The sequence below is a fragment of the Streptomyces sp. NPDC097640 genome, from assembly GCF_040302705.1.
In the GTDB taxonomy this organism is placed as follows: Bacteria; Actinomycetota; Actinomycetes; order Streptomycetales; family Streptomycetaceae; genus Streptomyces.
In genome coordinates, this window is record NZ_JBEOSB010000005.1 from 96,365 (window position 1) to 154,035 (window position 57,671).

Genomic DNA, 57,671 nt, shown 5'->3' on the forward strand with positions numbered 1-57,671 from the left:
AGGCGGTGCGCCCGTGTGGCGGTGCGCCCGTGTGGCGGTGCGCCCGTGTGGCGGTGCGCCCGTGTGGCGGTGCGCCCGTGTGGCGGTGCGCCCGTGCGGTGGTGCGCCCGTGTGGCGGTGCGCCCGTGTGGCGGTGCGCCCGCGTGGCGGTGCGCCCGTGCGGCGGAGCCGCGTATCGGCAGGAGTCGCGTATCGGCAGGAGTCGCGAAGGGGCGTAGGGACTGTGTGCGGCGGCGCCGTGCTGGAGGCTTCGCCTCAGCCACCCGGGGTCTGGGGGCGGAGCCCCCAGTTTCGGGAAGGGGCGGGTAGGGGAAGAGGCTCGCCGCGGCGAGGAGGGGAAGAAGCCCGCCGCAGGCGTCAAGACCCGCCGGGTGCGCCCTACCGCAGGCGCTCCACCGCCACCCGGTGGTGCGCCGTGCCCGTGACGACCGTCAGCTCGGGCGCCGCCTCGGCGAGGGGCTTGCGGCTCAGCCAGGCCAGCAGCGCGGAGGCGTACGCGGCCGGGTCGCACAGGTCCGCCCGGCCGTCCTCGCCGGGCGCGGCCGTCAGCCGCACCAGGTCGCCCCGACGGGTGCGCACGGTGCAGCGGTCCGGGCCGCTCACGTACACCGCGAGCGCGCAGTGCGGATGGCGCGCGAGAACCTCCGCCGTCCAGACGGCAGACGGGCCGACCCGTGGGTCGTCCTCCGCCGCGTACCGCACGATCACATCCGCGACGCTCAGCCGCCCGGCGTCCCGCGTGTCCTCGTGCACGGCCGTGTGCACGGCCGTGTGCGCGCCGTCCGCGTCGGGGTCCTCGGGCTCGTGGGCGGCGTCGGCGTGGCGGGTGACCGCGACCTTCGGCGGGTCGGCGCCGATCAGCCGGGTCAGGACCCGTACGGGCGCGGTGCGCTCCGCGGGCTCGTACGGCGGCAGGGGCAGCCGGTCGAGGAGGGCGGGGCGGGCGGCGGGCTCGGGGATGCCGATGAGGCGGTAGAAGAGGCGCCGCAGCAGCGCGGCGGAGCGGCCGGGGGAGGAGGTGGTCTGGGCGGCCAACTCGGCGTAGCGGCCGGGGTCGTGGCCCTCGACGGCGCGGTCGATCTGCGTGCGCAGCCCGCCATGCGGGCGGAGTCTGGGGGCGGCCCGGCCGAGCGCGGCGACGGGCGAGGCGGGGTCGAGGTCGCCGTCGGGGAAGGCGCCGAGGAGGACGGGCCTGCCGAGGGACGCGGCGTAGTACGTGACGCTGCCGTGGTCGCCCAGGACGCAGTCCGCCGCTATCAGGGCCTGTCGCCAGCCGTGCAGCGGATCGATCAGGCCGAGGCCGGCCCGCCGCGCCCGGTCCAGCCACCCCCGGACCTGCCCGGGGCCGTGCCCGTACCAGATGTTGGGGTGCAGCACGGCCACCGCGCGGTACTCGTCCGCGGGCAGCTCGGCCGCCAGGCGGGGCAGCAGCCAGGGCAGCAGGTCGCCTTCGCCGCCGTCGCCGAAGAGGGAGCGGGGCGACCAGGTGGAGTTGACCACGATCAGCCGCTGGTGCGGGCCGACCCCGAGGGCGCGGCGGAACCGCTCGCGGTACGGCAGGGCGTCGAGGACGCGGTCGTAGGCCGGATCCCCGGCCAGTACGGCCGTGGGGACCGCCTCCGGGCAGGCGGCGGCCAGCCGGTCGAGCTGCTCGGGGTGGGACAGCACGGTGGCGGAGGCGAGGGGGCGCCCGTCGTGCAGCAGCCACTCGGGCGAGAGCCCGAAGACCGGTGTTGTCCGGTGTTGTCCGGTGTTGTCCGGTGTTGCCAGCCTTTTATTGTACCCAACGCCATGGGGAAGCACCGCCAACCGGCCGCGCAGAGCATGGAGTTCGCCGCCGTAGCCGGCGGATATCGCCAGGGCGACGGGGGTGTCCTTCGCCTGCCCCCAGGGGAGGACCGGCACCTCCGCCGAGGCCAGCAGCTCGGGCACGCCGGCCAGAAACGGCGAGGACCCCGTGCAGGTCGCCACCAGCTGCACCCGGGGGTCGTCGCGGAGCAGCGGCAGCACATCCAGCAGTCGGGTCGCGGACGTCACGTTGTGCACCACGAGGAGCACAAACCGGACATCCGCCCGGGTCGTCCATCTTTCCGCGTCGGCGCCGACCGGAACCCTCAGTCGCAGCGTGTCCGTGCCCGTCATCCTGGCGATATTACCGTCGGTGACGATGGCTACCCGCCGCCCCGCATCGATCTTTGTCCTGCGAGTGGGGAAAGTTAGCAGCAATCCGTGCGCAGATTCTTCCCAGGTGCGGAAGCCGCTGCTACGTTCCTCACGAAAGCCCGACACTGGTGGCCGAATCTGGGCGGGGAGGGGACTGTGAGACGTATGACGGCGCGACCGGCCAACGCCCATCAGGCCCGCCTGCTCAAGCTGTTGCGTGACGGCGGCCCCAACTCCCGTGCCCAGCTGGGCGACCAGGTCGAACTGTCCCGGTCCAAGCTGGCCGTGGAGGTGGACCGGCTGCTGGAGACGGATCTGGTGGTGGCCGACGGACTCGCCGCCTCGCGCGGCGGCCGCCGCTCCCACAACATCCGGCTCAACCCGGGCCTCAGGTTCCTCGGCGTCGACATCGGCGCGACATCGGTCGACGTCGCCGTCACCAACGCGGAGCTGGAGGTCCTCGGCCACCTCAACCAGCCGATGGACGTCCGCGAGGGCCCCGTCGCGGTCTTCGAGCAAGCCCTGGACATGGCCGGGAAGTTGAAGGCCGCAGGGCTCGCCGAGGGCTTCGACGGCGCCGGGATCGGCGTCCCCGGACCGGTGCGCTTCCCCGAGGGCGTCCCGGTGGCGCCGCCGATCATGCCGGGCTGGGACGGCTTCCCCGTGCGGGAGGTGCTCAGCCAGGAACTCGGCTGTCCGATCATGGTCGACAACGACGTGAACCTCATGGCGATGGGGGAGCAGCACGCCGGAGTCGCCCGCAGCGTCGCCGACTTCCTCTGCGTCAAGATCGGTACCGGCATCGGCTGCGGCATCGTGGTCGGCGGCCAGGTCTACCGGGGCACCACCGGCAGCGCGGGCGACATCGGCCACATCCAGGCCGTGCCCGGCGGCAGGCCCTGCGCCTGCGGCAACCGGGGCTGCCTGGAAGCCCACTTCAGCGGTGCGGCGCTGGCCCGCGACGCGGTGCAGGCGGCCCAACAGGGCCTGTCCACCGAGCTCGCGGCCCGGCTGGAGGCCGGCGGCACCCTCACCGCCGTCGACGTCGCCGCCGCGGCCACCGCGGGTGACGCCACCGCGCTGGAGCTGATCCGCGAGGGCGGCACCCACGTCGGCCAGGTCCTGGCCGGTCTCGTCTCCTTCTTCAACCCCGGCCTGTTAGTGATCGGCGGCGGAGTAACCGGCCTGGGCCACACCCTGCTCGCCGCGATCCGTACCCAGGTCTACCGCCAGTCGCTGCCGCTCGCGACCGGCAATCTGCCCATCGTCCTGGGAGAGTTGGGCCCCACCGCCGGAGTGACCGGCGCGGCCCGGCTGATCAGCGACCACCTCTTCTCACCCGCCTGAGCGACCGCCTCCTCTCACCCGCGCTCCTTTCACCCGCGCTCGTCCCACCCGCGTTCCTCTCACCCGCGCTCGTCCCACCCGCGCTAGCGATCCGACTCGTGTAGACCCCGTCTCCTCGGCCGCTCGGCCCGTGCGGCGCCCGGCTCTGCCGTGCGCCCAAACACCCCGCACCTTCCCCGCAAACCCCCCGCCCTGTACGAAATACGCCTGCCCGGCGCCGCGCCGGCCGCAGGCGCAGCACGCCCTGCCACCGGCCCGCGCGTCCGCCGAGGGGAACCCACATGGCCTCAGAACCACCGCTGCTCAGCATGTCCGGGATCACCAAGTCGTTTCCCGGAGTCCGTGCCCTGGACGGCGTCGACCTCGACGTCCAGGCCGGTGAGGTGCACTGCCTGCTCGGTCAGAACGGCGCCGGGAAGTCCACCCTCATCAAGGTCCTGGCCGGCGCCCATCAGCCGGACGGCGGCACCATCCGCTGGCGCGGCGAGCCCGTCACCCTGCGCTCGCCGATCGCCGCGATGCGCCTGGGCATCGCCACCATCTACCAGGAGCTCGACCTGGTGGAGCACCTGTCGGTGGCGGAGAACGTCCACCTCGGCCACGAGCCGACGGCCGCCGGATTCGTCGTACGGGGCAACGCGGCGCGTGCGTCGACGGCCGCACTGCTCAAGCGGCTGGGACACCCGGAGATCGATCCGGCCCGGCCGGTGGCCGAACTGTCGGCGGCCCAGCGGCAGATCGTCTCCATGGCGCGGGCTCTCTCGCACCACGTACGGCTCATCGTCATGGACGAGCCGTCCGCCGCGCTCGACCCGGACGAGGTGAACAACCTCTTCCGCATCGTCGGCGACCTGACCGCCGACGGTGTGGCCGTCGTCTACATCTCGCACCGCCTGGAGGAGATCCGGCAGATCGGCGACCAGGTGACCGTGCTCAAGGACGGGCGGGCGGTCGCGGGGGGGCTGCCCGCCAAGACGACCCCGACCCGGGACGTCGTCGCCCTGATGACCGGCCGCAACGTCGAGTACGTCTTCCCCGAGCGGCCCGCGAGGCCACCCGCGGGCGACCCCGTGCTCCGGGTCCGCGGGCTGGCCCGCGACGGCGAGTTCGCGCCGCTCGACCTCGACATACGGCCGGGTGAGATCGTCGGCCTCGCCGGGCTGGTCGGCTCCGGGCGCTCCGAAGTCCTGGAGACGGTCTACGGCGCCCGCAAGCCCACCGCGGGCGAGGTCCTCGTCGACGGCAGACCGCTGAAACCCGGCAGCGTCCGCGCGGCCGTGCGCGCCGGGCTCGGACTGGCTCCCGAGGAGCGCAAGGCGCAGGCCCTGCTGATGCTGGAGTCCGTCACCCGCAATGTGTCGGTCTCCACCCTCTCCCGCTTCTCCCGGGCGGGCTGGATCGACCGGGGCGCCGAGCGGCGCGCCGCCCGGGCCGCGGTGCGCGAACTGTCGCTGCGGCCCGACAACCCGGAGGTGCCGGTGCGCACCCTGTCCGGCGGCAACCAGCAGAAGGCCGTCCTGGCCCGCTGGCTGCTGCGCGGCTGCCGGGTGCTGCTGCTGGACGAGCCCACCCGCGGCGTCGATGTGGGCGCCCGCGCCGAGCTGTACGCGGTCGTCCGCCGACTGGCCGACGAAGGCCTCGCGGTGCTCCTCGTCTCCAGCGAGGTGCCCGAGGTGCTCGGCCTGGCCGACCGGGTGCTGGTGCTCCGCGAGGGGCGGGTCGTGCACAGCGCGCCCGCCCGGGAGCTCGACGAACACCGTGTCCTCGACCTCGTCATGGAAGGAAGCCCGGCGTCATGACGCAGCACGTCTCCCCGCCCCGGGACGCCGCAGGCAAGGCGCCGGCGGCCGACCGTCCCCCGGCCTGGCGCGGCCTGCGGGCCCGCGTCGACATCCGTACGCTGTCGCTGCTCGGCGTGCTCGCCGTGCTCGTCGTCGTCGGCGGTGTCACCAAGCCCGACGAATTCCTCGACACCCACAACCTTCAGCTGGTGCTCACCCAGGCGTCGATCATCGGCGTCGTCACCGTCGGCATGACCTTCGTCATCACCTCCGGGGGCATCGACCTGTCGGTGGGCGCGATCGTGGCGCTCTCCTCGGTGTGGGCGACCACGGTCGCCACCCAGGAGTACGGGTTCGCCGGGATCCTCTTCACCGCCGTGCTGGTCGGCCTCGGCTGCGGCCTGGTCAACGGGCTGCTCATCGCCTACGGCGGCCTGGTCCCCTTCATCGCCACCCTCGCCATGCTCGCCTCGGCGCGCGGCCTCGCCCTCCAGATCACGGACGGCAGCACCCAGATCGTCACCGTGGACGGGATCCTGAACCTCGGCGAGCGCGACTCCTACGTCCTGGGCATACCGCCCCTGGTCATGGTGTTCGCGATCGTGACGCTCCTCGGCTGGTTCGTGCTCAACCGGACCACCTTCGGCCGGCGCACGGTCGCGGTGGGCGGCAACGCGGAGGCGGCCCGGCTCGCGGGCATCGACGTCCGGCGCCAGCGGCTCTATCTCTATCTGCTGTCGGGCCTGTGCTGCGGCATCGCCGCCTTCCTGCTGATCGTGCTGTCCGGCTCCGGCCAGAACACCAACGGCAACCTGTACGAACTCGACGCCATCGCCGCCGCGATCATCGGCGGCACCCTGCTGACCGGCGGCCGGGGCACCATCACCGGCTCGGTCCTCGGCGTCCTGATCTTCACCACCATCACCAACATCTTCGCCCTCAACAACCTCCAGAGCGACGTCCAGCAGATCGCCAAGGGCGCGATCATCGTCGCCGCCGTGCTGGTCCAACGCCGCACCGCGAATACGGCCTGAGGAAAGGGTTCACCCGCCATGCCAGAGCACACCAGCCGCAGAGGACTCCTCTTCGGGACCGCCGCGGTGTCCGCCGGAGCGTTTCTCACCGCTTGCACCAGCAACGAGAACAACGACAAGAGCCCCGCCGCCGACTCCAAGCCGGCCGCCGACGACAAGCCCGGCAAGCACGTCACCATCGGCTTCGCCGGACCCCAGGCCGACCACGGCTGGCTCAACGCCATCAACGAGAACGCCAAGAGCCGGGCGAAGAAATACTCCGACGTCACCCTGGAGACCACCGAGGGCTCCAACGACACCGCGCAGCAGATCGGCCAGATCGAGACCCTCATCAACAAGAAGGTCGACGTCCTGGTCATCCTGCCCGCCGACGGCAAGGCCCTCACCCAGGTCGGCCTCAAGGCCATGAGGTCGGGCATCCCGGTCGTCAACCTCGACCGGATCTTCAACACCGCCCAGGCGTACCGCTGCTGGATCGGCGGCGACAACTACGGCATGGGTCTCAACGCCGGGCACTACATCGGCGAGAAGCTCAAGGGCAAGAAGAACGCGAAGGTCATCGAGTTGGCGGGCGTGGACAGCCTGGAGCTGACCAAGCAGCGCACCCAGGGCTTCGACGACGCGCTGAAGAACTACCCCAACATCGAGAAGGTGGCCCGCCAGGCGGCCGAGTTCACGGTCGAGTCCGGGCAGGCCAAGATGGCCCAGCTCCTCCAGGCCCAGTCGAAGTTCGACGCCCTGTGGAACCACGACGACGACCAGGGCGTGGGCGCGCTGCGCGCCATCGAACAGGCCGGGCGGGACGAGTTCCTGATGGTCGGCGGGGCCGGCGCGCTCTCCGCGTTCCAGGCCATCAAGCAGGACAAGGGCGTGCTGAAGGCCACCGTCCTGTACCCCCCGACCATGGCGGCCTCCGCGATCGACCTCGCCCGCGCCCTCGGCCAGAGCAAGGGCGTCAGCGGCCTCGCCGAGTACGAGATCCCGGCGTCGATCACCCTCTACTCGGCCGTCGTCGACAAGGACAACGTGGACCAGTACATGCCCACCGGCTTCCGATGAGGCGCCCCGCCCGCACCCCCGCCGTGTCATGACGAACAGGAGGACGAGCGCATGGAACAGCCGCAGCAGTCAGCGGAGCAGGAGCCGGCGGCCGAGGCCGCACCGGGGGCCGGAAAACCCCCGCTGCGCGTGGGCATGGTCGGATACGCCTTCATGGGCGCCGCCCACTCCCAGGGCTGGCGCACCGCGGGACGCGTCTTCGACCTGCCCCGGCAGCCGGTCCTGGCCGTGATCTGCGGCCGCGACGCCGCCGCCGTACAAGCGGCGGCGGACCGGCACGGCTGGGCGGCCACCGAGACCGACTGGCGCGCACTGATCGCCCGGGACGACGTCGACCTCGTCGATATCTGCACCCCCGGCGACAGCCACGCCGAGATCGCGGTCGCCGCGCTGGCCGCCGGCAAGCACGTTCTGTGCGAGAAGCCCCTCGCCAACACCGTGCGGGAGGCCGAGGCCATGACCGCCGCGGCCGAGGAGGCGTACCGGCGCGGCCGGCTGCTGGGGATGACGGGCTTCAACTACCGCCGGCTCCCCGCCACCGCCTTCGCCCGCCGCATGGTCGCCGACGGGCGGATCGGCGCCCTGCGCCACGTCCGGGCGACCTACCTCCAGGACTGGCTGGTGGACCCGGAGGCCCCCCTGACCTGGCGGCTGCGCAAGGAGTCGGCGGGCTCCGGCTCGCTGGGGGACCTCGGCGCGCACATCGTCGACCTGGCCCAGTATCTGGCGGGGGAGAGGCTGGCCGGGGTGTCCGCCCTGACCGAGACCTTCGTACGGGAACGCCCGCTGCCCGGCGGCCCCGCAAGCGGCCTGAGCGCCGTGGCCGCGGCGGGCACCGGCGAGGTCACCGTGGACGACGCCGCGCTGTTCACCGGCCGGTTCGCCTCCGGCGCCCTCGCCTCCTTCGAGGCCACCCGCTACGCCACCGGCCGCAAGAACGCGCTGCGCATCGAGCTCAACGGCGACCGAGGCTCGCTCGCCTTCGATCTGGAGCGCCTCAACGAACTGTGGTTCCATGACGCCGGCCAGCCCGGCGCCGAGGCCGGCTTCCGCCGCATCCTGGTCACCGAGCCCGACCACCCCTACCTGGACGCCTGGTGGCCGCCGGGGCACGGCCTCGGCTACGAGCACAGCTTCGTCCACCAGGCCCGCGACCTGGTCCACGCCATCGCCGAGGACCGCCGCCCCGAACCGTCGTTCGCCGACGGGCTCCAAGTGCAGCGCGTCCTCGCCGCGGTGGAGGAGAGCGCGGAGAAGAACTCCGTCTACACCCCCATCGCGGACCCACGACCCTGAGCCGCCGTCGGCCCTCTCCGACGCGGCACTCTCCAGCCGGCGCCCAGCGCGCCGGTTCTCACAGCCCCGGGATGACGGCGCATCCCGGCGTACGCGCCCGACCGTACAACCGGCCCCATTCTGGAGGCATTTCGTGCACGGGAACGACCGCACCACCCGCACCCGAACCCCTAGATCCCCACTGCGCAAGGCGATCGCGCTGCTGAGCGGCGTGCTTCTCGCCGGCGCGGGCCTGACCCTCACCACCCCCCAGGCCGGCGCAGCCGTCACCGGCCAGGACAAGGCCGCGGCGGCCGAGGACTTCCAGCAGGTCACCCTCGCCAAGGGGGAGGCGGAGGTCGGCGAGCCCATGTCGCTGGCCGTCCTCCCCGACCGCTCCGTCCTGCACACCTCCCGCGACGGCGAACTGCGCCTGACCGACGCCGCGGGCAACACCAAGCTCGCGGGCAAGCTCGACGTCTACTCCCATGACGAGGAGGGCCTGCAAGGCGTCGGCGTCGACCCGGGCTTCGCCGACAACCGCTTCATCTACCTCTACTACGCGCCCCCGATGAACACCCCGGCGGGCGACGCGCCGGAGACCGGCACCGCCGCCGACTTCGCGCCCTTCGACGGCGTCAACCGGCTCTCCCGCTTTGTGCTGAAGGCCGACGGCACCCTCGACACCGCCAGCGAGAAGAAGATCCTCGACGTCTCCGCCACCCGCGGCCTGTGCTGCCACGTCGGCGGCGACATCGACTTCGACGCGGCCGGCAACCTGTACCTGTCGACCGGCGACGACACCAACCCCTTCCAGTCGGACGGCTACACCCCGATCGACGAGCGCGCCGACCGCAACCCCGGCTTCGACGCCCAGCGCTCCGCGGGCAACACCAACGACCTGCGCGGCAAGATCCTGCGCATCAAGGTCGAGGCCGACGGCTCGTACTCCATCCCCGAGGGCAACCTCTTCAAGCCCGGCACCGACAAGACGCGGCCCGAGATCTACGCGATGGGCTTCCGCAACCCGTTCCGGTTCAGCGTCGACAAGAAGACCGGCATCCTCTACGTCGGCGACTACGGCCCCGACGCCGGCGCCGCCAACCCGAGCCGCGGCCCGTCCGGACAGGTCGAGTTCGCCCGCGTCACCGGCCCCGGCAACTTCGGCTGGCCGTACTGCACCGGCGCCAACGACGCGTACGTCGACTTCGACTTCGCCACCCGCACCTCCGGCGCGGCCTTCGACTGCTCCGCCCCGAAGAACACCTCGCCGAACAACACCGGCCTCACCGACCTGCCCCCGGCGCAGCCCGCCTGGATACCGTACGACGGCGGATCCGTCCCCGAGTTCGGCACCGGCTCCGAGTCCCCGATGGGCGGCCCGGTCTACCACTACGACCCCACCCTCGACTCGCCCGTGAAGTTCCCCGAGGCCTACGACGGCGACTTCTTCGCCGGTGAGTTCGGCCGCCGCTGGATCAAGCGCATCAGCAGCGACGCCGACGGCACGGTGCAGTCGATCAACGACATCCCCTGGAGCGGTACCCAGGTGATGGACATGGCCTTCGGCCCGGACGGCGCGCTGTACGTCCTCGACTACGGCACCGCCTGGTTCGGCGGCGACGAGCACTCGGCGCTGTACCGCATCGAGAACGCGACCGACGGCCACTCCCCGTCGCCCCAGGCCTCCGCTGACCGCACCTCCGGCCAGGCCCCGATGAAGGTCCAGTTCTCCTCGGCCGGCACCACCGACCAGGACGGCGACACCCTCACCTACAGCTGGGACTTCGGCGACGGCGGAACCTCCACGGCCGCCAGCCCGGCCCACAAGTACTCCAAGAACGGCACCTACACCGCCACCGTCACCGCCAAGGACCCGTCCGGGCGCACCGGCAGCGCCAGCGTGCAGATCGTCGTCGGCAACACCGCGCCCACGGTCGTCCTCGAGACGCCCAAGGACGGTCAGCTGTTCAGCTTCGGCGACGCCATCCCGTTCAAGGTGAAGGTCACCGACCCCGAGGACGGCCGGACCATCGACTGCGACAAGGTCAAGGTCACCCTGATCCTCGGCCATGACACCCACGGCCACCCGCTCACCTCCGCCAACGGCTGCTCCGGCACCATCCAGTCCAGCGCCGACGGCGGCCACGACGAGGACGCCAACATATTCGGCGTCCTGGACGCCGAGTACACCGACGGCGGAGGCGGCGGCCAGGCCGCGCTCACCTCGCACGACCAGAGCGTCCTCCAGCCCCGCCACCGCCAGGCCGAGCACTTCGGCACCAGCTCCGGCGTGAAGGTCGTCGCCCATGACACCGCCCAGGGCGGCAAGGTCGTCGGTGACATCGACAACGGCGACTGGATCGCCTTCAAGCCCTACGTCCTGAGCGACGCCAAGAAGATCACGGCGCGCATCGCCTCCGCCGGCGCGGGCGGCACCCTCGAGGTCCGCGCGGGCTCGGCCACCGGCACCCTGCTCGGCAAGGCCACGGTGCCCGTGACCGGCGGCTGGGAGACCTACCAGGACGTCTCCGCCAACCTGTCCCGCGCGCCGCGCGGCACCACCACGCTCTACCTCGTCTTCAAGGGCGGCAGCGGTGCCCTCTATGAGCTCGACGGCTTCACCTTCACGACCGGCTGAGCCCGCCAAGGGCCACTGAACGGCGGCGGGCGGGAGACGCCGGACTCCCGCCCGCCGTCACCACCCTCATCCCTTCCGGCAGCTACCCCTCATCCCCTCCGGGATCTCGTTCCCCGGACAAGGAGGCAGCCCATGTCCGCGTCCCTCTCCCGTCCCCCTCGGGTCGGCGTCTGGCTGGTCGGGGCCCGCGGCTCCGTCGCGACCACCGTCGTCGCCGGATGCGCCGCCGTGACCGCGGGGCTGCGCCCGCCGACCGGCCTGGTCACCGAGGAGCCCGCCTTCGCCGGCAGCGGCCTGCCCGCCCTGTCCTCCCTGGTCTTCGGCGGCCACGACACCACGGACTGCCCCCTGCCCAAACGCGCCGAACAACTGGCCGCCGGCGGCGTCCTCCCGCCCGGCCTGCCCTCCGCCGTCGCCGCCGAACTCGCCGCCGCCGACGCGGAGATCAGGCCCGGCGGCCCGCTCCCCGGCGACACCCGGGACGAGGACGAACTGATCGCCGCCTTCGCCGCCGACCTCCAGGACTTCGTCACCCGGCTCGGCCTGGAGCGCGCGGTCGTCGTGAACGTCGCCTCCACCGAACCGGCCCCGTCGTCCGACACGGGCCTCCCGCCCAGCTCGCTCTACGCGGCCGCCGCCCTGCGCGCCGGCTGCCCGTACGTCAACTTCACCCCGTCCACGGGCCTGCACCACCCGGTGCTCGCCCCGCTCGCCGCGTCCAGCGGACTCCCGTACGCGGGCCGCGACGGCAAGACCGGCCAGACCCTGCTGCGCTCCGTCCTCGGCCCCATGTTCGCCCAGCGGGCGCTGGACGTCCGGGCCTGGTCCGGCACCAACCTCCTCGGCGGCGGCGACGGGGCCTCCCTCGCCGACCCGGCCGCCGCCGCGGCGAAGAACGCCGGCAAGGAACGCGTCCTCGCGGACACTCTCGGCACCACCCCCGAGGGCGAGGTCCACATCGACGACGTGCCCGCGCTCGGCGACTGGAAGACCGCCTGGGACCACGTGGCCTTCGACGGCTTCCTCGGCACCCGCATGGTCCTCCAGACCATCTGGCAGGGCTGCGACTCGGCGCTCGCCGCGCCCCTGGTCCTCGACCTGGCCCGGCTCGTCGCCCGCGCCCACGAGACCGGTCTGCGCGGCCCCCTCGCCGAACTGGCCTTCTTCTTCAAGGACCCGGTCGGCCAGGCGCCGTCGGCGCTGGGCGAGCAGTACGCGGAACTGGTGCGGTTCGGCCGGGGGCTGGGGGAGGGCGAGTGAGCCGACTCCGCGCCTGGGCCGAACTGCTGCGCCTGCCCGCCCTGTTCACCGTCCCCGGCGACGGGCTGGCCGGCGCGGCCGCCGTCGCCGCCCGCCCCGACCGCCGTACCGCGCTCGCCGTCGGCTGCTCCCTGTGCCTGTACGAGGCCGGGATGGCCCTCAACGACTGGGCGGACCAGAAGGAGGACGCCGTCGAGCGCCCGCACCGCCCGCTCCCGTCCGGCCGGGTCCGTCCCGCCGCCGCCCTCGCCGCCGCCTGCGCCCTCACGGCCGCGGGCCTCGCCCTGGCCGCCCGCGCGGGGCGCCCGGCGCTGGCGGTCGCGGTGCCGCTTGCGGCCACCGTCTGGTCGTACGACCTGGTCCTGAAGCGCACGCCCGCCGGGCCCGGCGCCATGGCCGCCGCCCGCGGCCTTGACCTGCTCCTCGGCGCCGCGGCCACCGGTGGCCGGGTCCGCCCGGCCCTGCCCTCGGCGGCCCTGCTCTCCACCCACACCCTCGCCGTCACCGCCGTCTCCCGCCAGGAGACCCGCGACGGCACCCCGATCGCCCCGCTCGCGGCGCTGGCCGCCACGGCCACCCTGACCCGGCTGCTGCCGGGCGACCCGGGACGCGACCGGCCGTCGCCCTTCCGCCGGCACTTCCTCCCCACCGCGCTCGCACTCAACTACGCCTCCGCCACGGCCCGCCCCTACCTGCACGCCGCCCTCAACCCCTCACCCCCGCTGACCCAGCGCGCCGTGGGCGCCGGAATCCGCGCCACCATCCCGCTCCAGGCGGCCCTCGCCGCCCGCGCCGGGGCCGGGGCGACCGCGCTGGGCACGGCCGCCCTCGCCGCGCTGGCACGGCGCTTCTCGAAGCGGGTGAGCGTCACATGACCTCCCAGGGGACGGCCCTCCGGTTCGGCTACGGCACCAACGGCCTCGCCGACCTCCGCCTCGACGACGCCCTCGCCCTCCTCGCCGACCTCGGCTACGACGGCGTCGGCCTGACCCTCGACCACATGCACCTCGACCCGCTGGCCCCCGACCTCGCCGCCCGCACGGGGCGGGTCGCCCGGCGCCTGGCCGCCCTCGGGCTCGACGTCACCGTGGAGACCGGCGCCCGCTACGTCCTGGACCCCCGCCGCAAACACGGCCCCTCGCTCCTCGACCCGGACCCGGAGGCCCGCGCCCGCCGCGTGGACCTCCTGCTGCGCGCGGTCCGGGTGGCCGCCGACCTCGGCGCGCACGCCGTGCACTGCTTCAGCGGAATCGTTCCGCCCGACGACGACGCGGCCACGGCCTGGGAGCGGCTCGCCGCCGCCCTCACCCCGGTCCTGGAGGCCGCCGACGCCGCCGGGGTCCCGCTCGCCGTCGAGCCCGAACCCGGCCACCTCCTCGCCACCCTCGCCGACTTCCACCACCTCCGCGGCCTCCTCGGCGACCCGCCCGCGCTGGGCCTCACCCTGGACCTCGGCCACTGCCAGTGCCTGGAACCCCTGCCGCCCGCCGACTGCGTGCGCGCCGCCGCGCCCTGGCTGCGGCACGTCCAGATCGAGGACATGCGGCGCGGCGTCCACGACCACCTCCCGTTCGGGGAGGGCGAGATGGACTTCCCGCCCCTTCTCGCGGCGCTCGCCGCCACCGGCTACCAGGGCCTGACCGTCGTCGAGCTGCCCCGCCACTCCCACGCCGGCCCCCACTACGCCGAGACCTCCCTGCCGTTCCTGCGCCGCGCTGCCGCCGCCGCGGCGGCGACCGCCCCGGCCGCGAGCGCCTCGGGCGCCTCGGGCGCCTCGGGCGCCGGTGACCCGTTCACGGCCGCGCCGACCGCCGCCGCCCAAGTCGCCGCCACCCCGGTCTCCGCCAACCCGGCCGTAGCAGCCCCGGTCACTGCCGCTCCGGTCGCCACCAACCCGGCCGTAGCAGCCCCGGCCGTAGCAGCCCCAGCCGTAGCAGCCCCGGCCGTCGCAGCCCTGGTCACTGCCGCTCCGGCCGCCGCCAACCCGGTCTCCGCCGTCCCCGACACCACCGTGCCGGAAGGGAGCACCCCATGACCCACTCGCCCGCCACGGGAACCGGCCCGGACCCTACCCCGGACCCCACCCCCGACGCCCTCCGCGACCACCTCGACAGCCACCTCCACCCGGCCGCCCGCGCCTGGCTCCGGCAGGCCCTGGACGAGGCCGCCGCCCACCCCGGCGGGCCCAGGCCCGCGTGGGAGCTGCGCGTGGCCGAGGCCGGGCGCCGCTGCGGCAGCCGGCACGCCGACGCCGCCCGCCTCCTCATCCTGCACGCGGCCCAGGCCGACCCCGCCACCCTCGCCCGCCTCTACCACCAGGGCACGGCCGCAGAACGCCGCGCCGTGCTGAGCGCCCTGCCGCACCTGGTGCCCGGCCCCGACGCGGTGCCGCTGGTCGAGGACGCCCTGCGCACCAACGACACCAGCCTCCTCGCCGCCGCCCTCGGCCCGTACGCGGCCCGCCACCTGGACCCCCACGGCTGGCGGCACGCCGTCCTGAAGTGCCTGTTCACCGGCGTCCCCGTGGACGCCGTGGCAGGGCTCGCGGAGCGCGGACGCGGCGACGCCGAACTCGCCCGCATGCTCGCCGACTACGCGGCCGAGCGCACCGCCGCCGACCGGCCCGTCCCCGCCGACCTGTACCGCGTCCTGGCCCTGGCCGCCGAAGACCCCGAGGCGGACCACCCCCACGGCAAGGAGTCCTGATGCGCCTGTTCGACCCCCACATCCATATGACCTCCCGCACCACCGACGACTACGAGGCCATGCGCGCCGCCGGGATCCGCGCCGTCGTCGAGCCGTCGTTCTGGCTCGGCCAGCCCCGCACCTCGCCCGCCTCCTTCCTCGACTACTTCGACTCCCTGCTCGGCTGGGAGCCCTTCCGCGCCGCCCAGTACGGCATCGCCCACCACTGCACCCTCGCCCTCAACCCGAAGGAGGCGAACGACCCGCGCTGTGCCCCCGTCCTCGACGAGCTGCCCCGCTATCTCGTCAAGGACCAGGTCGTGGCCGTGGGCGAGATCGGCTACGACTCGATGACCCCCGCCGAGGACACCGCCCTCGCCGCGCAGCTCCAGCTCGCCGCCGACCACGGCCTGCCCGCGCTCGTGCACACCCCGCACCGCGACAAGCTCGCCGGGCTGCGCCGCACCCTCGACGCCGTCCGCGAGTCCGCGCTGCCCGTGGACCGGGTGCTGGTGGACCACCTCAACGAGACGACGGTCAAGGAGGCCAAGGACAGCGGCTGCTGGCTGGGGTTCTCCGTCTACCCCGACACCAAGATGGACGAGCGCCGGATGGTGGCGATCCTGCGCGCGTACGGGCCGGAGAAGGTGCTGGTGAACTCCGCCGCCGACTGGGGCAGAAGCGATCCGCTGAAGACCCGGCGGGTGGCCGATCTGATGCTGGCCGACGGGTTCACCGAGGACGACGTGGACCGGGTGCTGTGGCGCAACCCCGTCGCCTTCTACGGGCTCAGCGGCCGCCTGGAACTCGAGGTCGCCCCGCCGGAGGCCACCCACGAGGGCAACTCCGTGCTGCGCGGAGGGGAGTGAGCGATGCGCTTCCGCCACCCCGACGGCACCACCGTCCACCTCGCCTACTGCACCAACGTGCACCCCGCCGAGACCCTCGACGGCGTGATGGCCCAGCTCCGCGACCACTGCGCGCCCGTCCGCCGCCGCCTCGGCCGCGACCGGCTCGGCATCGGCCTGTGGCTCGCCCGCGACGCCGCCCGCACCCTCGACACCGACCCGGCCGCGCTGCGCGCCCTGCGCCGCGAACTCGACCGGAGCGGCCTGGAGGTCGTCACCCTCAACGGCTTCCCGTACGAGGGGTTCGGCGCCGCCGAGGTCAAGTACCGCGTGTACAAGCCGGACTGGGCCGACCCGGAGCGCCTGGAGTACACCACCGCACTGGCCCGGATCCTCACCGGTCTGCTGCCCGACGACGTCACCGAGGGCAGCATCTCCACCCTGCCGCTCGGCTGGCGCACCACCTGGAGCGCCGACCACGCCCGCACCGGACAGCGGGCGCTGACGACCCTCGCGGAGCGCCTGGACGCCCTGGCGGAGCTGACCGGCCGGAGCATCCGGGTGGGCCTGGAGCCGGAGCCCGGCTGCACCGTGGAGACCACCGGCGACGCCATCGCCCCGCTCACCGCCGTCGGCCACCCCCGCATCGGCGTGTGCGTCGACACCTGCCATCTCGCCACCTCCTTCGAGGACCCGGCGGAGGCCCTGGGCGCGCTCGCCGCCGCCCGCGTCCCCGTGATCAAGTCCCAGCTGTCGGCCGCCCTGCACGCCGAACACCCCGGCCGGCCGGAGGTCCGCGAGGCCCTCGCAGCCTTCGCCGAACCCCGCTTTCTGCACCAGACCCGCACGGCCACCGCGACGGGCCTGCGCGGCACCGACGACCTCGACGAGGCGCTCGGCGGTACGGCCCTGCCCCCCGACGCCCCCTGGCGGTCGCACTTCCACGTCCCGCTGCACGCGGCCCCCGCCGAGCCCCTCACCTCCACGCTCCCGGTCCTGCGGGCCGCCCTGGCGCGCCTCGTCGGCGGCCCGCAGCCGCTGACCCGCCACCTGGAGGTGGAGACCTACACCTGGCAGGCGCTCCCGCCCGAGCTGCGCCCCCGCGGCCGGGACCGGCTCGCCGACGGCATCGCCGCCGAACTCGCCCTCGCCCGCGACGAGCTGACCGACCTCGGACTGAAGGAGCTGCCATGACCGCGCCCACCGGCGACCCCACCCCGCTCCTCGTCCTCGACGTGGTCGGCCTCACCCCCCGGCTCCTCGACCGCATGCCGAACCTCAAGGCCCTCGCGACGGCCGGCTCCCGGGCCCACCTCGGCACCGTCCTGCCCGCCGTCACCTGCGCCGCCCAGTCCACCTTCCTCACCGGCACGATGCCCTCGGAACACGGCATCGTCGCCAACGGCTGGTACTTCCGCGAACTCGGCGACGTCCTGCTGTGGCGCCAGCACAACGGCCTGGTCGCCGGGGACAAGGTGTGGGACGCGGCCCGCCGCGCCCACCCCGGCTACACGGTCGCCAACATCTGCTGGTGGTACGCCATGGGCGCGGACACCGACCTCACCGTGACCCCGCGCCCCGTCTACTACGCCGACGGCCGCAAGGAGCCGGACTGCTACACCCGGCCGCCCGCCCTGCACGACGAACTCACCGAGAAGCTCGGCACGTTCCCGCTGTTCCACTTCTGGGGGCCCGGAGCCGATCTGGTCTCCAGCCAGTGGATCATCGACGCCACCCGTCACATCCTCCGCACCCGCCACCCCGACCTGGCGCTCTGCTACCTCCCGCACCTCGACTACGACCTCCAGCGCTACGGCCCCGACGACCCCCGCTCCCACCAGGCGGCCGCCGACCTGGACGCGGCCGTGGCCCCGCTGCTGGACGACGCCCGCGCCGAGGGCCGTACGGTCGTCGCGCTGTCCGAGTACGGCATCACCCGCGTGAGCCGGCCCGTCGACATCAACCGCGCCCTGCGCCGCGCCGGCCTGCTGGAGGTGCACACCCAGGACGGCATGGAATACCTCGACCCGATGGCCTCCCGCGCCTTCGCCGTCGCCGACCACCAGATCGCCCATGTGTACGTCCGCCGCCCCGAGGACATGGCCGCCACCCGCGCCGCGCTCGACGGGCTGCCCGGCATCGAGCAACTCCTCGACGACGAGGGCAAGAAGGCCCACCACCTCGACCACGCCCGCTCCGGCGAACTGGTCGCCGTCGCCGAACCGGACGCCTGGTTCACGTACTACTACTGGCTCGACGACGCCCGCGCGCCCGACTTCGCGCAACTGGTCGAGATCCACCGCAAGCCCGGCTACGACCCGGTCGAGCTGTTCATGGACCCGCTCGACCCCTATGTGAAGGTCAAGGCCGCCACCGCGCTCGCCCGCAAGAAGCTCGGGATGCGCTACCGCATGGCGGTCGTCCCCCTCGACCCCTCACCCATCCGAGGCAGCCACGGCCGCCTGCCCACGAGCGACGACGACGGTCCGCTCCTCCTGTGCTCCACCCCCCGCGCCGTCGGCGACCGCATCGCGGCCACCGACGTGAAGTCCCTGCTGCTCCGACTCGCCGGTCTCGACACCGACGGCCCCTCAGAGGAAATGAAAGAAGGCACCCCGTGAACCACACGCCTGACACCGACGACCAGCTCCGCCGCAGCCTCGGCGTGGGCCGCCGCAGCTTCCTGAGCACCTGCACCGCCGTCGCGGCCGGGGCGATCGCCGCCCCCGTCCTCGGCGCGACCCCCGTGCAGGCCGCGCCCCGGGCCGCCGACACCGGCAGAGGGCACACGCTCGTCCCCGCGGACAAGCGCGGCATCATCCTCTACACGGTCCGCGACGCCATCGGCCGCGACCCGCTCGCCTCCTCCCTCCCGTCCGGCTTCCGCGCCGTCTTCGAGCAGCTCGCCCGCTTCGGCTACCGCCAGGTCGAGTTCGCCGGCTACGGCCAGCACGCCAACTCCCCCGGCGGCGCGAGCCTGGAGTCCGTCCAGGGCGCCAAGCTGCTGCGCCGCTGGCTGGACGACAACGGGCTGCGCGCCCAGGGCAACCACGGCTTCATCCCCGGCTCCTGGCCCCTGACCAGCGCCGACCTGGACACCTTCAAGAAGCACCTGGAGATCGCGAACATCCTCGGCCTGCCCCACATGGGCACCGGTGGCGACCCCACCTCAAGCTCCTACAAGGCCGACTGGGACGTGGCCGCCGAGAAGTGGAACGCCCTCGGCGCGATCGCCCGCCGCGCCGGCCTCAAGCTCTACACCCACAACCACGACGCCGCGTACAGCTTCCTCCTCGACGGCGGCCCGCTGGACGCCCAGGGGAAGCCCACCCGCAGCTCGGGCATCCGCAAGCTGGAGTACTTCCTGTCCATCACCGACCCGAAGCTGGTCTGGCTGGAGATGGACGTCTTCTGGGCACACGTCGCCCAGTACAAGTTCCGCACCTACACCGCCCACGACGGCTCCACGCAGACGAACATCTTCGACCCGGCCGGCCTCGTCACCCGCCACAACAAGCGCTACCCGCTGTTCCACGCCAAGGACGGCGTCGTCAACGCCACCAACGGGATGGGCTACGACATGGTCCCGTTCGGCACCGGCGTCATCGACTACACCACGTTCTTCTCCCGCGTGGGAGACCGCAACTACCACAACCCGATGGTCGAGCAGGACACCGCCCCGAGCACCACCAACCCGGGCCAGTCCCTGGAATACGCGGCGATCGGCTACCGCAACCTGGCCGCCCTGCGCCGCTAGCGGCAGACCTGGGCGGAGGGCCTCCCGGGCGACCCGGCGGCCCTCCGCCCGTGCCGGCGGCCACCGAGCGATATTCGGTGGCGCCAACGGGCGTGCGCTTTTATAGTGAGTGCGCTCCTTGCGGTGGCCCTTTGGCCGCCGCTTTCGGCCGAGTTGAGGAAACAGGAGGTGTGACCGATGGCTGTCTCTGTGATGGGTGCTGCCCGCAACCAGAAGAACCTCCACTCCACCTCCGCTGTCCCCGGCTGACCGACCTCTTATCGTCTTCGCGCCCGCGAGCGCGCGGCCGGGGCTGCCCTGAGAAGGGTTTCCCTTGAATCTGTCTTCTTCCTCTTCCTCCGCTTCGTCACGTCCGCTGTCCGCCTACGGCTGGGACGAGGGATGGCAGGCCGAGTTCGCCCCGTACGCGGAGCAGGGCCTGGTCCTCGGGCGCGTCGTGCGGGTCGACCGCGGTCTGTGCGACGTCGTCACCCCCGAGGGCACCGTCCGCGCCGACACCGAGTTCGTCGTCCCCCGCGACCCGATGAAGATCGTCTGCACCGGCGACTGGGCCGCGGTCGACGCGGCCGGTGACCCGCGGTACGTCCAGGCGCTGCTGCCGCGCCGCACCGCCTTCGTGCGTTCGACGTCGTCGAAGCGCTCCGAGGGCCAGGTGCTGGCCGCGAACGTCGACCACGCGGTCGTGGCCGTCTCCCTCGCCGCCGAGCTCGACCTGGGCCGCCTGGAGCGGTTCCTGGCGCTGGCCTGGGAGAGCGGCGCCCAGCCACTGGTCGCCCTCACCAAGGCCGACCTGGTGCCCGACCCCGTGGTGCTGGCCCATCTCCTCGCGGACGTCGAGACCGCCGCGCCCGGCGTCCAGGTGGTGACCGTCAGCTCGGCGACCGGCGAGGGCGTCGACGTGCTCGGCGCCGTGCTCTCCGCCGGCACGTCGGTGCTGATCGGGCAGTCCGGCGCGGGCAAGTCCACGCTCGCCAACGCCCTGCTGGGCGAGTCCGCGCAGCATGTGCACGAGGTCCGGGACAGCGACGGAAAGGGGCGGCACACCACGACCACCCGCGATCTGCTGCCGCTGCCCTGGGGCGGGGTCCTCATCGACACGCCCGGGGTGCGCGGGGTCGGGCTGTGGGACGCCGGGGACGGCGTCGCACAGGCCTTCGCCGAGATCGAGCAACTAGCCGGGGACTGCCGCTTCCACGACTGCGCCCACGAGGCCGAGCCGGGCTGCGCCGTGCTTGCCGCGGTCGAGAACGGGACGCTGCCCGAGCGCCGCCTGGACAGCTACCGCAAGCTGCTGCGAGAGAACACGCGGCTCGCCGCCCGCACCGACGACCGGCTGCGGGCCGAGATGCGGCGGACCTTCAAGCAGCGGCAGGCCCTCGGCCGGCACATGATGGAACGCAAGCGGGGGCCGCAGCGCAAGCCGTAGCGCGACCCGTAGCGCTGCTCCGGCTCCGTGTCCGTGTGGCCCACGACGGTTCCTTGGGGCCAGGATGGCCCAAGGAACCGAGAGAGAGCGAGTTGCGATGATGGCCGCCACAGAGGAGTACGACGTCGTCGTCCTGGGCGCGGGTCCCGTCGGGGAGAACGTCGCGGACCGGGTCCGCGCGTCAGGGCTCTCCGCGGCGATCGTGGAGAGCGAACTGGTCGGCGGTGACTGCTCGTACTGGGCCTGCATCCCCAGCAAGGCGCTGCTGCGCCCGGCCATCGCCCGCGCCGACGCCCGGCGGCTGCCCGGGCTGCGCGAGGCGGTCAGGGGCCCGCTGGAGGCCCCGGCCGTCTTCGCGCGCCGGGACGAGTACGTCTCGCACTGGAAGGACGACGGCCAGGTCGGCTGGCTGGAGTCGGTCGGCGTCGACCTCGTCCGCGGCCACGGCCGTCTGGTGGGCGTCAAGCGGGTCGCGGTCTCGGACTCGGACGGGCGGGAACGCGTCCTGACCGCCCGGCACGCGGTCGCCGTGTGCACCGGCAGCCGCGCCGCGCTGCCCGGCCTGCCAGGACTGGCCGAGGTCCGCCCCTGGACCAGCCGCGAGGCCACCAGCGCCGCGGCCGTCCCCGGGCGGCTGGCCGTGGTCGGCGGCGGCGTGGTCGCCACGGAGATGGCCACGGCCTGGCAGGCGCTCGGCTCCGAGGTGACCGTGCTGGTCCGCGGCTCCGGGCTGCTGGGGCGCATGGAGCCGTTCGTCGGCGAGCTCGTCGCCGCCTCGCTCACCGAGGCCGGGGCCAAGATCCGCACCGGCACCTCCGTGACCGGCGTAAGCCGCTCCGCGCCGGGCGGCCCGGCCGGCCTCGGCTCCGGCGCCGGGCCGGTGACCCTGACGCTGGACAACGGCGAGCACCTCGAAGCCGACGAGGTGCTGTTCGCCACCGGGCGCGCCCCGCGCACCGAGGACATCGGCCTCGAGACGATCGGCCTCGAACCGGGCAGCTGGCTGCGGGTGGACGACAGCTGCCAGGTGCGGGACGTGGAGGGCGGCTGGCTGTACGCCGTCGGCGACGTCAACCACCGCGCCCTGATGACCCACCAGGGCAAGTACCAGGCGCGCATCGCGGGCGCCGCGATCGGCGCCCGCGCCCAGGGCGTGCCGCTCCTGGAGACGGACCCCTGGGGCGCCCACGCGGCCACCGCCGACACGGCGGCGGTGCCGCAGGTGGTGTTCACCGACCCCGAGGTCGGCTCGGTCGGCCTCACCGCGGCACGGGCCGAGGCCGAGGGCCGCCGGATCCGGGTCGTCGACTACGACCTCGGCCGGGTCTCCGGCTCCGGCCTCTACGGCGACGGCTACCGCGGCCAGGCCCGCATGGTCGTCGACCTCGACCGGGGGCACCTGATCGGCGTGACCTTCGTCGGCCCGGGCGTCGGCGAGCTGCTGCACTCCGCGACGGTGGCGGTCGCGGGGGAGGTCCCCGTGGAGCGGCTGTGGCACGCGGTTCCGTCGTTCCCGACGATCAGTGAGATCTGGCTGCGGCTGCTCGAGACTTACCGCGGCTAGGACTCGCCGCTCCCCGCCCCCTGTCGATTTGCGGCTCCGCCGCGTGGGGGCCCCGCGCCCGGACCCCGATGCCCGGGGCGGAGCCCCGCGTGCGGGCCGCGGCGCCTGCGGCGGGCCTCTCCCCTCCCCGCCCCTTCCCGAAACTGAGGGCTCCGCCCCCAGACCCCCAAGGCCTGGGGGCGGAGTCCCGCGGGCCAGGGCCGCGTCGGCGCGGTCTGGCTGTCGCCGCAGGGTGTCGGTCTTGGCCCAAGCTCGGGGTCTGGGGCTGAGCCCCAGTTGTGGGAAGGGGTGGGTAGGGGAGCAGCCCGCCGCAGGCGCCGGGCAGGCGGTGTTCCGCGGGGCGCCTGCCGGGGAAACAATTGTGGGCATGAGCCAACAGGGGGACAGGCGCCGCCACGAGGACGACTGGTGGGGCGAGTTGTACCACCAGCACACCGGCGACGTGGGGCCCGCCACCGCGTCGGACTCCGTCGACGACCGGTTCGACTCCGCGTCCCGCACGGTCGGCGGGCCGCCGTCGCCCGGGGCCCCGCTCGGGGCGGTACCGGCCGCGGGAGCCCCCTGGGGGACGGAGCCGGGGCCGGAACCGGAGAAGCCGACCGAGCCCGCCCCATCGGGCGCGACCTTCGGATGGTTCTCCGGCGAACGGGCGCCAGGGCCGGTGCCCGCTCCGGCCCCGGCCGACCCGCGATCCGCCAAACGGCCGTCCCTGCCGCGTCCGTACGTGCCACGGCCGCCCGTGGCGCAGCCCCCCGCGCCGCAGCCCGCCCCGGACGCCGACGAGCCGATCGTGCCGCCCCCCGCGGACCCGTACGAACTGGCCGACCTCGTGCCGGACACCGTGCTGGACGGTGCCCGCTGCGGAGCCGCCACGCTGCGCGCCGTCTCCTCCCGGGGCGAGTCGGCCCGCCGGGGCGGGGAGCCGCGGCGGGACGTGTTGCTCATGGCGCGGTTCGGGTCCGGGCCCGGCGCGCTGGTGCTGGTGGCGCTGGCCGGCGGGGTCGGCGGGGCCGGAGAGGCGGAGGCGGCGCGCGAGCTGTGCGAGTGGATCGGCGGCGCGGTCGGCCGCAGCCATGCGCAACTGGTGGACGACATACGCTCCGGCAACCGCGGCGCGCTCAAGTCCGGGCTGCACCGGCTCACCGACCGCGGCCTGGGCCGGTTGAGGGCCCGCGCGGCCGAGTTGGGCCTGGACCCGGCCGAGTACACCGCCGCGCTGCGCTGTCTGGTGCTGCCCGCCGACCCGGACTGCCGGATCCGCGTGGCCTTCGGCGTCGGCGACGGCGGCCTGTTCCGGCTGCGCGCGGGCGTCTGGCAGGACCTGGAGCCCGCCGAGCCGGAGCCGGACACCGCGGGTGGCCCGGTGCTCGGGTTCGGCAGCGCGACACGGGCGGCGGCCGGGTCGCCCCCGACGATGGACCTGGGGATCGCCACGCCGGGTACCGGCCCCGCCCCCGGCCCGGCCCCGGTCCCCGCCGCCGCTCCCTTCCGCTTCCGGGCCTCCGTAGCCCGGCCGGGGGATGTGCTGCTGATGTGCGGCCGCGGGCTCGCGGAGCCGCTGCGCGGCCGCCCCGAGCTGGCCGGACACCTGGCGGAACGCTGGGCGGAGGCGGAGCCGCCGGGGCTCGCCGAGTTCCTCGCGGACACCCGGACGCGGGTGGAGGGTTACGCCGACGACCGTACGGCGGCCGCCGTCTGGGAGGCGTGAGCGCGCGGTCCATGGGTTGATGGAGCTACGTAGCCGCACCGGCATACGCAGCCGAGACCCGTACGGAAGGGCGCGCGATGGGCAAGCAGACCGTGGCCGAGCAGTTCGTGGACCTCCTGGCGCGCGCCGGGGTGCGCCGGCTGTACGGGGTCGTCGGGGACAGTCTCAACCCGGTCGTCGACGCCGTACGGCGCAACGCGGCCATCGACTGGATCCAGGTCCGCCACGAGGAGTCCGCCGCGTTCGCCGCCGGTGCCGAGGCCCAGCTCACCGGCCGCCTCGCGGCCTGCGCCGGCTCCTGCGGCCCCGGCAATCTGCACCTGATCAACGGCCTGTACGACGCCCATCGCTCGATGGCCCCGGTCCTCGCCCTCGCCTCGCACATCCCCAGCAGCGAGATCGGCAGCGGCTACTTCCAGGAGACCCATCCCGAACGGCTGTTCGCCGAGTGCAGCCACTACTGCGAGCTGATCTCCAGCCCGCGGCAGATGCCGCGCGTCCCGCAGACCGCGATCCAGCACGCCATCGGGCGCAGCGGCGTCAGCGTGGTGGCGCTGCCCGGGGACATCGCGGCGCTCCCGGCGCCCGAGCGGGCCGAGGAGCACGCCCTGGTCACCGCCCGCCCCTCGGTGCGCCCCGGCGACGCGGAGATCGATGCGCTCGCCCGGATGGTGGACGCGGCCGACCGGGTGACGCTGTTCTGCGGCAGCGGCACCGCCGGGGCGCACGCCGAGGTGATGGCCTTCGCCGAGCGGGTGAAGTCCCCGGTGGGGCACGCGCTGCGCGGCAAGGAGTGGATCCAGTACGACAACCCGTACGACGTCGGCATGAGCGGGCTGCTCGGCTACGGCGCGGCGTACGAGGCCACCCACGAGTGCGATCTGCTGATCCTGCTGGGCACCGACTTCCCGTACAACGCCTTCCTGCCCGACGACGTGAAGATCGTGCAGATCGACGTCCGCCCCGAGCACCTGGGCCGGCGCTCCAAGCTCGACCTGGCGGTGTGGGGCGATGTGCGGGAGACGCTGAGCTGTCTGACGCCGAAGGTGCGCGCCAAGCGCGACCGCAGATTCCTGGACCGGATGCTGAAGAAGCACGCCGACGCGCTGGAGGGCGTGGTCAAGGCGTACACCCGCCGGGTGGACAAGCACATCCCGATCCATCCGGAGTATGTGGCGGCGGTGCTGGACGAGGAGGCGGCCGCCGACGCGGTCTTCACGGTCGACACCGGGATGTGCAATGTGTGGGCGGCCCGCTATCTGACCCCCAACGGCCGCCGCCGGGTGATCGGCTCGTTCACCCATGGCTCGATGGCCAACGCGGTGCCGCAGGCGATCGGCGCCCAGTTCCTCGACCGCCGCCGCCAGGTCGTCTCGATGTCCGGGGACGGCGGCTTCGCCATGCTGATGGGCGACTTCCTCACCCTCGTCCAGTACGACCTGCCGGTGAAGGTGGTGCTCTTCAACAACTCCGCGCTCGGCATGGTCGAGCTGGAGATGATGGTCTCGGGCCTGCCCTCGTACGGCACCACCAACGTCAACCCCGACTTCGCGGAGATCGCCCGCGCCGCCGGGGCGTACGGCGAGCGGGTGGAGAAGCCCAAGCATCTGCGGGCGGCTCTGCGGTCCGCCCTGCGCTACAAGGGGCCCGCGCTGGTGGACGTGGTCACCGATCCCAACGCGCTCTCCATCCCACCGAAGATCCGCGCGGAGATGGTGACCGGCTTCGCGCTCTCCGCGAGCAAGATCGTGCTGGACGGCGGGGTGGGCCGGATGGTGCAACTGGCCCGCTCGAACCTGCGGAACCTGCCCCGGCCCTGACCCCACCGCCCGCACTGCCCGCTACGCGGGCGTGAGCCTCAGGGTGAGGATCTCGTGCGGCCGCAGGCTCAGGGCCAGCCCGCCCTCGCCGGTGGCCGCCTCGTGCAGCGGCCGCTCCAGCAGGTCCGTCACCTGGGCGCTGACCACCGGGAACCCGGTGGTGAGCGTCGCCGACGCCCGCCCGCCGCGCGACTCGTACAGCCGCACCACCACATCGCCGCCGCGGTCCTCCGCCAGCTTGACGGACTCGACGGTGACCGCCGGGTTGTCGACGCCGATCAGCGACGGGAGCGCGGGGCCCGCGGGCAGGGCGCGCGGCGGCAGGTTGAGCGCCAGGCCCTCGGCGACCGCGTCGCCCACCTCGGCGCCGGGCAGCAGCGCATACGCGAAGCGGTGGGCGCCGAGGTCGGTCTCGGGGTCGGGGCTGTGCGGGGCGCGCAGCAGGGTCAGCCGCACCGTCGTGCCCAGCACCGGCCCGCTGTCACCCCCGACCGGATGCTCCGTACGGGTCACATCGTGGCCGTACGTCGAGTCGTTGAGCAGCGCCGCCCCGTAGCCGGGCTCGGCGACCCGCAGCCAGCGGTGGGCGCAGATCTCGAACCGGGCCGCGTCCCAACTGGTGTTGGTGTGGGTGGCGCGGTCCAGATGCCCGAACTGGATCTCGGAGGTGGACACCTTGGCGTGGATGTCCAGCGGGAAGGCCGCCTTGAGGACCTTCTCCGACTCCTGCCAGTCCACCTCCGTGGCGATGTCCACGCGGCGGCCGCCGCGGCTGAGGCGGATCTCCTGGGTGATCCGGGAGGCGCCGAAGGCGCGCACCACCCGGACGGCGGCGCGCAGCGGCCCGGACTCGACCAGCTCGACGGACTCGGCCTCGGTGAGATCGGTGTGGACCCGGCGGTAGTGCCGGTCGATGTCCCAGGCGTCGTACTCGTTCGGGTGGTCGGGGTGGAGCTGGAGGAGGTTCCCGCGGGCGCCGGGCGCGATCAGCTCCCGGTCGGCGGCGAGGTCCCGCACGGAGGCCAGCAGCCCGTCGCCGTCGATGACCACCCGCAGCAGATCGTTGTCCAGCACGATGGTGCGCCCGTCGCTCAGCGCGCTGACCGGCACCTGGGACCCGCCCGCCCCCGGCGTGTCGGCGTGCACGGCCGACGCGCCCAGCGCGGGCAGCCGCACCGCGACCGCGGCGCGCCCGTCCGCCAACGGCTGGACGGGCGTGTCCTCCGGCAGCGCGGCCGCCGTCGGCGCGTCGAGCGTGACGACCTCGGCGCGCTCGTACGGGGAGGCGTTGAACACCACCGGCCCGTCCTGCGCGCCGCCCAGCGCGTCCACCGCCGCCGAGACGATCCCCTCCAGCTCGGCGCGGACCCGCTCATAGGTGTCCCGCGCCTCGCGGTGCACCCAGGCGATCGAGGAGCCCGGCAGGATGTCATGGAACTGGTGCAGCAGCACCGTCTTCCAGATCCGGTCCAGGTCGTCGTACGGATAGGCGTACCCGGGGGAGCGCAGCGCGGCGGCCGTCGCCCACAGCTCCGCCTCCCGCAGCAGATGCTCGCTGCGCCGGTTGCCCTGCTTGGTCTTGGCCTGGGTGGTGTACGTCGCCCGGTGCATCTCCAGATACAGCTCGCCCGACCACACCGGCGCCTTGGCCGCGTACTCCCGCTCCGCCTCCGCGAAGAACGCCGACGGCCGCTCGATCTCCACCCGCGGCGAGCCCTCCAGCGACTTGAGCCGCCGCGCCTTCTCCAGCATCTCGCGGGTGGGGCCGCCACCGCCGTCGCCGTAGCCGAAGGGGACCAGGGAGCGGGTGGCCAGGCCCTTGTCGGCGAAGTTCTGCTCGGCGTGGGCGAGTTCGCGGGCATGGAACTGGGCGTTGTAGGTGTCCACCGGCGGGAAGTGGGTGAACACCCGGGTGCCGTCGATGCCCTCCCACCAGAAGGTGTGGTGCGGCATCTTGTTCGACTGGTTCCAGGACAGCTTCTGGGTGAGGAACCACCGCACCCCCGCGAGCTTCGCCAACTGCGGGAAGGCGGCCGTGTAGCCGAAGGAGTCCGGCAGCCAGATCTCCTCGGTGTCCACCCCCAGCTCCTCCAGGAAGAACCGCTTGCCGTGCACGATCTGCCGGGCCAGCGCCTCGCCGCCGGGCATGTTGGCGTCCGACTCGACCCACATCGAGCCGACCGGCGCCCAGTTGCCGTCGGCCACGGCCTTCTTGATCCGCTCCCAGATGTGCGGCTGGTGCTCCTTCACCCACGCGTACTGCTGCGCCTGCGAGCAGGCGAAGACCAGCTCCGGGTAGTCGCGTGCGAGCGCGGTGACATTGGCGAAGGTCCGGGACGCTTTGCGGACGGTCTCGCGCAGCGGCCACAGCCACGCCGAGTCGATATGGGCGTGCCCGGCAGCCGACACGCGGTGCGCGCTGGCGTTCGCGGGGCGGCTGAGCGCCTCGGCCAGCGCGGCGCGCCCGGCCGCGGCGGTGCCCGGCACATCGTGGAGGTCCAGCGCGTCCAGCATGTTCTCCAGGGCGCGCAGTATCTCGTGGCGCCGCGCCCGGTCCGCCGGAAGCTCGCGCATCAGCTCCGACAGCACCTCGATGTCCAGCACCAGATGCCAGACCTCCTCGTCCAGCACGGCGAGGTCGGCCGAGGCGAAGCGGTACAGCGGCCGGTCCCCGGCGGTCAGCACATCGCCCAGCAGCGTCGGCTCATAGCCGTCGCGCAGCACGGCCGGGTTGGCGGCCGCCTCCAGCAGCAGCCGCACCGGCTCGCCGCCGGCCGCGGGCGCGGCGACGGGGATATGCCGGTTGCGGGGGTGGATGCCCTTGAGCGGCACCCCCTCCGCGTCGTACACCAGCCCCTCGGCCTGGAAGCCGGGGGCGTCCCCCGTGAAGCCGGGGTCGATGACGGCCTCGACCCGCCGCCCCGCCCACTCCGACGGCACCTCGCCCTCCAGCCGGAACCACCAGGTCGACCACGGCGAGCCCCACTCGGTGCCGGTCTCGAAGGGCTCGTACGACCCCTTCAGCGCGTCGCCCACCGGGACCGGCTCGCCCGGGGTGCGCCACGCGGTCAGCGTGAGCGGGGTGCGCGCCGTGTACTGGGCGGGCCTGATGAACTGGTGCAACGCCCGGTCGAGGCGCCCTTCCACCAGCGGTCGGTCGTCGTGCATGCGCGGCTCTCCTCAAGATCGGCGCGGGTCGGTCCCAGCGGATCATTTCCCTCGGTGTGTGGGCGCCAACACGCGGGAATGCATTCCGTGAGCGTGTTCGACGACATTTCGACGCTGGCTGTCCGCTGGGCGGCCGGGGCGGGGGAGGATGAAGCGTCAGCCTGCACGGCGGGGCGGCACGGCCGGGTGGCCGGAAGCGGGGGCGGTGGCCATCGAGAGCGAGCGGGGCCCGGCTTTGAGCAAGCGATTACAGAACGGCGAGCTGTCCCGTGTCGCGGAGGTCCGTGCGGGGCTGCGCGAGCTGCTGCGGCGCTGGGGCGAGCCGAGCAGGAGGGACCTGGCCGAGCTGCTCACCAGCGAGCTGGTCACCAACGCGCTGGTGCACACGGACCGCGGGGCGCACATCACGGCCACGCTCGGCGAAGGTCAGGGCGGGCCGGTCAGCGGCCGATTACGGGTCGAGGTGCGGGATTTCGTCCCGCGGCATCCGACGTTGCGCACCCATGCGGCCGAGGAGGGCACCTCCGGGCGCGGGCTGCTGCTGGTGCACACGCTCGCGGACGCGTGGGGGGTGCGGGCCCACGGCGTGGGGAAGGCGGTCTGGTTCGAGCTGGACGCGCGGTCCGTGTGAGGGGTCGGCGTACCGGAGGCGGGGCATCGGTTCTTCGCGCGGCGGGTGCGGGTGCCGTCCGCGCGGGGGCGGGAGAGGAGACGTGCTCCCCGTCCCGCCCACCCGGCAATCAGCCGAAGGCGCGCTCGATCTGCGCGAGCTTCTCCTCCAGGGAGTCGAGCCGCGGCATGGTGAGGGTGTCGTCCTCGGCGGTGAGGTCGATGGTCCGCGGGCGGTCGGCCTCGCGGTCCCCGAATCCGTCACCGCTGCTCGCGGACCGCAGAGCGGGCCGGGAGGAGGGCGCGGACAGCTGACCCTTGTCCAGCGAGGTACCGAGGGAGTTTTCCGGCGAGTTATCCGATATGGCAGGCTCCGATGTGAGCGCCGGTTGCGGGGAGGAGCCGGTGACCTCCACCTGGCGGCCGCCGCGCCGGCCCCAGGAGCGGTGCTGCCGGTTCAGCGCCCGGATCCGGGCCCGGTCCAGCCTCTCCTGCTCCCGCCGGCGGTGCCGGTTGTGCTCCTTCTCCTTGCGGTCCTCGCGCACTTCCTCGACGGCCTCGTCCAGGGTGCGGACGCCCTCGAGCAGCATCAGCGACCAGGCGGCGAAGGTCTCGCGGGGTGCGCGCAGCCAGCGAACGATACGGATCTGCGGCAGCGGCCTGGGCACCAGGCCCTGCTCGCGGAGCGCCGCACGGCGGGTCTGCTTGAGCGCGCGGTCGAAGAGCACCGCCGCCGAAAGCGACATGCCGGCGAAGAACTGGGGCGCTCCGGCGTGGCCCATGCCGCGCGGCGCGTGCACCCAGTTGAACCAGGCCGCGGCGCCCGCGAACAGCCACACCAGCAGTCGGGAGCCGAGAGCGGCGTCACCGTGGCTGGCCTCGCGCACCGCGAGCACCGAGCAGAACATCGCGGCGCCGTCGAGCCCGAACGGCACCAGGTACTCCCAGCCGTTCGTCAGGGCGAGGTTCTCCCGCCCGAAGCCGACCAGCCCCTGGAAGGAGAGGGCGGCCGCGACCCCGGCGCAGCAGAACAGAAGCACATACGAGGCCATCCCATAGATGGCCTCCTTGCGGCGGCGCCGCTCCTCGCTCCGCTCCCAGGAGTCGGAGTTCGCCTTGTCATCCTTGGCGTTACGTCCGCGCGCGAGCACTGTCACCGCTCCCACGACGCCGACGAGCACTACGACGGCCGGGAGGCCCCAGCTCGATATGTCGGTCAGTCTCATCCGGTGTCCCTTGCCTCGCTTCCGTGAAGTTCTGGCCGCAGTACGGCCTACTCGCGCGACATCTTGGCGCAAACCTGGCTTGTCCCGAGCGGTTTCTGGACAAGAGGACGCCAAATCGGCGGGGGGACACGCGGATAGGTGCGATACGGTTCGAACGCTCGCGCTGTGCAAGCGGCTTGCATTCTATTCATGGAATCCGACCGAACGTAAACGTCCTGCTGAGGTTGTGTCAGGACGCTCAATGTGGTCCGTTCCGGTTGGATCCGGTTAGGCTTGCCTTTTATATGACGTCCGAGGGGTTTGCCCTCGTGCGGCCTCCGCATATCGTGTCAAGCGGACGTCAGGAGGAGCCGAGGTGGAGCAGGCCAGTGCCGAAACGGCGGCGGAGCCGCACCCGGATCCCGGCATCCCCGGCCCCGGCCCCGGTGGCCCCGGCGGGCCCGCCTCGCGGAAGCCGCCCCGGCGCCACTCGGTGCGCGGGCAGATCCTGGACGCCCTGCGGGACGCGCTGGTCGGCGGCGAGCTCGCCCCCGGCGAGGTCTACTCCGCACCGGCCCTCGCCGAGCGCTTCGGTGTGTCGGCCACGCCCGTACGGGAGGCCATGCAGCAGCTCGCCGGAGAGGGCGCCGTCGAGGTGGTGCCGAACCGGGGGTTCCGGGTGGCCCGGCGCAGCGCGCGGGAGCTGGCGGAGCTGGCCGAGGTCCGGGCCCTGCTGGAGGTCCCCGTGATGCTCAGCCTGGCCGAGGCGATCGCGCCCGAGCGGTGGGCGGGGCTGCGGCCCTTCGCGGAGGCGACGGCCGCGGCGGCGGCGAAGGGGAACCGGGCGGCGTATCTGGAGGCGGACCGCACCTTCCACCAGACGGTCCTGAGCCTGGCCGGAAATGAACAGTTGGTCGTGGTGGCCGACGAACTGCACCGGCGGGCGCAGTGGCCGCTGGTCGGCGGCCAGATCGTGCGCACCGCCGACCTCGTCGCGGACGCGGCCGAGCACATGGCCCTGCTCGACGCCCTGGCCGCGCGGGACCTCGACGCCGTCGAGTCCCTGGTGCGCGACCACTTCAACGGCGAGGCGTGACTTTCCCCTGCCCGCCCCCTCCCTCATCTGGGGCAAGCCCCAGCCCCCGGCCTCACTGACCGTCCGGGGCCCGGGGGCCTGCCCCCCACGCGGCGGAGCCGCACATCGACAGGGGCTGGGAAGGGGCGGGCAGGGGAACCGCCCTCGGCCTACTACGCCGTCGCGGTCGGGGCCTGTCTTAACTGTTCGGCGAGCCACACCGGCACCCCGCCCAGCAGCCGCACCAGCCGCTCCGCCTCCGTGCGCAGCCGGGTCGCCTCCGGCTCCTCCTCCACCTCGGCCAGCGCCGCGAGCGCCGGGGCGATGCCGATCAGATAGCCCAGCTCCTCCCGGATGCGCAGCGATTCGGCGAAGCCGCGCCGCGCCTCGGCCAGATCGCCCTCCTGCTCCGCCATCGCGGCCAGATGGCGCCAGGTGCACGAGAGCAGCAGCTCGTCGCCGTGGTTCTTGGCCCCGGCGTGTGCGCGCTGGAAGGCGGCCTGGGCACCGGTGGGGTTCTGCGCGAGGTGCTGGGCGATCAGACCGCGGCGGAAGTCCAGCAGCGGGCGGGTCGGCGAGCCGGGGCCCAGCAGCGCGGCGGCGCGCCCGAGCGCGGTCCGCGCCTCGTCGGCCCGGTCGCGCACCCCCAGCAGGGTGGAGGCGTAGGCGAGATAGCCGCGTTCGCACGCCGTGGCGCCCCGCTCGTCGTCGGTGAGCGCGAGCGCCTCCGCCGCCCGCAGGGCGTCCTCGGCCGCCTCCCACCCCTCGGAGGTGAACATGCAGCGCTCGGTCAGTACGGCGGTCCGCTTGAGCGCGGCCGAGGCGTCGCCCGCCGCGCGCGGTGTGAGCAGGGCCGCGGCGTCGTGCCAACAGCCGCGCGAGCGCAGCCGCCACACCGCCGTGTCCACGGGGTCGTCTACCCGATCCGGGCGGAGACCAGAATCGGAATCCGATGATCCAGGTGGTGACATGGCGGTGTCCGCCACATTGCCCTCCCCAAGCGCGCCATCGAGCCGGAAGCTGTGATCCGAATCTCAGCATGGATGCGCGGGCGCGGCCAAGAGGTCGGTGTGAATGAATTCACAAACAGGCAAGGAAACTGGACATCCCTTGACCAACAGCCGACCCACCAGCCACACCCGGTCAGCTCATCCGCAGCGCCAGGAAGAAGTCCAGCTTGTCCTCGAGGCGCGCCAGATCACGCCCCGTCAGCTGCTCGATCCGCCCCACCCGGTACCGCAGCGTGTTGACGTGCAGATGCAGCCGGGTCGCGCAGCGCGTCCAGGAGCCGTCACAGTCCAGGAACGCCTCCAGGGTGGGGATCAGCTCGGCGCGGTGGCGGCGGTCGTAGTCGTACAGCGGGTCCAGCAGCCGGGCGGTGAAGGCGCGGCGCACGTCGTCGGGGACGAAGGGGAGCAGCAGCACATGCGAGGCGAGCTCCTGGTGGCCCGCCGCGCAGACCCGCCCGGGGCGGGCGGCGGCGACCCGCCGGGCGTGTCGCGCCTCCTCCAGTGCGCCGCGCAGCCCGTCGGCGGAGTGGACGACCGCGCTGACGCCGAGCGTCAGCCGACCGTCGCCGTCCAGCCCGCGGGAGAGCGGCTCCCGGACGGCGGCGAGCAGCGCGTCGGCGTGCAGCCCCGCCTCGAAGCCGTACGCCCCGCCGCCGCTGCCGCCGCCCTCGCCATCGGCCGCCGGAACGTCGGGCAGCGCGGGCAGCGCGGGCAGCGGGACCAGCGCGACCGCCTCGTCGCCCGTGTGCGCCACCGCGATCCGGTCCGAGGGCTCGGGCCCGGTCGCCTCCGGGTCGACCAGCACCTCTTCCAGCAGCGACTGGGCCACCGGGCCGCCCGGCGCCGTTCCGCCCTCCCACTCCACCTGGGCCACCACCACCTGCCAGTGCGGGGCCGTGGCCAGGCCCGGGAGCAGCACGGGCGCGGCCACCCGCAGCCGGGCGGCGACCTCGGCGGGCGGCGCGCCCGACTGGACCAGCTCCAGCACCTCCTGGGCCAGCCGGCGCCGCACGGTGCGCGAGGCGTCCCTGCGGTCCCGCTCCACCGCGATCAGCTGGGTCACCCCGTGCAGCAGATCCAGCCGCTCCTCGGGCCAGTCGCCCGCGTCCGCCCCGACGACCAGCAGCCAGTCGGAGAGCACGGTCTCCCGGACGTCCCCGGCGCCCGACGGGGCCGGCCCGCCGCTGCGGATGGGGAAGAGGGAGTACGTGACGCCGTCGTCGGCGGTCACCCGGTGCGGGCCGCGGCGCCCCGAGCGCTGGGCGGCCAGATGCTCGCCCGCGAGCCGCGCGCACACCGCGGAGGGCAGCTCGGGCGCGCCGCCGGGGCCGGCCGCCGCGGCGACGGACGGCACCGCGATCCGGCGGCCGGTGGGGGAGAGCACCCACGCGGGCAGGTCGAGATCGGAGCCGAGCAGATCCAGCACGACCTCCGGGCCGCCGCCCGCGGGCCCCGAGGTCATCAGCCGCCGGTGCCGGTCGACGACGGCCGCCAGATCCCCGGCCCGCTCGCCGGACACCCGGCGCACCACGTACTCGGTGATGGACGCGAAGGACACGTCCTCCACCACCGAGAAGAGCGGCAGCCGGTGCCGCGCGCAGGCCAGCACCAGGTCCTCGGGCACGGAGCCGAGCTCCGCCTCGCCCGCCGCCAGCCCGGCGACCTGGGCCGCCACCAGGATCCGGACGAACCGCTCGGAGTCCTCCGGCTCCCGCCGCCACGCCAGGCCGGTCAGCACCAGCTCCCCACCGGACAGATAGCGGCTCGGGTCGCGCAGATCGGTGGTCATCACCCCGCGCACGGTGCGGTCCAGCTCCTCCTCGCCGCCGAGCAGCCGCAGGCCCAGGGCGTCGGTCTCCAGCAGTGCGCGCAGCCGCATGTCGTCGCCAGCCGATCTTCGTGTGTTGCCGGTGGAAGTCCTCGCCGTTTCCGGTGCTCGCCATTTCCGGTGAAGATTGCCGAGGTTTCCACTCCCCGTCTTTCGTTCGAATCTACAAGACCACGCCGCTGGCCAGCCAACTGCTTCATGCCTTTGGTGACTGCACCAGATGGCCCACAGCTCGGTCTACTGGCGGTAGGCCGTGTGCAGAGTGATCGGGGGAGACCTCGAAGAGGGGACGAGAGAGCGCCTATGGAATTCCTGCGCCCCGCCAGTTGGGAGGAAGCGCTCGCCGCGAAGGCGGCGTATCCCACGGCCGTGCCCGTCGCGGGCGGGACCGACGTCATGGTGGAGATCAACTTCGACCGGCGCCGCCCCAGCCACCTGCTCGACCTGAACCGGATCGCCGAGCTGTACGAGTGGGAGACCGGCGCGGAGAGCGTACGGCTGGGCGCCTCCGTGCCGTACACGCGGATCATCGAGCGGCTGGGGGCCGAGCTGCCGGCGCTGGCGATCGCCTCGCACACCGTCGGCTCGCCGCAGATCCGCAACCGCGGCAGCGTCGGCGGCAACCTCGGCGCCGCCTCGCCCGCCGGCGACGCGCACCCCGCGCTGCTCGCCGCCGGGGCCGAGGTGGAGGTCGCCTCGGTGCGCGGCAGCCGCCTCATCCCGGTCGAGGAGTTCTACACCGGCGTCAAGCGCAACGCCCTGGCGGACGACGAGCTGATCAGGGCCGTCCACATCCGCAAGGCCACCGGGCCGCAGCAGTTCTCCAAGGTCGGCACGCGCAACGCCATGGTCATCGCGGTGTGCGCCTTCGCGATCGCGCTCCACCCGGACACCCGCACGGTGCGGACCGGCATCGGCTCGGCCGCGCCCACCCCGGTACGGGCGCGGGAGGCCGAGGACTTCCTGAACGCCGCGCTCGCCGAGGGCGGCTTCTGGGACGACGGCCGGACCATCACCCCGTCGATCGCCCGCCGCTTCGCCGAGCTGTGCGCCGCCGCCTGCGACCCCATCGACGATGTGCGCGGCAGCGCGGCGTACCGCCGCCACGCGGTGACCGTCATGGCGCGCCGCACGCTCGGCTGGACCTGGCAGGCGTTCCGCGAGGGCGGCGGCACGACTGAGGGAGGCGCACGGTGCGCGTGACATTCACGGTCAACGGGCGGCCGCGACAGGCCGACGATGTGTGGGAGGGCGAGTCGCTGCTGTACGTACTGCGCGAGCGGCTGGGCCTCCCGGGCTCCAAGAACGCCTGTGAGCAGGGCGAATGCGGATCCTGCACGGTCCGGCTCGACGGTCTGCCGGTCTGCGCCTGCCTGGTGGCGGCCGGTCAGGCCGAGGGCCGCGAGGTGGTCACGGTCGAGGGTCTCGCGGAGTACGCCGAGACCAGGAGCCGGCGGGCCACGGGCGGCGAGGCGACGGCGGCCACGCCACAGCAGCCCTCGCCGGCCCCCGTCCAGCAGGCGTTCATCGACGCCGGCGCCATCCAGTGCGGCTTCTGCACCCCCGGCCTGCTCGTCGCCGCCGATGAACTGCTGGAGCGCAACCCCGACCCCTCCGACGCCGACATCCGCGAGGCGCTCTCCGGCAATCTGTGCCGCTGCACCGGCTACGAGACGATCCTCGACGCGGTCCGGCTGGCCGCCGCGCGCACCACGGAGGCGAGGTGACCATGGGCCCCGGCCGCACCACCACCACCACCGCCGCCCCCGCCCGGCCGCACCAGGGCGCCACCACCCCGGGCGCCATCGGCGAGTCCACCCCACGCCCCGACGGCACCCTCAAGGTGACCGGCGAGTTCGCGTACGCGTCCGACCTGTGGCACGAGGACATGCTGTGGGGCTGCACCCTCCGCAGCCCGCACGCACACGCCGAGATCCGCTCCATCGACGTCGCCGAGGCGCTGGCCGTGCCCGGCGTGCACACCGTCATGACCTACGCCGACCTCCCCGCCGAGACCCACTACGGCCTGGAGATCCGCGACCAGCCCGTGCTCGCCGCCGACCGGGTCCGCTACCACGGCGAGGCCGTCGCGATCGTCGCCGCCGACCACCCCGAGACCGCGCGCCGCGCCGCCGCCCGGATCAGGGTCGAGTACGCCGAGCTGCCGCTGATCACCGACGAGGCCACCGCCACCGCGCCCGGCGCGCCCGTGCTCCACCCCGGCCGCACCGACCGCCACGCCGCACACGCCCCGCACCCCAACATCGTCCACCGCCAGCCCATCAGGCGCGGCGACGTCGCCGCCGCCAGGGCCCGCGCCGATGTCGTGGTGCGCCGCGACTACGAGGTCGGCATGCAGGACCAGGCATTCCTCGGCCCGGAGTCCGGCCTGGCCGTGCCCGCCGAGGACGGCGGCGTCGACCTCTACATCGCCACCCAGTGGCTGCACGTCGACCGCGACCAGCTCGCCCCGGTCCTGGGCCTGCCCGCCGACAAGGTCCGGCTCACCCTGTCCGGCGTCGGCGGGGCCTTCGGCGCCCGCGAGGACCTCTCCATGCAGGCCCACGCGTGCCTGCTGGCGCTGCGCACCGGCCGGCCCGTCAAGATCGTCTACAACCGGTACGAGTCGTTCTTCGGCCATGTCCACCGCCACCCCGCCAAGCTCACCTACGAGCACGGCGCGACCCGCGACGGCAGGCTGCTCTACGTCCAGTGCCGCATCGTCCTCGACGGCGGCGCGTACGCCTCCTCCTCTCCGGCGGTCGTCGGCAACGCCGCCTCCCTGTCCGTCGGCCCCTACGCCGTCGACAACGTCGACATCGAGGCGCTCGCGCTGTACTCCAACAACCCGCCCTGCGGCGCCATGCGCGGATTCGGCGCCGTACAGGCCTGCTTCGCCTACGAGGCGCAGATGGACGTGGTGGCGGCCGAGCTCGGCCTGGACCCGGTGGAGTTCCGGCAGCGCAACGCCATGGAACAGGGCACCGCCATGCCCACGGGCCAGCGCGTCGACTCCCCGGCCCCGGTCGCCGAGCTGCTGCGCCGGGTCAAGGCGCGCCCGATGCCGCCCGGCGGCTTCTCCGACCTGCGGGAGCTGCCCGGCGGGCTGTCCAACACCAGCCACGGCGAGGGCGTGGTGCGCGGCGTCGGCTACGCGGTCGGCATCAAGAACGTCGGCTTCTCCGAGGGCTTCGACGACTACTCCACCGCCCGGGTACGGCTCGAAGTGCTGGGCGGGGAGCCGGTCGCGCTGGTGCACACCGCCATGGCCGAGGTCGGCCAGGGCGGGGTGACCGTGCACACCCAGATCGCCCGCACCGAGCTCGGCATCGCGCGGGTCGTGCTCCACCCGGCCGACACCCAGGTCGGCTCGGCGGGCTCCACCTCCGCCTCCCGCCAGACGTATATGACCGGCGGCGCGATCAAGCACACCTGCGAGGCGGTGCGCGAGGAGGTGTTCCGGCGCGGCCGCGAGCGGTTCGGGGCCGACCACCCCGGCTGGGCGGGCGCGGAGCTGCGGCTGGCGGGCGGCAAGGTGGTCACCGGGGCGGGCGAGGTCCTCGCCGACCTGGCCGAGATCCTCGGCGGGGACGCGATCGACATCGAGAAGGAGTTCCGGCACCGCCCGACCGAGCCGTTCCACCCGCGGACCGGGCAGGGCTTCGGCCACGTCCAGTACTCCTTCTGCGCCCACCGGGCCGTCGTCGACGTCGACACCGAACTCGGCCTGGTCAAGGTCGTCGAACTCGCGGCCGCCCAGGACGTCGGCAAGGCGCTCAACCCGCTGTCCGTCGTCGGCCAGATCCAGGGCGGCACGACCCAGGGGCTCGGGCTCGCGGTCATGGAGGAGATCGTGGTGTCGGACGGCGCCCGGGTGCGCAACCCGTCCTTCACCGACTATCTGATCCCCACCATCCTCGACACGCCGAGCATCCCGGTGGACGTCCTCGAACTGGCCGACGACCACGCGCCGTACGGGCTGCGCGGGGTCGGCGAGGCCCCCACCCTGTCCTCCACCCCGGCCGTCGTCGCCGCCATCCGGGCGGCGACGGGCCTGCGGCTGGGACGCGTCCCCGTCCGCCCGGAACATCTGACCGACACATGACCGACACATGACCGACACATGACCGACCTCTTTCGGCGACCGAGGAGCTGAGCACCATGCTGGACATCGCTGCCGAGCTGCGCCGCTGGTGCGAGGAAGAGCGTGACTTCGCCGTCGCCACGGTCGTGGCAGTCGGCGGCAGCGCGCCCCGGCAGCCCGGCGCCGCGCTGGCCGTCGACGCCGCGGGAACGGCGGTCGGCAGCGTGTCCGGCGGGTGCGTGGAGGGCGCGGTCTACGACCTGTGCCGGGACGCGCTGCGCACCGGGCAGGCCGTACGGGAGAGCTTCGGCTACTCCGACGAGGACGCCTTCAGCGTGGGCCTGACCTGCGGCGGGACCATCGAGATCCTGGTCACCCCGGTGCCGGCGGCCGACACCCGGCTGCGCCCGGTCCTCGCCGCCGCCCTGTCGGCCGCCGCCGACGGCCGCCCGGTGGCGCTCGTACGGGTCGCCGACGGGCCGCCGGAGCTGCTGGGGCGCGCGCTGCTGGTGCGCCCCGACGGCTCGTACGAGGGGAGCCTTGGCCGCATGGCCCCCGGCCGTACGGCCCTCGACCGTACGGCGGCCGGTGAGGCGCGGGCGCTGCTGGAGGCCGGGCGCACCGCCACCGTCGGGGCCGGCGCGGCCGGCGGCCGCTGCGGCGAGCCGGTCACGCTGCTCGTCGAGTCCGCCGTGGCACCGCCCCGAATGATCGTCTTCGGCGCGATCGACTTCGCGGGCGCGCTGGCGCGGATCGGCAAGTTCCTCGGCTACCACGTGACGGTGTGCGACGCCCGGCCCGTCTTCGCGACCGCCCGCCGCTTCCCGGAGGCGGACGAGGTCGTCGTCGACTGGCCGCACCGCTATCTGGACGCCACCGAGGTCGACGCCCGCACTGTCCTGTGCGTGCTCACCCACGACGCCAAGTTCGACGTGCCGCTGCTGGAGCGGGCGCTGCGGCTGCCCGTCGGGTACGTCGGCGCGATGGGCTCGCGCCGCACCCACGAGGACCGGCTGCGGCGGCTGCGCGACGCCGGGCTCGGCGAGCTGGAGCTGGCGCGGCTGCGCTCCCCGATCGGCCTGGATCTCGGCGCCCGGACGCCCGAGGAGACGGCCCTGTCCATCGCGAGCGAGATCGTCGCCGCCCGGCGGGGCGGCGGCGGATTGCCCCTGACGGGCGCCCACACCCCCATCCACCACGACCTTTCGGCGCCCGTGAACATGGGCCGGATCGATTCGGTCGCCTGACGGAGGCCCACCCATTGGTGGGGGAGCGGTTCGGCCACCCGGCGGAGCTACGCGTTGCGGGGTCCCGATTTCTGATTGAGCCTCAGAAATCGACCCCGAAACCGCCGAAACCGCCGCCCGAGGAGTGCGCACGTGCGTAGAAGACGGACGATCCCCGCCAAGCCGATGGCCGTTCTGGCCGCCATCGCGCTGCCCCTGTCCAGCGCCGCAGCCGTGTACGCGGCCGCGCCGGGGGAGCCTTCCAGGGCCAGGGCCCTGCACCAGCTGTACACCCCGCCGGGTGCGACGGACTCATACCGTCAGGTGACCCGGCTGGTGAGATACGGCGAACCCGACGCGGCCGCCGGGGTCCTCGCGATGGTCCGCACCCCGCACGCGATCTGGTTCGGGGACGAGACCCCGGAGGAGGTCGAGCGGCTGGTCCGCACGACCACCTGGAGCGCCACCCGGCGGGGCCGGGTCCCCGTGCTCGCGCTCTACAACACCCCTGGCCGCGACTGCGGAAGCTACTCGGCGGGCGGGGCGCGGAACACCGCCGAGTACCAGGAGTGGATCGACGCCGTCGCCCGGGGCATCGGCCGCCGCCGGGCGCTGATCGTCCTCGAACCCGACTCGCTCGCCCTGCTGCCGTCGGACTGCGGCCCGGAGCGGGGTGCGGCCGGCGCGCGGGACGAGGACTTCGGCGAGGAGTTCCAGGCGGGGCCGGACGGCGGCGCCCCCGCGAGCGGCGACGGATCCGACGACGCGGCCTTCGACAGCCGACTGTTCGGCGCCGGGGCCGAAGTGCTCGGCGGCGCGCTCGCGGGCATCGAAGCGCAGGCCGAGGCGCAGGCCCACGCGCGGGTGGCGGGACAGCTGGCGGGGCACCTCGCGGCGCAGGTCAGGCCCCGGGCCGGGGCGCCGGGCGACATCGACCCGGTCACGGACCTGCCCGAGGAGGAGCACACCGCCGCGCCCGCCGAGCCCGTCGTGCCCACGACCACGCCCCCCGGGCAACCCGCGGGCGAGCCGGTCGACGGCACCGCGGCCAACCCCACCGAAACCCCCACCAGCAACCCCACCGACCAACAACCCACCGGCAACGCCACCGCCCCCGCCACCGACACCCCCAGGAAGCCCCCCGTCCTCACCCCCGCCGAGCGCAGGCTCCGCACCGCCGCCCGCTACCACGAGATCGACTACGCGGCGCGCACCCTGGAACCGCTCCCCGGCACCAAGGTCTACCTGGACGCCGGCCACCCGGGCTGGCACTCCGTCAACAGCATCGTGTCCCGGCTGCTGCACGGCGGCGTGGAGCACGCCAGCGGCTTCTCCATCAACGTCTCCCACTACCAGACCGACGAGGACAACGCCTGGTACGGCCGGCTCATCTCCTCCTGCCTCGCCTATGTGGCCGACGGCGGCGACCAGGCGGACTGCCCGAACCAGCGCTGGCCGCGGCTGAGCGCCGAGCGGTGGCTGGAGCTCAACGCGCTCCTCGATCCCGACGAGATGAAGCACTTCATCACCGACACCAGCCGCAACGGCCGCGGCCCGTGGCTGCCCAGGGCCGACAGCCACGCCGACCCCCAGTCCTGGTGCAACCCTCCCGGCCGGGGCCTGGGCGCCCGCCCCACCACCAAGACGGGCGACCCGCTGCACGACGCCGCGCTGTGGGTGAAGACCCCCGGCGAGTCGGACGGCCAGTGCCTGCGCGGCACGGCGGGACCCCAGGACCCGGAGCGCGGGTCGGTCGACCCGGAGGCGGGCGGCTGGTTCCCCGAGCAGGCCCTGGAACTGGTCCGCAACGCCCAGCCCTCCCTCTGACGGCGGGTCCGGCCCGCACCGGCACCCCCGGCCCGGCTCACTCCGGCCGGGGGTCCCGCACGGCGGTCCGGCGAGGTCTGCGACTTTCGCAGGGTCCGGGTCGGTCAGTGGGTGCCGGGCGTCCTGCGCGTGGTGACGTTCATCCGGTTCCACGCGTTGACGGTGAAGATCAGCGCGATGAGGTGGGCGAGCTCCTGCTCGTCGAAGTGGCCCGCGGCCTCGTCGTAGACAGCGCCCGGCACGCCCTCCGGCAGCAGGGTGACGGCCTCGGTGAGCGCCAGCGCGCCGTCGTCGGACGGCCCGCCTATGGCGAGACCACAACGCCACCGATGCCACTGCGGCCGGCCGGTGTGCCCACCAGCTCGACGCCCACACCGGAGCGGACGCGTTCGCCGAACACGGCGACGATCGCGTCGGTGACTCCGGCTATCAGCCGGGCCACGATCTCCTCCGCGTCCGGCCGGCTGAACGCGCCCTCCTTGATGCCGAACGTCACACTCGGCGACGGCGCCTGCGCCGGCTTGCCGCCGATGCCCCATCGGCTCGCCGGCAGACCGATCAGGTGCACGACCGCGATGTCTCGCGCCCAGTCCCCGTACACGGCGACAACCGCGTCGGTCAGTGCTTCGATCAAGTCGGTCTCCCGGCCGACGAGGTCACTTTCGAGGACGTGAACGGTCAGATGTGGCATGACACCCCCAGGGGATAGCTTTGAAAGCAAAGTATCTTTGCGTGCAAAGCTAATAGGGTGAGGTCGATGCGTGTCAACACCCCGGTGGGCGGCGGCCGGTGCGGATATTCGCGGTGTCCATCCCGGCGGTCCCGCTACGATCGGCCGCCTGTGATCTCAGGGGACGGGCTGGTTCCCTACTGGAGAGGTGCATCCATGGGGCAGGCCCCGAAGCCGTCGGCACGCAATCCCGAGCGGCTGGAACAGGGACATCCGTTCCGTCAGTGGAAGACCTGGGAGATACCCGGTACCGGTTTCACCCTCACCGGCTATTCGCGTGCGAACGACAAGACGTTCTTCCACATCCCCGAGCTGCGGTGCAGCCTCGACGCGGGGCTGTGCGAAGGGCGTCAGGTCGATACGGTGCTGCTCACCCACACCCATCACGACCATGTGAAGGACCTGGACTTCCTCGCCTCTCGGGCGGGTACCGACATCTACCTTCCGGCCGAAGCGGTGCCCTATGTGGAGTCCTTTCTGCGGGCGTCGGCGGAGCTGAACCACGGGGCGGGGTACGACCCGGGCCTCGCCGGTGGCTACCGGTTGCATGGCGTACGGCAGGGCGACGAGTTCACCTTCGGGCGGCGGGCGCACCACGTGCGGGTGGTGGAGTGCGAGCACAAGGTGCCCTGCGTGGGGTACGCCGTCTCCGAGGTCGGCAAGGCGCTACGGCCCGAGTACGAGGAACTGCGCCGCTTGTTGGTGAAGGAGGGGCGGGGCGGTGAGTTCGGCCGGATCGTGGCGCAGCGGCGCAGGGAGGGCGTCGAGGTCGAACAAGAGGTGCTGCGGCCGCTGTTCGCCTTCCTCGGCGACACGCACGTGCGGGTGTTCGAGCGGAATCCGTGGTTGTTCACGTATCCGGTGATCGTCACCGAGTGCACGTTCCTGCACGACAGTGAGCTGGAGCGGGCGGATCGGGTCGGGCACACCGTCTGGAGTCGCCTCCGCCCCGTGGTCGAGGCACATCCCGAGACCCTGTTCGTTCTGACCCATTTCAGCCTGCGCCATGCGGAGCAGGACATCCTTGACTTCTTCGAGAGGGAGGGCGGGGGTCCCGGTGGCGGGCGCCCGGACAACGTGGTGCTGTGGGTGCACCCGGAGAGCCTGCTCCCCGAACAGCACCAGCCCAGCAGCGCGTAACCGTGAAGGGCCCGCCGCAACCCGCGCCAGTGCCCGGGGCAGGGAGCCCATCATGGCGACGCCGGCTCAGCGCTGAGAGTGTGTCGATGACGCGAGTGTCAGTCCCGGTCGGTGGCCTCCTTCTCCGAGGGGCGCCGCGCAAGTGCGGCGGCCTCGGCGTCCGCTGCGGCGGCCTCGTCGACGAGGTTCAGCCGGCGCAGGCAGGCGCTCAGGGAACGCAGCGCGTCGCCAAGGGCCCGCTCGGTCCGGCGGACGTTCGCGAGCGACGATTCCAGCTCCTCGCGCCGCCGCTCGAGCAGATACCACTGTGCATAGCGGTGATCGTCGTCCCAGTCGTCCGCCTCCTCTGTCTTCCGGTGACTTGCCTGGGCCAACTGTGCGCGTTCACGTAGGAGAGTCACCGCCTGCCGGCCTGCGTCCGCGGCGTCGCCGGGGAGACCCAGCTCGAGCAGCCGAACGCCGAAGTTGTGCCAGATACGTGCCGACTCGAGCTGCGGTTGACGGTGACGCGCGACCCGTATCGCCTCGGTGATGCGGGCGGCCGCCTCCTCGGCCCGGCCGCTCCGGACCAGCCGGTCGCTCAGCTGATCCACTGTCGCGAGGTACTTCACCGTGGAGTCGGGGTGCTCGCGCCAGTAAGCGGCGACCTCGGCAGTCGCCTCCGCCGCCTCGGCAACCCGGCCGACGGCGTCGAGTTGCTTTGCGTACGCCTCCCGCGCATGGCTGAGTTCGAGGGCCTTCGAGGCGCCCCCGCGGCGCTTGCGTTGCCGACGGATCGCTTCGGCCGCGGAATCCAGCGCCTCCTCATGACGGCCGAGTCGGGCAAGGAGTACTGTCCGCCAGTCGAGGGCCTCCTGAACGGATTCGGCCGTGCCGGGCAGCCGCAGTTGCTCGACGACGACCTCGAGCGCCTCTTCGTGGCGCTCGAGGTCCATGAGATTGCCGCGCAGTGCGGTCAAGGCACGGGCGATGTCTTCGGAGAACGCGCCTCGTCGGCCGACGCGCAGCTGCCCGTATGCGGTGACTTGTTCACGGCGAGTCGCGGCAGCGAGGTCGTCCCACCCCAACTCTGTGAGCAAGTCGGCGAGTTTCGCCAGAGCGTCGGGCAAGGCGGTCGTCGTGGGCCACGCCTCCGGGGGTTTCCCGCGCATCTGCTCGACCGTGTCCAGCGCGGCCACCGCCCACCCGAGGGTCTTGTCTTCCCGGACCAGCCCCCGATAACGGCGTGAATCCACCGGGCGCTTGAGCATCCCACGACGGACGAGTTCGACGTTCTGCTCGGTCATGGCCTCGGTATAGCACGTCGGAACGTGCGGCTTTCGCTGAGCGGCGAGTGTCCCCCCGGGCCAAGCAGGCTGGTCAGTTTGGCGATCGCCTCCGGTGACGGCTTGACGTACCGGCTGAGGTTGCGGCCCGGTGGGCGTGGCGGCGCCCCCTGCCCGGTCGGTCAGGGGGCGGTCCGCCCGGCCCAAGCGGCTGTCAGGCCGCCGGGTTGTGCCGGATCAGGGTGTCGACGAGGCCGGAGACGGTGTTCGGGAAGTCCATCGGCACCACCCCGAGCCCGGTCCACCCGGCCGCCTCGGAGCTCTCCAGGAAGCTCTTGACCTGCGGGTTCAGCCGGTCCGCGTTGGAGCGGGGCGGGAGCAGGGCGGCGGTGGAGACGTAGTTGACGAAGAGCTTGCCCGGCTGGGCCGCGGCCTTGCGGAACTGGGCCTGGATCTTCGGGTACTTGCCGAACGGCTCCGCCATGTAGTCGTCCTGGATGTCGAAGAGCGCCGCGTCGGCGTAGCGCACCCCCGGCATGTTGTCGGAGTCGGCGAGCAGGACGACCCTGCCGCGGGCCTGGCCGAGCGTCGGGAGCGTGGCGTCCAGGCGGAACAGCGACCGCCAGCCCTTCCCGTCGAGGTAGGTGTCGAAGATGCGGCGGAACTCCGCCGCGCTCTCCTCCGAGTACTCCTGCTTGACCCGCATCAGCACGGTCTCCGACGGGTGCGCGCTCAGGAAGCTCCGGCAGGCGCCGAGGACGTCGTCGAAGTTGAGGTGCTGGTAGAACGCGCCGTGGTGGATGGGGAAGGCGCCCTCGAAGGCGCGGCAGCGGATGTCCAGGAAGCGAATGCCGCTGTTCAGCTGGTCGCCGATGGTGGTGTTCTGGCACTCCGTCCAGGGGCCGCCGTAGCGGGCGCCGGAGTCGTGGGTGCCCGGCAGTGTCAGCCGCTGGACGGGGGTGGCGTCGGCGATGCCGGACAGCCAGTCCGAGGCCGCCAGCGGCCGTGGCGCGGCGGTCGCCGTGGCCGTACCGCCCATGGCTGAGACCAGTCCCGCGGCGGACACCGCGGCCGCGCCCCTGAGGAACCCTCGCCGGTCCATGCGCAATCTCCCGTCGCCGTCGCTCACCCGTTCGTGTCGCACGGCATCGAACCACAAGTCCGCTGGGGAAATCGCTAGTTGTGGTCACACTCGATCAAAATAGTGTGCCAAGCGGTCAACTCTCGTGCCGCGGTGGGGCCGGTGGGGCCCCGGCCAGCCGCCGTGGCCCCACCTGAGGCGTCAGACCCGGTGAACGACCCCGCACCGGAGCAGCGCGCGGTTCACGGCCGCCGCCATGGCCTGCTCGCCCTGCGCGTTCGGGTGGGCCGGTGCCGCCGGAGTCTCGGGAGCGAGGCTCTCGATCCAGCGCTCACCGACGGGCCGGCACATGTCGTGGCCGATGGTGGGCTTGTACGTGTCGACGTACGTGGCCCCGCCGCGCTCGGCCTGGCGGGCGATCATGGCGTTGAGCGACTTCGTCTTGTCCCGCAGATAGGGGAAGTCGCCGGCGGCGAAGGGGACGCTGAGGCTCGTGCAGCCGACTCCGCTGTCGGGGAAGAGCGACGGATAGCCGACCATGACCACCTCGGCGCGCGGGGCCCGGCGGTGGACCTCGGCGATCACCTGGGAGATCTTCGGCGCGGTGGCGGCGATGCTCCGCTCCACCTGGTCGTCGCCGCCCTGCGTGAGGTCGTCACGACAGGGACTTCCGGCCGGGTTTCCGGCGCCCAGCGTGGCGCAGCGGCCGAGTACGGCGGAGAAGCCGATGTCGTTGCCGCCGATGCTCACGGTCACCAGGTCGGTGCCGCGGTTGAGGGCGTCGTACTGGGCGGGGGCGGTGTCCGTGGCGAGGGCCAGATCCGCCGTGGTCGCCCCCGAGCAGGTGACGTCCGTCAGCCGCGCCCTGTTCCGCTCGGCCACGAGATGCGGATAGTTGCTGTTGGAGCGGGCGCACGCGGTGTCGATCTGCTCGGGGACGCCGGGCGCCGAGGCGTAGGAGTCCCCCAGGGCGACGTAGTCGAGCGATGCGGGGGGCCGGGGCGCGGCGCCCGCCGGTACGGCGGACGTCATCGCGAAGGCCAGTGCGCCCGCGACGGCTACGGCGCCGAGCACGGCCGTGCGTTGACGTGGGCTGTGCGTGGAATGTGGTTTCACTTGCTTCCTTGTTTTTTGGGGCAGATGACGGCATCGAAGCACAATGTGCACCAGGGGAACGTCAGTTGTGCCCCTCTGAAAACAGAACGGGACACGAAGAGGAGCAGTCCAGGACAGAAGCTGACCGCAAGGACTCGTAGCGTGGAGCGCATGACGAACGACGTACTCGGCCCCCGAGCGCTCAACAGGGCGCTGCTGGAGCGCCAGCTGCTGCTGAACCGGTCGGGGTCCCTCACCGCCCTCGAGGTGATCGAGCGGCTTGTCGGCATGCAGTCCCAGGCGCCCGGCGCCCCGTACATCGGCCTGTGGACGCGCCTGGACGGCTTCGCTTTCGAGGAGCTGGCACGGCTGACGCGGGAGAGGGAGGTGGTGCGGATGGTGCTGATGCGCGGCACCGTGCACCTCGTCTCCGCCGCCGACGCGCTGCGGCTGCGGCCACTCATCCAACCCATGCTCGACAAGCAGTTCCGTGGCACGCCCTACGCGTCTCGGCTGAGCGGTGTGGCGCGGGAGGAACTGGTGGCGGCCGGGCGGAAGCTGCTCGAGCGGGGCGCCCTGGGCCCGGCCGAGCTGCGCGCCGAACTCGGCCCCCAGTGGCCGGACGCGGACCCGGGCGCGCTGGTCGACGCGGTGCGGCTGTGGGCGCCGCTGGTGCAGGTGCCGCCGCGCGGGCTGTGGGGGAAGAGCGGCGGGCCCCGGTACGCGACCGTCGAGGACTGGCTGGGACGGCCGATGGAGGCCGAACCGTCCCTGGACGCGATGGTGCTGCGCTATCTCGCGGCCTTCGGGCCCGCGACCGTCGCGGACATCCAGAAGTGGTCCGGGCTGACCGGGCTGCGCGAGGTGGTCGAGCGGCTGGGGCCCGGCCTGCGGAGGTACCGGGACGAGAACGGGCGCGAGCTGTACGACCCGGCGGGCGCGTCGCTCCCGGACCCCGACCTGCCGGTCCCCGCCCGCTTCGTAGCGGACTTCGACAACCTGCTGCTCTCGCACGCCGACCGGGCCCGCATCCTCGCCGATGAGTACCGGGTGCCGGTGATGGGCGTCAACGGCATCGTGCGCGGCACGATCCTGGTGGACGGGTTTGTCGCCGGGATCTGGAAGATCGAGCGCGCTCGCGGCGTGGCGGTGGTGCGTGTGACCCCGTTCGTCCCCCTCGGTGCCGCCGACCGCGAGACGCTGGAGGCCGAGGGTGCGCGGCTGCTGACGGTGACCGACCCGGCGGCGGGGGAGCGGGATGTGCGGTTCGAGCCGGTGACCGACTGATCAGGCCGCGGCCGGTCGGGGGTCGGCGGTCGGTGGTCGGCGGTCCACGGTCGCCGGTCGAGGCGGCGCGAGAGGTACGGCAAGCGCTAAGGCAGCAGTCCCGCGCGCCGTGCCTCCACCACCGCGTGCAGTCGGGTGTGCGCCCCCAACTTCCGCATGGACGAGCGCAGATAGCTCTTGACCGTCTCCGGCCGCAGCCCCAGCCGGTCCGCCGCCGCCGAGTTCGTCGCGCCCGAGGCCACGCACGCCAGCACATCCACCTCGCGCGGCGACAGCTCCACCCCCGGCCGCGCCGCCGTGTCCCCCGCCCCGCCGCCCGAGGAGGCCCGGGCCAGCCGCCCGCAGGCCCTGAGGATCCGCTCCTTCAGCTGCGGGTCGGTCACCTGCTGGGCCAGTGCCCGCAGGTCGCCGTGCGCCTCGCGGACCTCTTCCCACATCGCCGGGTCCGCGTCGGGCGGCTGCTGCGCCACGGTGATCAGCCGCTGCGCCTCTTCCCGCACCGCCAGCGACTGCTCCAGCTCCCGCACCGCCTCCATGGCCGCGTTCAGCGCCCGGTCGCCGAGCGCCAGGGGCTGGCGCAGCGCCCCGTACAGCACCCCGCGCACCCGACCGCGGACCACCACCGGCACCGCCAGCATCGAACGCAGGCTCTCGGCGCCGACCGCCGCGTCGTACTCGTGGCTGATGGCGCGCGAGCTCGGGTAGTCGACCACCGAGATCGGCCGGGACATGGTGAGGACCTTGCCGCCAAGACCGTTGCCGGGGGTGACGGCGAGCCCGCGCAGGGAGTTCGTCGTGGTGCCGGTGAGCTCGGAGATGCGGAACTGGCGCGAGTTCGGGAACAGCCCGCCGAAGGCCACGGGCAGGGCTCCGCGCCGTCGCATCCGCAGCAGGGTCGTCCGCAGATCCACCGTTCGGTCCGATTCCGCCACGGTCACCTCCCCGAAATATCACCACCCCCGTCCGGGGGTGGTGAGACCCAGATCACCCGTCGCACGATGCTAGCGAGCGGTACGGCGATCAGGAGGAGATGTGGCAGCAAACGGCCTGACTGACGGATTCCGGGCGGCACGGGACTTTCTCCTGGACCGTCGGAACGACTACACCGCCGCGTACGAGGGGTTCAGCTGGCCGCGCCCGGCCGAGTTCAACTGGGCGCTCGACTGGTTCGACCGGATTGCCCGGGGCAACGACCGTATCGCGCTGCACATCGTCGAGGAAGGCGGCCTCGAGACCCGGATCTCCTTCGAGGACATGCGCCGCCGCTCCGACCGGGCGGCGAACTGGCTGCGCGCCCAGGGTGTGCGGGCCGGTGACCGCATCGTGGTCATGCTTGGCAACCAGGCCGAGCTGTGGGAGACGGCGCTGGCGGCGATGAAGCTGCGGGCCGTGGTCATCCCCGCCACCCCGCTGCTCGGCCCGCTCGACCTCGTCGACCGGGTGGAGCGCGGGCGGGCCGCGCATGTGATCGTGCGGTCCGAGGACACGGCCAAGTTCGCCGAGGTGCCCGGCGAGTACACGCGCATCGCGGTCGGCGGCGCGCCCGCCGGCTGGCTGGCCTACGCGGACGCGGGCACGGACACGGACACGGACACGGACACCGGCACGGACACGGACGCCGGGGGGGACGAGCCGTTCGTGCCGGACGGTCCGACCCCGGCCGACGCCCCCCTGATGCTCTACTTCACCTCGGGCACCACCGCCCGCCCCAAGCTGGTCCAGCACACCCACACCTCGTACCCCATCGGCCATCTGTCGACGATGTACTGGATCGGCCTCAGACCCGGCGACGTCCACCTCAACATCTCCTCCCCGGGCTGGGCCAAGCACGCGTGGTCCAATCTCTTCGCCCCCTGGAACGCCGAGGCGACCGTGTTCGTGCACAACTACACGCGCTTCGACGCCACCCGCCTCATGGCCGAGATGGACCGCTGCGGGGTGACCACCTTCTGTGCCCCGCCGACCGTGTGGCGGATGCTCATCCAGGCCGATCTGACCCAGCTGCGCACCCCGCCCCGCGAGGCCCTCGCGGCCGGTGAGCCGCTGAACCCGGAGGTCATCGAGCATGTCCGGCGCGACTGGGGGGTGACCATCCGGGACGGTTTCGGGCAGACCGAGACCTCCGTCCAGGTCGCCAACACGCCCGGACAGCCGCTCAAGCCCGGCTCGATGGGCCGTCCCAGCCCCGGCTTCACGGTCACCCTGCTCGACCCGGTCACCGGGCAGCCGGGCGACGAGGGCGAGATCTGTCTCGATCTGTCGGGCCCCCTCGGCCGCCCGGTCGGCCTGATGACCGGCTACGAGGGCGACGAGGAGCGCACCGCCGAGGCGACGGCGGGCGGCTACTACCGCACCGGGGACATCGGATCGCGCGACGCCGAGGGCTACATCACCTACATCGGCCGCGCCGACGACGTCTTCAAGGCATCCGACTACAAGATCTCGCCATTCGAGCTGGAGAGCGCCCTCCTGGAACACGAGGCGGTCGCCGAGGCCGCGGTGGTCCCGGCCCCCGACCCGCTGCGGCTGGCCGTGCCGAAGGCGTATGTGGTGCTGGCCGAGGGGTGGGAGCCGGGGCCGGAGACCGCGAAGGCCCTATTTGCGCACTCCAGGGCGGTTCTGGCGCCCTACAAACGTGTGCGTCGACTGGAATTCGCCGAACTTCCCAAGACCGTCTCCGGCAAAATCCGCCGTATAGAGCTACGCGAGCGCACCCTGCGCGGCGATGGTGTCGAGTTTCATGAGGAGACCACCTCATGACCGACCCGCACTCACCACGCGATCACGAGGAGTACTCATGACCGACCGACCGGCCGACCCATCAGGCCCACCGGACGCATCGGGCGCATCGAATGCATCGGACCCATCGGACCCATCGGAATTCGACCCCTCCGTCCCCGCGGCCGGGCTGTCGTACGCGAGCGGGGCGGGCGAGGTCCCGCTGCTCGGCGACACCATCGGAGCCAACCTGGCCGACACCATCGAGCGGTTCGGCGACCGCGAGGCGCTCGTCGACATCCCCAGCGGCCGCCGCTGGACCTACACCGAGTTCGGCCAGGCTGTCGAGGAGGTCGCGCTCGGGCTGATGGCCAAGGGCGTCGCCAAGGGCGACCGGGTCGGCATCTGGGCGATCAACTGCGCCGAGTGGGTGCTGGTGCAGTACGCCACCGCCCGCATCGGCGCGATCATGGTCAATATCAACCCCGCCTCCCGCGTCCATGAGCTGACGTTCGTGCTGCGGCAGGCCGGTGTCTCCGTCCTGATCTCCTCTACCGAGCACAAGACCAGCAACTACCGCCGCATGGTCGAACAGGTGCGCTCCGAGTGTCCCGCCCTGCGCGATGTCATCTATATCGGCGACCGCACCTGGGACGGGCTGTTGCGCGCGGGCGCCGATGTGTCCCGCGAGCGGCTGACCGAGCGCGAGGCCCGGCTGACCTGCGACGACCCGGTCAATATCCAGTACACCTCCGGCACCACCGGCTTCCCCAAGGGCGCCACGCTCTCGCACCACAACATCCTCAACAACGGCTACTCCGTCGGGGAGACGCTCGGGTACACCCATCAGGACCGCGTCTGCCTGCCGGTCCCCTTCTCCCACTGCTTCGGCATGGTGACCGGCAACCTGGGCGCCACCAGCCACGGCGCCTGCATCGTCATCCCCGCCCCCGCCTTCGACCCGGCCGCCACGCTGCGCGCCGTCGAGCAGGAGCGCTGCACCTCGCTGTACGGCGTCCCGACCATGTTCATCGCCGAACTGGGGCTGCCCGACTTCGACTCGTACGACCTCTCCTCCCTGCGCACCGGGATCATCGCCGGATCCACCTGCCCGGTGGAGGTCCTGCGGCGCGCGGTGGACGAGATGCACATGGCCGAGGTGTCGATCTTCTACGGCATGACCGAGACCTCGCCGGTGTCCACCCAGACCCGGCGCGACGACGACCTGCGCCACCGCACCGGCACGGTCGGCCGGGTGCTGCCGCACGTCGAGATCAAGGTCGTGGACCCGTTGACCGGTGTGACGGTGGACCGCGGCACCCGCGGCGAGCTGTGCACCCGCGGCTACTCGGTGATGCTCGGCTACTGGGAGGAGCCCGAGCGGACCGCCGAGGTGATCGACTCGGGGCGCTGGATGCACACCGGCGACCTCGCGGTGATGGACGAGGGCGGCTACGTCCGGATCGTCGGCCGGATCAACGACATGATCATCCGGGGTGGGGAGAAGGTGTACCCCCGGGAGATCGAGGAGTTCCTCTACACCCATCCGAAGATCGCCGATGTGCAGGTCGTCGGCGTGCCGGACGAGAAGTACGGCGAGGAGATCCTGGCCTGCGTCATCCTGCGGGACGGCGCCAAGTCGCTCACCCGTGACGAGCTGGCACGCTTCTGCCGGGGCCGCCTCGCGCACTACAAGGTGCCCCGCTATCTGCGGCTCATGGACGCCTTCCCGATGACCGTCAGCGGGAAGGTCCGCAAGGTCGACCTCCGAACGGCGGGCGTCGCCGACGCCGTCCGGCTGCGGGACTCCCGCGCGGACGCCGGCGCCCAGGCGGCCCCGCTGCGCTGATGTACCCGGGGCCGCACGGCCCCGCCGGTGCCCCGCCCGCCCCACCGGTCATGCGGCCATCCGGCCGGATGACCACCGGACCAGGGACGGGCGGCCCGGTTTGTCAGTGCCCCGTGATGGACTTGTGCCGAGCACAGCACGCGATATGGCGGGGCACCACGGGGGCACTGATGGCACGGAGTTCGGCACTGGCCGCGATCGACACACTGCGCGGGCTCTCCCGGGGCGCGCCCCCGCTGCCCGCGGACGAAGGCGTGCTGCGGCTCCTGGCCGCCACGCACGTCACCCACTGGCCGGGCGCCGAGTTCCCCGCCTGGGCGCGCGACGCCTGGCAGAGCTGGGGCGGCCGCGGGATCGCCGACCCGCTGCGGCCGGTGCCCGCCCCCGACACCCGCCGGGCGCTCAGCAGGCTCCGCGAGGACCGCGTCTGGAGCGACTGGCTGGGCATCGTCGAATCGATCCGCAACGAGCTGGACACCGCCTGGCTCGCGGGCACGGTCACCGGCCCCGACATGCTCGCCGCCATCCCCGCCCGGTACACCATGCCGGTGGGGCCCCCGAACGGCTCGCCGTCCCTGTGGGTTCTGGAGCGGTCGCTGCGCGCCTTCCTGGCCGGCGCGCTCGGCACCGACACGGACGCCTGGCTGCGGCTGCTGACCGCCGTGGCGGAGGTGCGCACGGACCCCGGCGTGGTCCACGACACCACCTGGCCCGACCTGCTGGCGCGCGCCGCCGACACCTCTCCCGACCCCCGGCGGATCGTCCCGCACCCCAAGGTCACCGGCCGGGCCCGGGAGAAGCTGCTGCGCTCGCGCGAGTGGACGTGGCCGGCCGGGGAGGTGCTCCGGCGGGCGCCCGACGCCAAGATCCTGGACGCCGTCATGCCGCTGCTGCCCGCCCACACGGGACGGCTGCTCGCGCTGTACGTGGTCGCCCAGCGGATGCCCGCGCCCGAGGCGGTCGTCGAGCATCTGAAGCGGAGCGGTGACCGCGAGGCGCTGCTGCTGCTGGCGGAGTGGGCCGATACGGACCCGTCCACCCACCGCGCCCTGCTCGCCGTCGGCGACCCCGAGATCCACCTCGCCCTGCTCGCCCCGCACTTCTACCTCGGCTCGGAGGAGGCCCGGCAGGCGCTGGGCGACCCGGTGCCGCTCGCCCCGTACGAGCCGCGGATCCGGGGCAACGCCCACCCCGATCTGCTGCACGCGGCCGAACCGGAGCTGATCGAGGCCGCGTTCGCGCACGACCGCGGCCGGTTCAAGACGCCCGAGCAGCTCGCCGGCTGTCTGAACCTGCTGCGCCGCGGCGGCCCCCCGCGCCTGTCCGCGCTGCTGGCCACCGGGCAGGTGGGCCCCGCCGTCACCAAGATGTGCCACCGGGCCCTCGCCTCCGCCGACCCCCTCGCCGCGCTCGAAGCCCGGGCGAAGCGCGAGCTGACGACCCAGAAGCTGGCGAGCCGGCTGCGCAAGGTCCGCCGCTACCGCTTCGACGACACCGACCGGCTCCTCGTCCTCTTCCCGGACATCGACTGGGCGTGTCTGGAGGCCGAGCACGCCCGCGAGCCGTTCCCGCACTGGTCGGTGGTGGTCGCCCACGCCGTGACCCCGTCCGCCGTCGCCGCCCGCCACGCCGACGCGATCATGCGCGACCCGCGCGGCAGCTCCCGTCAACGCCCCGTCCGGGACGCCGAGATCGCCCGCGGGATGGCCCGCCTCGGCCTCGGGGGCGCCGACTGGCGGTCGATCACCATGCGCGCCGACCAGCTGCTGACCGACGGCCTGTTGACCGACCGCGACCTGGTCTCCGCCGCCGCTCCCGCCGACCGCGTCCTCGGCTATCTCGGCAGCGCCCTCCGCCGCCCCGAGGCACCGCCCGCGGCCCGGGCCGCGGCCGAGCGGGTCGCCGAGCTCGTCGCGGCCCACCTCGACGGGGCCGACGATCCGGACGCGGCGTGGCAGCGGGTGTACGCGCGCCTGGCCGGGCAGGACCCGCGGTGGCCGGGGGCGAGCAGCATCGAGGCCACCCTCACCGAGGGCCCGGCCGGGGCGTCATGAGCGCGGGCCCAGGCCGGTGGTGAAGGAGCGGATCAGCCCGGCGACCGCGCCCGGGCGCTCCAGGAGCATGGCGTGCGAGGCGTCGATGGTGCGGAGGGTGAGGTGGGGGTGCGCGGCCGCCAGCTCGCTCAGGTCGCGGTCCAGGCCCTTGACGTACGCGGTCATCAGCTCGTCGAACCACGCCAGCGGGCCTCCCTGCGCCACCAGCCGTCCCGCGCGCACGATCAGCACCGGGCGGGTGAGGCGGCGGTAGACCGGGAAGAGGTCGAGCTCGTCCATCCGGTCGAGCATCTCCAGCGCCCGCTCCCGCTCCGGCCGCAGATACAGCTGCCCCTCCGGGGTCTCGCCGAGCGCGCGCCGGACGCCCTCGCCGAGCACCTCGGGCTTGATCCCCAGCGCCTTGGCCATCGCCGCCTGCTGGGCGAAGACCGTCGTCTCCAGCGCCTCCGAGGGAAAGGCCATGCCCGCCGCGGCCTCGGAGAACCGGCGGGCGCGGGCGAGGCCGTCGAGCACGGTGTCCCGGTCCAGGCCGACGTACTGCTCGGGGCGGCCGTTGCCCACGCCGTCGAGGTTGACCGCGGCGGGGGTGCGCGGGTGGGCGTCCGCGTACAGCGCGGCGGCCATGCCGCCGAGGGAGTGGCCGACCGGTATGGCCTCCGGGATGCCCAGGGCCGCCAGGACGGCCTCGATGTCGTCGAGCACGGCGGGGAACGCCCAGGGCGTGTCGCCGCGGCCGGAGCGGCCGTGGGCGCGCAGGTCCATCGAGACCACCCGGTGGTCCGTGGTGAGATCGGCCGCGGTGACCGACCAGTCGGCGAGGGTGCGGGAGGCCCCGTGGAGCAGCAGCAGCGGGGTGCCGGTGCCGCCGTGGTCGCGTACGGCCAGCGTCACGTCGTCGCGCTCGACGGTGAGGTCGGCGGGGGAGGCAGAGGTGGAGGAGGCAGGGGCGGATGAGGGCATGGGGCATCGCTCCGTAGCGTCGCGGAAAGTCGCGGAAAGTCGCGGAAAGGGGGATCGACCACCACCGTAGGGCGCTCCGGAGAGGCGAAGATCATCCCCGAAGGGGAGGCCCGGGGGCCCTCCGCCGGGTCATAATGAACAAGGCGCGAACGCGGGGTACGCGTTCACCCTTCAGGAGGCCCCACCCGGATCAGCGAGTCCGCCGGGTCGTTGACGGGCTGTGGGGTGCCGGTCAGATCCATGATGAACAGCGGGATGTGCAGCGCGTCGGCGCGCGCCCGAGCGTCCCTGGCGTAACCCGCGAGCGAGAAGAACACGCTGACGGCCGATTCGTTGAGTCCGTTCAGCCACAGGCACTCGATGTCGCGCAGCGCGGTGGGCCGGGTGGTCGGGTCCACCTGGGCGACCACCCCCGGCCCGCACAGATCCACCCCGGACGCCGCCTGGCCCTCCTCCGGCTGCCGCACCCCGTGGAAGCCGAGCCACTTCAGATACTGCGCGGCGGCGGTCACGGCGTCCCGCGCCGTACGGATCGTCACCGGCTGGAAGGCGGGGCGCAGCGCCGCCCTGCCCGGCGGCCCGGCGGCGGGGGCCGCCGCGTTGCGGGGGCGGGCGGTGGCCGGGGCGCGCTCCGTGGGATCGGGCGCCGACGCCACCGGGACGCGCACCAGCGCGCCGCACGGACAGCCGAACTCCGGCTGCGGCCAGCTCCCCTGGCGGCCGCAGGTGGCACAGTTGGCCGCCACCCAGGTGGCCTCCCAGGTGCGGTGCTCGATCTCCTCCGGGGAACTGTCGTGCAGCACGGGGAGGGTGAGCGGGGCTCCGCACGAGCACGGGTAGGTGGGCGGGGTGAACGACTGCTCGCGGCGGCACGCGGGGCAGCGCACCGGCACGCTGTCTGTCATCTGCTGCTCCGAGGGTCGGTCGCGGCCCCCTCGGGGGCCGGGGGAGAGGTATCCCCCCATGCTCCAGGAAGGGGGAGGCCCCGGGCAGCGACTTGGCGGTTCTGCACGCGTCGGCCGGACCGCCGTGTTAGGGGGTGCCCGGAGGCCACGCGGCGGAGCCGCACATCGGCAGCTCCCCTCCCAGCCC

At 73.4% G+C, this 57,671-nt stretch carries 41 protein-coding genes and 3 pseudogenes; 31 read left to right on the top strand and 13 right to left on the bottom strand.

Translation table 11 applies throughout. The features are described 5' to 3' along the window. Nucleotides 1–378 precede the first annotated feature (378 nt). Complete coding sequence (locus ABTY62_RS09010) at nt 379–2,142, bottom strand: hypothetical protein (protein WP_352128743.1); 1,764 nt, start codon at nt 2,140–2,142, stop codon at nt 379–381. 186 nt (nt 2,143–2,328) lie between these two features. Between ABTY62_RS09010 and ABTY62_RS09015 the strand changes: the two genes are divergently transcribed. The 18 genes from ABTY62_RS09015 to ABTY62_RS09100 all read left to right on the top strand — a co-directional run bounded on the left by ABTY62_RS09015 (nt 2,329) and on the right by ABTY62_RS09100 (nt 26,368). After that, a complete protein-coding gene (locus tag ABTY62_RS09015; protein WP_352128744.1) occupies nt 2,329–3,510 on the top strand; it encodes an ROK family protein in 1,182 nt (393 codons plus the stop codon). A 281-nt stretch (nt 3,511–3,791) separates the two neighbouring features. Continuing rightward, nucleotides 3,792–5,309 carry a sugar ABC transporter ATP-binding protein gene (locus ABTY62_RS09020; RefSeq protein WP_352128745.1) on the top strand — a complete coding sequence of 506 codons (1,518 nt, stop codon included), beginning with the start codon at nt 3,792–3,794 and terminating at the stop codon, nt 5,307–5,309. Continuing rightward, nucleotides 5,306–6,325: an ABC transporter permease gene (locus ABTY62_RS09025; protein WP_352128746.1), complete on the top strand. Its 1,020-nt coding sequence runs from the start codon at nt 5,306–5,308 to the stop codon at nt 6,323–6,325. Before ABTY62_RS09020 ends, ABTY62_RS09025 begins: the two co-directional genes overlap by 4 nt. Nucleotides 6,326–6,343: 18 nt before the next feature. Further along, entirely contained in the window at nt 6,344–7,384 is a 1,041-nt protein-coding gene (locus tag ABTY62_RS09030; protein WP_352128747.1) for a substrate-binding domain-containing protein, read from the top strand. A 51-nt stretch (nt 7,385–7,435) separates the two neighbouring features. Further along, nucleotides 7,436–8,680: a Gfo/Idh/MocA family protein gene (locus tag ABTY62_RS09035; RefSeq protein ID WP_352128748.1), complete on the top strand. Its 1,245-nt coding sequence runs from the start codon at nt 7,436–7,438 to the stop codon at nt 8,678–8,680. Between the two features lie 133 nt (nt 8,681–8,813). After that, the gene (locus ABTY62_RS09040) at nt 8,814–11,300 is read left to right on the top strand and encodes a PQQ-dependent sugar dehydrogenase (protein ID WP_352128749.1); all 2,487 of its coding nucleotides are present in this window, start codon (nt 8,814–8,816) and stop codon (nt 11,298–11,300) included. 132 nt (nt 11,301–11,432) lie between these two features. After that, nucleotides 11,433–12,560: an inositol-3-phosphate synthase gene (locus ABTY62_RS09045; protein WP_352128750.1), complete on the top strand. Its 1,128-nt coding sequence runs from the start codon at nt 11,433–11,435 to the stop codon at nt 12,558–12,560. After that, a complete protein-coding gene (locus ABTY62_RS09050; protein ID WP_352128751.1) occupies nt 12,557–13,435 on the top strand; it encodes an SCO3242 family prenyltransferase in 879 nt (292 codons plus the stop codon). The genes ABTY62_RS09045 and ABTY62_RS09050 overlap by 4 nt, the downstream gene beginning before the upstream one ends. Beyond that, complete coding sequence (locus ABTY62_RS09055) at nt 13,432–14,595, top strand: sugar phosphate isomerase/epimerase family protein (protein ID WP_352128752.1); 1,164 nt, start codon at nt 13,432–13,434, stop codon at nt 14,593–14,595. Before ABTY62_RS09050 ends, ABTY62_RS09055 begins: the two co-directional genes overlap by 4 nt. Further along, nucleotides 14,592–15,266 (top strand): EboA domain-containing protein, encoded by a 675-nt coding sequence (locus tag ABTY62_RS09060; protein ID WP_352128753.1) that lies wholly within the window; start codon nt 14,592–14,594, stop codon nt 15,264–15,266. The genes ABTY62_RS09055 and ABTY62_RS09060 overlap by 4 nt, the downstream gene beginning before the upstream one ends. Continuing rightward, a complete protein-coding gene (locus tag ABTY62_RS09065; RefSeq protein ID WP_352128754.1) occupies nt 15,266–16,114 on the top strand; it encodes a TatD family hydrolase in 849 nt (282 codons plus the stop codon). Before ABTY62_RS09060 ends, ABTY62_RS09065 begins: the two co-directional genes overlap by 1 nt. A gap of 3 nt (nt 16,115–16,117) precedes the next feature. After that, on the top strand, nt 16,118–17,287 hold the full coding sequence (gene eboE, locus ABTY62_RS09070) for a metabolite traffic protein EboE (protein WP_352128755.1): 1,170 nt from the start codon (nt 16,118–16,120) through the stop codon (nt 17,285–17,287). Then, on the top strand, nt 17,284–18,714 hold the full coding sequence (locus tag ABTY62_RS09075) for an alkaline phosphatase family protein (protein ID WP_352128756.1): 1,431 nt from the start codon (nt 17,284–17,286) through the stop codon (nt 18,712–18,714). The genes eboE and ABTY62_RS09075 overlap by 4 nt, the downstream gene beginning before the upstream one ends. Next, a complete protein-coding gene (locus ABTY62_RS09080) occupies nt 18,711–19,850 on the top strand; it encodes a sugar phosphate isomerase/epimerase family protein (protein WP_352128757.1) in 1,140 nt (379 codons plus the stop codon). The genes ABTY62_RS09075 and ABTY62_RS09080 overlap by 4 nt, the downstream gene beginning before the upstream one ends. A gap of 313 nt (nt 19,851–20,163) precedes the next feature. Continuing rightward, nucleotides 20,164–21,276 carry a ribosome small subunit-dependent GTPase A gene (gene rsgA, locus ABTY62_RS09085; protein ID WP_352128758.1) on the top strand — a complete coding sequence of 371 codons (1,113 nt, stop codon included), beginning with the start codon at nt 20,164–20,166 and terminating at the stop codon, nt 21,274–21,276. 97 nt (nt 21,277–21,373) lie between these two features. Further along, nucleotides 21,374–22,840 carry a dihydrolipoyl dehydrogenase family protein gene (locus tag ABTY62_RS09090; protein ID WP_352128759.1) on the top strand — a complete coding sequence of 489 codons (1,467 nt, stop codon included), beginning with the start codon at nt 21,374–21,376 and terminating at the stop codon, nt 22,838–22,840. 367 nt (nt 22,841–23,207) lie between these two features. Further along, the gene (locus ABTY62_RS09095; protein ID WP_352128760.1) at nt 23,208–24,548 is read left to right on the top strand and encodes a protein phosphatase 2C domain-containing protein; all 1,341 of its coding nucleotides are present in this window, start codon (nt 23,208–23,210) and stop codon (nt 24,546–24,548) included. A 77-nt stretch (nt 24,549–24,625) separates the two neighbouring features. Then, on the top strand, nt 24,626–26,368 hold the full coding sequence (locus ABTY62_RS09100; RefSeq protein WP_352128761.1) for a pyruvate dehydrogenase: 1,743 nt from the start codon (nt 24,626–24,628) through the stop codon (nt 26,366–26,368). A gap of 21 nt (nt 26,369–26,389) precedes the next feature. On the opposite strand, the gene ABTY62_RS09105 is transcribed toward ABTY62_RS09100, so the two are convergent. After that, complete coding sequence (locus ABTY62_RS09105) at nt 26,390–29,536, bottom strand: alpha-mannosidase (RefSeq protein ID WP_352128762.1); 3,147 nt, start codon at nt 29,534–29,536, stop codon at nt 26,390–26,392. A gap of 148 nt (nt 29,537–29,684) precedes the next feature. Here ABTY62_RS09105 and ABTY62_RS09110 point away from each other — a divergent pair, with 148 nt between their 5' ends. Beyond that, nucleotides 29,685–30,167, top strand: coding sequence for an ATP-binding protein (locus tag ABTY62_RS09110; RefSeq protein WP_352128763.1), 483 nt, complete (start codon nt 29,685–29,687; stop codon nt 30,165–30,167). Nucleotides 30,168–30,276: 109 nt separating this feature from the next. Here ABTY62_RS09110 and ABTY62_RS09115 read toward each other — a convergent pair whose 3' ends face one another. After that, on the bottom strand, nt 30,277–31,371 hold the full coding sequence (locus ABTY62_RS09115; RefSeq protein ID WP_352128764.1) for a DUF2637 domain-containing protein: 1,095 nt from the start codon (nt 31,369–31,371) through the stop codon (nt 30,277–30,279). Between the two features lie 355 nt (nt 31,372–31,726). On the opposite strand from ABTY62_RS09115, the gene ABTY62_RS09120 reads away from it, so the two are divergent. Continuing rightward, entirely contained in the window at nt 31,727–32,446 is a 720-nt protein-coding gene (locus ABTY62_RS09120) for a GntR family transcriptional regulator (protein WP_502997431.1), read from the top strand. Between the two features lie 152 nt (nt 32,447–32,598). Here ABTY62_RS09120 and ABTY62_RS09125 read toward each other — a convergent pair whose 3' ends face one another. Both ABTY62_RS09125 and ABTY62_RS09130 read right to left on the bottom strand, forming a co-directional pair. Next, nucleotides 32,599–33,396 carry a hypothetical protein gene (locus ABTY62_RS09125; RefSeq protein WP_311723858.1) on the bottom strand — a complete coding sequence of 266 codons (798 nt, stop codon included), beginning with the start codon at nt 33,394–33,396 and terminating at the stop codon, nt 32,599–32,601. A 172-nt stretch (nt 33,397–33,568) separates the two neighbouring features. Then, the gene (locus ABTY62_RS09130) at nt 33,569–35,314 is read right to left on the bottom strand and encodes a PucR family transcriptional regulator (protein ID WP_352128765.1); all 1,746 of its coding nucleotides are present in this window, start codon (nt 35,312–35,314) and stop codon (nt 33,569–33,571) included. A gap of 252 nt (nt 35,315–35,566) precedes the next feature. Between ABTY62_RS09130 and ABTY62_RS09135 the strand changes: the two genes are divergently transcribed. The 6 genes and pseudogenes from ABTY62_RS09135 to ABTY62_RS09160 all read left to right on the top strand — a co-directional run. Beyond that, nucleotides 35,567–36,466: an FAD binding domain-containing protein gene (locus ABTY62_RS09135; protein WP_352128766.1), complete on the top strand. Its 900-nt coding sequence runs from the start codon at nt 35,567–35,569 to the stop codon at nt 36,464–36,466. Further along, nucleotides 36,457–36,990: a (2Fe-2S)-binding protein gene (locus ABTY62_RS09140; protein ID WP_352128768.1), complete on the top strand. Its 534-nt coding sequence runs from the start codon at nt 36,457–36,459 to the stop codon at nt 36,988–36,990. Before ABTY62_RS09135 ends, ABTY62_RS09140 begins: the two co-directional genes overlap by 10 nt. A gap of 2 nt (nt 36,991–36,992) precedes the next feature. Continuing rightward, entirely contained in the window at nt 36,993–39,368 is a 2,376-nt protein-coding gene (gene pucD, locus ABTY62_RS09145; protein ID WP_352129023.1) for a xanthine dehydrogenase subunit D, read from the top strand. 56 nt (nt 39,369–39,424) lie between these two features. Further along, nucleotides 39,425–40,594, top strand: coding sequence for an XdhC family protein (locus tag ABTY62_RS09150; protein ID WP_352128769.1), 1,170 nt, complete (start codon nt 39,425–39,427; stop codon nt 40,592–40,594). 165 nt (nt 40,595–40,759) lie between these two features. Beyond that, nucleotides 40,760–41,221: pseudogene (locus tag ABTY62_RS47480) on the top strand (glycoside hydrolase family 6 protein); the annotation flags it as partial. 522 nt (nt 41,222–41,743) lie between these two features. Next, a pseudogene (locus tag ABTY62_RS09160) lies at nt 41,744–42,400 on the top strand (glycoside hydrolase family 6 protein); the annotation flags it as partial. A gap of 104 nt (nt 42,401–42,504) precedes the next feature. On the opposite strand, the pseudogene ABTY62_RS09165 reads toward ABTY62_RS09160, so the two are convergent. Both ABTY62_RS09165 and ABTY62_RS09170 read right to left on the bottom strand, forming a co-directional pair. Further along, nucleotides 42,505–42,684 (bottom strand): annotated as a pseudogene (locus tag ABTY62_RS09165) (carboxymuconolactone decarboxylase family protein); the annotation flags it as partial. Nucleotides 42,685–42,704: 20 nt separating this feature from the next. After that, entirely contained in the window at nt 42,705–43,091 is a 387-nt protein-coding gene (locus ABTY62_RS09170; RefSeq protein ID WP_352128770.1) for a tautomerase family protein, read from the bottom strand. 195 nt (nt 43,092–43,286) lie between these two features. On the opposite strand from ABTY62_RS09170, the gene ABTY62_RS09175 reads away from it, so the two are divergent. Continuing rightward, entirely contained in the window at nt 43,287–44,270 is a 984-nt protein-coding gene (locus ABTY62_RS09175; RefSeq protein ID WP_352128771.1) for an MBL fold metallo-hydrolase, read from the top strand. Between the two features lie 98 nt (nt 44,271–44,368). On the opposite strand, the gene ABTY62_RS09180 is transcribed toward ABTY62_RS09175, so the two are convergent. The 3 genes from ABTY62_RS09180 to ABTY62_RS09190 all read right to left on the bottom strand — a co-directional run bounded on the left by ABTY62_RS09180 (nt 44,369) and on the right by ABTY62_RS09190 (nt 47,732). Next, the gene (locus tag ABTY62_RS09180) at nt 44,369–45,556 is read right to left on the bottom strand and encodes a tetratricopeptide repeat protein (protein WP_352128772.1); all 1,188 of its coding nucleotides are present in this window, start codon (nt 45,554–45,556) and stop codon (nt 44,369–44,371) included. Nucleotides 45,557–45,749: 193 nt separating this feature from the next. After that, nucleotides 45,750–46,637: a phosphatidylinositol-specific phospholipase C gene (locus tag ABTY62_RS09185; RefSeq protein ID WP_352128773.1), complete on the bottom strand. Its 888-nt coding sequence runs from the start codon at nt 46,635–46,637 to the stop codon at nt 45,750–45,752. A 180-nt stretch (nt 46,638–46,817) separates the two neighbouring features. After that, a complete protein-coding gene (locus ABTY62_RS09190) occupies nt 46,818–47,732 on the bottom strand; it encodes an SGNH/GDSL hydrolase family protein (RefSeq protein ID WP_352128774.1) in 915 nt (304 codons plus the stop codon). Between the two features lie 150 nt (nt 47,733–47,882). On the opposite strand from ABTY62_RS09190, the gene ABTY62_RS09195 reads away from it, so the two are divergent. Further along, the gene (locus ABTY62_RS09195) at nt 47,883–48,998 is read left to right on the top strand and encodes a winged helix DNA-binding domain-containing protein (RefSeq protein ID WP_352128775.1); all 1,116 of its coding nucleotides are present in this window, start codon (nt 47,883–47,885) and stop codon (nt 48,996–48,998) included. Nucleotides 48,999–49,084: 86 nt separating this feature from the next. On the opposite strand, the gene ABTY62_RS09200 is transcribed toward ABTY62_RS09195, so the two are convergent. Beyond that, nucleotides 49,085–49,882 (bottom strand): helix-turn-helix transcriptional regulator, encoded by a 798-nt coding sequence (locus ABTY62_RS09200; RefSeq protein WP_352129024.1) that lies wholly within the window; start codon nt 49,880–49,882, stop codon nt 49,085–49,087. A 148-nt stretch (nt 49,883–50,030) separates the two neighbouring features. Here ABTY62_RS09200 and ABTY62_RS09205 point away from each other — a divergent pair, with 148 nt between their 5' ends. The 3 genes from ABTY62_RS09205 to ABTY62_RS09215 all read left to right on the top strand — a co-directional run bounded on the left by ABTY62_RS09205 (nt 50,031) and on the right by ABTY62_RS09215 (nt 55,619). Next, entirely contained in the window at nt 50,031–51,758 is a 1,728-nt protein-coding gene (locus tag ABTY62_RS09205; protein WP_352128776.1) for an AMP-binding protein, read from the top strand. Between the two features lie 37 nt (nt 51,759–51,795). Further along, entirely contained in the window at nt 51,796–53,565 is a 1,770-nt protein-coding gene (locus ABTY62_RS09210) for an AMP-binding protein (RefSeq protein WP_352128777.1), read from the top strand. 170 nt (nt 53,566–53,735) lie between these two features. Next, nucleotides 53,736–55,619: a hypothetical protein gene (locus ABTY62_RS09215; protein WP_352128778.1), complete on the top strand. Its 1,884-nt coding sequence runs from the start codon at nt 53,736–53,738 to the stop codon at nt 55,617–55,619. On the opposite strand, the gene ABTY62_RS09220 is transcribed toward ABTY62_RS09215, so the two are convergent. Together ABTY62_RS09220 and ABTY62_RS09225 are read right to left on the bottom strand one after the other, a co-directional pair. Continuing rightward, nucleotides 55,614–56,579 (bottom strand): alpha/beta fold hydrolase, encoded by a 966-nt coding sequence (locus ABTY62_RS09220; RefSeq protein WP_352128779.1) that lies wholly within the window; start codon nt 56,577–56,579, stop codon nt 55,614–55,616. The genes ABTY62_RS09215 and ABTY62_RS09220 overlap by 6 nt on opposite strands. A 164-nt stretch (nt 56,580–56,743) precedes the next feature. Next, a complete protein-coding gene (locus tag ABTY62_RS09225) occupies nt 56,744–57,484 on the bottom strand; it encodes a hypothetical protein (protein ID WP_352128780.1) in 741 nt (246 codons plus the stop codon). Nucleotides 57,485–57,671 lie beyond the last annotated feature (187 nt).

Excerpts from the sequence above, each read along its gene's own strand:
- ABTY62_RS09025 (WP_352128746.1), top strand. The coding sequence starts at position 5,306 with ATGACGCAGCACGTCTCCCCGCCCCGGGACGCCGCAGGCAAGGCGCCG.
- ABTY62_RS09030 (WP_352128747.1), top strand. The coding sequence starts at position 6,344 with ATGCCAGAGCACACCAGCCGCAGAGGACTCCTCTTCGGGACCGCCGCG.
- ABTY62_RS09175 (WP_352128771.1), top strand. The coding sequence starts at position 43,287 with ATGGGGCAGGCCCCGAAGCCGTCGGCACGCAATCCCGAGCGGCTGGAA.
- ABTY62_RS09105 (WP_352128762.1), bottom strand. The coding sequence starts at position 29,536 with ATGCACGACGACCGACCGCTGGTGGAAGGGCGCCTCGACCGGGCGTTG.
- ABTY62_RS09100 (WP_352128761.1), top strand. The coding sequence starts at position 24,626 with ATGGGCAAGCAGACCGTGGCCGAGCAGTTCGTGGACCTCCTGGCGCGC.
- ABTY62_RS09150 (WP_352128769.1), top strand. The coding sequence starts at position 39,425 with ATGCTGGACATCGCTGCCGAGCTGCGCCGCTGGTGCGAGGAAGAGCGT.
- ABTY62_RS09115 (WP_352128764.1), bottom strand. The coding sequence starts at position 31,371 with ATGAGACTGACCGACATATCGAGCTGGGGCCTCCCGGCCGTCGTAGTG.
- ABTY62_RS09170 (WP_352128770.1), bottom strand. The coding sequence starts at position 43,091 with ATGCCACATCTGACCGTTCACGTCCTCGAAAGTGACCTCGTCGGCCGG.
- ABTY62_RS09060 (WP_352128753.1), top strand. The coding sequence starts at position 14,592 with ATGACCCACTCGCCCGCCACGGGAACCGGCCCGGACCCTACCCCGGAC.
- ABTY62_RS09110 (WP_352128763.1), top strand. The coding sequence starts at position 29,685 with ATGAAGCGTCAGCCTGCACGGCGGGGCGGCACGGCCGGGTGGCCGGAA.
- ABTY62_RS09065 (WP_352128754.1), top strand. The coding sequence starts at position 15,266 with ATGCGCCTGTTCGACCCCCACATCCATATGACCTCCCGCACCACCGAC.
- ABTY62_RS09185 (WP_352128773.1), bottom strand. The coding sequence starts at position 46,637 with ATGGACCGGCGAGGGTTCCTCAGGGGCGCGGCCGCGGTGTCCGCCGCG.
- ABTY62_RS09195 (WP_352128775.1), top strand. The coding sequence starts at position 47,883 with ATGACGAACGACGTACTCGGCCCCCGAGCGCTCAACAGGGCGCTGCTG.
- ABTY62_RS09125 (WP_311723858.1), bottom strand. The coding sequence starts at position 33,396 with ATGTCACCACCTGGATCATCGGATTCCGATTCTGGTCTCCGCCCGGAT.
- ABTY62_RS09095 (WP_352128760.1), top strand. The coding sequence starts at position 23,208 with ATGAGCCAACAGGGGGACAGGCGCCGCCACGAGGACGACTGGTGGGGC.
- ABTY62_RS09020 (WP_352128745.1), top strand. The coding sequence starts at position 3,792 with ATGGCCTCAGAACCACCGCTGCTCAGCATGTCCGGGATCACCAAGTCG.
- ABTY62_RS09180 (WP_352128772.1), bottom strand. The coding sequence starts at position 45,556 with ATGACCGAGCAGAACGTCGAACTCGTCCGTCGTGGGATGCTCAAGCGC.
- ABTY62_RS09220 (WP_352128779.1), bottom strand. The coding sequence starts at position 56,579 with ATGCCCTCATCCGCCCCTGCCTCCTCCACCTCTGCCTCCCCCGCCGAC.
- ABTY62_RS09075 (WP_352128756.1), top strand. The coding sequence starts at position 17,284 with ATGACCGCGCCCACCGGCGACCCCACCCCGCTCCTCGTCCTCGACGTG.
- ABTY62_RS09135 (WP_352128766.1), top strand. The coding sequence starts at position 35,567 with ATGGAATTCCTGCGCCCCGCCAGTTGGGAGGAAGCGCTCGCCGCGAAG.
- eboE (WP_352128755.1), top strand. The coding sequence starts at position 16,118 with ATGCGCTTCCGCCACCCCGACGGCACCACCGTCCACCTCGCCTACTGC.
- ABTY62_RS09035 (WP_352128748.1), top strand. The coding sequence starts at position 7,436 with ATGGAACAGCCGCAGCAGTCAGCGGAGCAGGAGCCGGCGGCCGAGGCC.
- ABTY62_RS09045 (WP_352128750.1), top strand. The coding sequence starts at position 11,433 with ATGTCCGCGTCCCTCTCCCGTCCCCCTCGGGTCGGCGTCTGGCTGGTC.
- ABTY62_RS09215 (WP_352128778.1), top strand. The coding sequence starts at position 53,736 with ATGGCACGGAGTTCGGCACTGGCCGCGATCGACACACTGCGCGGGCTC.
- pucD (WP_352129023.1), top strand. The coding sequence starts at position 36,993 with ATGGGCCCCGGCCGCACCACCACCACCACCGCCGCCCCCGCCCGGCCG.
- ABTY62_RS09225 (WP_352128780.1), bottom strand. The coding sequence starts at position 57,484 with ATGACAGACAGCGTGCCGGTGCGCTGCCCCGCGTGCCGCCGCGAGCAG.
- ABTY62_RS09010 (WP_352128743.1), bottom strand. The coding sequence starts at position 2,142 with ATGACGGGCACGGACACGCTGCGACTGAGGGTTCCGGTCGGCGCCGAC.
- ABTY62_RS09200 (WP_352129024.1), bottom strand. The coding sequence starts at position 49,882 with ATGCGACGGCGCGGAGCCCTGCCCGTGGCCTTCGGCGGGCTGTTCCCG.
- ABTY62_RS09210 (WP_352128777.1), top strand. The coding sequence starts at position 51,796 with ATGACCGACCGACCGGCCGACCCATCAGGCCCACCGGACGCATCGGGC.
- ABTY62_RS09130 (WP_352128765.1), bottom strand. The coding sequence starts at position 35,314 with ATGCGGCTGCGCGCACTGCTGGAGACCGACGCCCTGGGCCTGCGGCTG.
- ABTY62_RS09090 (WP_352128759.1), top strand. The coding sequence starts at position 21,374 with ATGATGGCCGCCACAGAGGAGTACGACGTCGTCGTCCTGGGCGCGGGT.
- ABTY62_RS09015 (WP_352128744.1), top strand. The coding sequence starts at position 2,329 with ATGACGGCGCGACCGGCCAACGCCCATCAGGCCCGCCTGCTCAAGCTG.
- ABTY62_RS09055 (WP_352128752.1), top strand. The coding sequence starts at position 13,432 with ATGACCTCCCAGGGGACGGCCCTCCGGTTCGGCTACGGCACCAACGGC.